This is a genomic window from Ensifer sp. ENS02 (genome assembly GCF_014851885.1).
Lineage (GTDB): Bacteria > Pseudomonadota > Alphaproteobacteria > Rhizobiales > Rhizobiaceae > Ensifer > Ensifer adhaerens.
On the sequence record NZ_JACVAO010000029.1, the window covers coordinates 1 to 56,706 of the forward strand.

At 60.3% G+C, this 56,706-nt stretch carries 48 protein-coding genes and 16 pseudogenes (1 of these 64 only partly in view); 28 read left to right on the top strand and 36 right to left on the bottom strand.

Annotated elements, in window-relative coordinates; translation table 11 throughout:
- From IB262_RS33620 to IB262_RS33630, 3 genes are all read left to right on the top strand, one after another.
- The coding region (locus tag IB262_RS33620; protein ID WP_192494471.1) for a DUF3300 domain-containing protein at nt 1-899 on the top strand (899 nt) is incomplete at its 5' end.
- 21 nt (nt 900-920) lie between these two features.
- Entirely contained in the window at nt 921-1,961 is a 1,041-nt protein-coding gene (locus IB262_RS33625) for a DUF2950 domain-containing protein (protein ID WP_246802819.1), read from the top strand.
- A gap of 148 nt (nt 1,962-2,109) precedes the next feature.
- Nucleotides 2,110-3,762 carry a bifunctional aspartate transaminase/aspartate 4-decarboxylase gene (locus tag IB262_RS33630; RefSeq protein WP_051659121.1) on the top strand — a complete coding sequence of 551 codons (1,653 nt, stop codon included), beginning with the start codon at nt 2,110-2,112 and terminating at the stop codon, nt 3,760-3,762.
- A 177-nt stretch (nt 3,763-3,939) separates the two neighbouring features.
- Here the strand turns inward: IB262_RS33630 and IB262_RS33635 are convergent, their stop codons facing one another.
- Both IB262_RS33635 and IB262_RS33640 read right to left on the bottom strand, forming a co-directional pair.
- Complete coding sequence (locus tag IB262_RS33635; RefSeq protein ID WP_192494472.1) at nt 3,940-4,890, bottom strand: hypothetical protein; 951 nt, start codon at nt 4,888-4,890, stop codon at nt 3,940-3,942.
- Complete coding sequence (locus tag IB262_RS33640; protein ID WP_192494473.1) at nt 4,887-5,138, bottom strand: hypothetical protein; 252 nt, start codon at nt 5,136-5,138, stop codon at nt 4,887-4,889. Before IB262_RS33640 ends, IB262_RS33635 begins: the two co-directional genes overlap by 4 nt.
- A gap of 458 nt (nt 5,139-5,596) precedes the next feature.
- On the opposite strand from IB262_RS33640, the pseudogene IB262_RS36245 reads away from it, so the two are divergent.
- Nucleotides 5,597-5,820 (top strand): annotated as a pseudogene (locus tag IB262_RS36245) (type IV secretory system conjugative DNA transfer family protein); the annotation flags it as partial.
- A 179-nt stretch (nt 5,821-5,999) separates the two neighbouring features.
- On the opposite strand, the gene IB262_RS33645 reads toward IB262_RS36245, so the two are convergent.
- Nucleotides 6,000-6,158 carry a hypothetical protein gene (locus IB262_RS33645; RefSeq protein WP_192494474.1) on the bottom strand — a complete coding sequence of 53 codons (159 nt, stop codon included), beginning with the start codon at nt 6,156-6,158 and terminating at the stop codon, nt 6,000-6,002.
- Nucleotides 6,159-6,515: 357 nt separating this feature from the next.
- Here IB262_RS33645 and IB262_RS33650 point away from each other — a divergent pair, with 357 nt between their 5' ends.
- From IB262_RS33650 to ppk2, 3 genes are all read left to right on the top strand, one after another.
- Nucleotides 6,516-8,072, top strand: coding sequence for a hypothetical protein (locus tag IB262_RS33650; RefSeq protein WP_192494475.1), 1,557 nt, complete (start codon nt 6,516-6,518; stop codon nt 8,070-8,072).
- Between the two features lie 413 nt (nt 8,073-8,485).
- Nucleotides 8,486-8,977, top strand: a complete 492-nt coding sequence (locus tag IB262_RS33655) for a hypothetical protein (RefSeq protein WP_192494476.1) — start codon at nt 8,486-8,488, stop codon at nt 8,975-8,977.
- A gap of 21 nt (nt 8,978-8,998) precedes the next feature.
- A complete protein-coding gene (gene ppk2 / locus IB262_RS33660) occupies nt 8,999-9,853 on the top strand; it encodes a polyphosphate kinase 2 (protein WP_192494477.1) in 855 nt (284 codons plus the stop codon).
- Nucleotides 9,854-9,945: 92 nt separating this feature from the next.
- Here the strand turns inward: ppk2 and IB262_RS33665 are convergent, their stop codons facing one another.
- Entirely contained in the window at nt 9,946-10,407 is a 462-nt protein-coding gene (locus tag IB262_RS33665; RefSeq protein ID WP_034802042.1) for a hypothetical protein, read from the bottom strand.
- Nucleotides 10,408-10,961: 554 nt separating this feature from the next.
- Here IB262_RS33665 and IB262_RS33670 point away from each other — a divergent pair.
- On the top strand, nt 10,962-12,632 hold the full coding sequence (locus IB262_RS33670) for a transposase (RefSeq protein ID WP_192494478.1): 1,671 nt from the start codon (nt 10,962-10,964) through the stop codon (nt 12,630-12,632).
- Nucleotides 12,633-12,704: 72 nt separating this feature from the next.
- Here IB262_RS33670 and IB262_RS33675 read toward each other — a convergent pair whose 3' ends face one another.
- The gene (locus IB262_RS33675) at nt 12,705-13,100 is read right to left on the bottom strand and encodes a hypothetical protein (protein WP_192494479.1); all 396 of its coding nucleotides are present in this window, start codon (nt 13,098-13,100) and stop codon (nt 12,705-12,707) included.
- Nucleotides 13,101-13,881: 781 nt separating this feature from the next.
- On the opposite strand from IB262_RS33675, the gene IB262_RS33680 reads away from it, so the two are divergent.
- Nucleotides 13,882-14,796, top strand: coding sequence for a recombinase family protein (locus IB262_RS33680; RefSeq protein ID WP_112975477.1), 915 nt, complete (start codon nt 13,882-13,884; stop codon nt 14,794-14,796).
- A 1,039-nt stretch (nt 14,797-15,835) separates the two neighbouring features.
- Entirely contained in the window at nt 15,836-15,955 is a 120-nt protein-coding gene (locus IB262_RS36250) for a PAS domain S-box protein (RefSeq protein WP_112975522.1), read from the top strand.
- Between the two features lie 758 nt (nt 15,956-16,713).
- On the opposite strand, the pseudogene IB262_RS36255 reads toward IB262_RS36250, so the two are convergent.
- The 4 genes and pseudogenes from IB262_RS36255 to repA (IB262_RS33700) form a co-directional block, all read right to left on the bottom strand.
- A pseudogene (locus tag IB262_RS36255) lies at nt 16,714-16,803 on the bottom strand (Ku protein); the annotation flags it as partial.
- Between the two features lie 1,051 nt (nt 16,804-17,854).
- Nucleotides 17,855-19,069 carry a plasmid replication protein RepC gene (gene repC / locus IB262_RS33690; protein WP_192494480.1) on the bottom strand — a complete coding sequence of 405 codons (1,215 nt, stop codon included), beginning with the start codon at nt 19,067-19,069 and terminating at the stop codon, nt 17,855-17,857.
- A gap of 212 nt (nt 19,070-19,281) precedes the next feature.
- Nucleotides 19,282-20,298: a plasmid partitioning protein RepB gene (gene repB / locus IB262_RS33695; protein ID WP_192358390.1), complete on the bottom strand. Its 1,017-nt coding sequence runs from the start codon at nt 20,296-20,298 to the stop codon at nt 19,282-19,284.
- The gene (repA, locus tag IB262_RS33700; protein WP_089045425.1) at nt 20,295-21,557 is read right to left on the bottom strand and encodes a plasmid partitioning protein RepA; all 1,263 of its coding nucleotides are present in this window, start codon (nt 21,555-21,557) and stop codon (nt 20,295-20,297) included. Before repA (IB262_RS33700) ends, repB (IB262_RS33695) begins: the two co-directional genes overlap by 4 nt.
- Nucleotides 21,558-22,486: 929 nt before the next feature.
- On the opposite strand from repA (IB262_RS33700), the gene IB262_RS33705 reads away from it, so the two are divergent.
- The 4 genes and pseudogenes from IB262_RS33705 to IB262_RS36795 form a co-directional block, all read left to right on the top strand.
- Nucleotides 22,487-23,338, top strand: coding sequence for a DUF932 domain-containing protein (locus tag IB262_RS33705; protein ID WP_112975480.1), 852 nt, complete (start codon nt 22,487-22,489; stop codon nt 23,336-23,338).
- 862 nt (nt 23,339-24,200) lie between these two features.
- Nucleotides 24,201-24,513 (top strand): annotated as a pseudogene (locus IB262_RS33710) (DUF736 domain-containing protein).
- Nucleotides 24,514-24,804: 291 nt separating this feature from the next.
- Nucleotides 24,805-24,981: a hypothetical protein gene (locus IB262_RS33715; RefSeq protein ID WP_029742947.1), complete on the top strand. Its 177-nt coding sequence runs from the start codon at nt 24,805-24,807 to the stop codon at nt 24,979-24,981.
- Nucleotides 24,982-24,988: 7 nt separating this feature from the next.
- Nucleotides 24,989-25,374, top strand: a pseudogene (locus IB262_RS36795) (plasmid partitioning protein); the annotation flags it as partial.
- A gap of 11 nt (nt 25,375-25,385) precedes the next feature.
- On the opposite strand, the gene IB262_RS36800 reads toward IB262_RS36795, so the two are convergent.
- Entirely contained in the window at nt 25,386-25,562 is a 177-nt protein-coding gene (locus IB262_RS36800; RefSeq protein ID WP_192494481.1) for a hypothetical protein, read from the bottom strand.
- Between the two features lie 378 nt (nt 25,563-25,940).
- On the opposite strand from IB262_RS36800, the pseudogene IB262_RS33730 reads away from it, so the two are divergent.
- Nucleotides 25,941-26,343: pseudogene (locus tag IB262_RS33730) on the top strand (hypothetical protein); the annotation flags it as partial.
- Nucleotides 26,341-26,445: pseudogene (locus IB262_RS36805) on the top strand (antirestriction protein ArdC); the annotation flags it as partial. The pseudogenes IB262_RS33730 and IB262_RS36805, both read left to right, overlap by 3 nt.
- Before the next feature lie 3 nt (nt 26,446-26,448).
- Here IB262_RS36805 and IB262_RS33735 read toward each other — a convergent pair.
- Entirely contained in the window at nt 26,449-26,631 is a 183-nt protein-coding gene (locus tag IB262_RS33735; protein ID WP_246802820.1) for a hypothetical protein, read from the bottom strand.
- Between the two features lie 529 nt (nt 26,632-27,160).
- On the opposite strand from IB262_RS33735, the gene IB262_RS33740 reads away from it, so the two are divergent.
- Both IB262_RS33740 and IB262_RS33745 read left to right on the top strand, forming a co-directional pair.
- Nucleotides 27,161-27,469 carry a DUF736 domain-containing protein gene (locus IB262_RS33740; protein WP_029742943.1) on the top strand — a complete coding sequence of 103 codons (309 nt, stop codon included), beginning with the start codon at nt 27,161-27,163 and terminating at the stop codon, nt 27,467-27,469.
- An 840-nt stretch (nt 27,470-28,309) separates the two neighbouring features.
- Nucleotides 28,310-28,480 (top strand): hypothetical protein, encoded by a 171-nt coding sequence (locus IB262_RS33745; RefSeq protein ID WP_192494482.1) that lies wholly within the window; start codon nt 28,310-28,312, stop codon nt 28,478-28,480.
- Nucleotides 28,481-28,637: 157 nt separating this feature from the next.
- Here IB262_RS33745 and IB262_RS33750 read toward each other — a convergent pair.
- The 6 genes and pseudogenes from IB262_RS33750 to IB262_RS33775 form a co-directional block, all read right to left on the bottom strand.
- A pseudogene (locus tag IB262_RS33750) lies at nt 28,638-28,912 on the bottom strand (HU family DNA-binding protein).
- A gap of 338 nt (nt 28,913-29,250) precedes the next feature.
- Complete coding sequence (locus tag IB262_RS33755) at nt 29,251-29,643, bottom strand: thermonuclease family protein (RefSeq protein ID WP_192494483.1); 393 nt, start codon at nt 29,641-29,643, stop codon at nt 29,251-29,253.
- A 58-nt stretch (nt 29,644-29,701) separates the two neighbouring features.
- On the bottom strand, nt 29,702-31,618 hold the full coding sequence (gene traG, locus IB262_RS33760; protein ID WP_192494484.1) for a Ti-type conjugative transfer system protein TraG: 1,917 nt from the start codon (nt 31,616-31,618) through the stop codon (nt 29,702-29,704).
- Nucleotides 31,605-31,820, bottom strand: a complete 216-nt coding sequence (locus IB262_RS33765) for a type IV conjugative transfer system coupling protein TraD (protein WP_112975487.1) — start codon at nt 31,818-31,820, stop codon at nt 31,605-31,607. Before IB262_RS33765 ends, traG begins: the two co-directional genes overlap by 14 nt.
- Before the next feature lie 4 nt (nt 31,821-31,824).
- Nucleotides 31,825-32,121 (bottom strand): conjugal transfer protein TraC, encoded by a 297-nt coding sequence (gene traC / locus IB262_RS33770; protein WP_112975488.1) that lies wholly within the window; start codon nt 32,119-32,121, stop codon nt 31,825-31,827.
- A 149-nt stretch (nt 32,122-32,270) separates the two neighbouring features.
- Nucleotides 32,271-33,158: pseudogene (locus IB262_RS33775) on the bottom strand (aminotransferase class I/II-fold pyridoxal phosphate-dependent enzyme); the annotation flags it as partial.
- Nucleotides 33,159-33,675: 517 nt separating this feature from the next.
- Here IB262_RS33775 and repA (IB262_RS33780) point away from each other — a divergent pair.
- Together repA (IB262_RS33780) and repB (IB262_RS33785) are read left to right on the top strand one after the other, a co-directional pair.
- Nucleotides 33,676-34,899, top strand: coding sequence for a plasmid partitioning protein RepA (gene repA, locus IB262_RS33780; protein WP_112984554.1), 1,224 nt, complete (start codon nt 33,676-33,678; stop codon nt 34,897-34,899).
- Nucleotides 34,900-34,947: 48 nt separating this feature from the next.
- Nucleotides 34,948-35,928, top strand: a complete 981-nt coding sequence (gene repB / locus IB262_RS33785) for a plasmid partitioning protein RepB (protein ID WP_090299603.1) — start codon at nt 34,948-34,950, stop codon at nt 35,926-35,928.
- A 757-nt stretch (nt 35,929-36,685) separates the two neighbouring features.
- Here repB (IB262_RS33785) and IB262_RS33790 read toward each other — a convergent pair.
- A pseudogene (locus IB262_RS33790) lies at nt 36,686-37,578 on the bottom strand (recombinase family protein).
- A gap of 417 nt (nt 37,579-37,995) precedes the next feature.
- Between IB262_RS33790 and IB262_RS33795 the strand changes: the two are divergent.
- Together IB262_RS33795 and IB262_RS33800 are read left to right on the top strand one after the other, a co-directional pair.
- Nucleotides 37,996-38,241, top strand: coding sequence for a type II toxin-antitoxin system ParD family antitoxin (locus IB262_RS33795; RefSeq protein ID WP_060608251.1), 246 nt, complete (start codon nt 37,996-37,998; stop codon nt 38,239-38,241).
- Between the two features lie 2 nt (nt 38,242-38,243).
- Entirely contained in the window at nt 38,244-38,561 is a 318-nt protein-coding gene (locus IB262_RS33800) for a type II toxin-antitoxin system RelE/ParE family toxin (protein ID WP_112975511.1), read from the top strand.
- Between the two features lie 64 nt (nt 38,562-38,625).
- On the opposite strand, the gene IB262_RS33805 is transcribed toward IB262_RS33800, so the two are convergent.
- The 9 genes from IB262_RS33805 to IB262_RS33845 all read right to left on the bottom strand — a co-directional run bounded on the left by IB262_RS33805 (nt 38,626) and on the right by IB262_RS33845 (nt 46,091).
- Nucleotides 38,626-39,786, bottom strand: coding sequence for a site-specific integrase (locus tag IB262_RS33805; protein WP_112975512.1), 1,161 nt, complete (start codon nt 39,784-39,786; stop codon nt 38,626-38,628).
- A complete protein-coding gene (locus IB262_RS33810; RefSeq protein ID WP_112975513.1) occupies nt 39,776-40,195 on the bottom strand; it encodes a type II toxin-antitoxin system VapC family toxin in 420 nt (139 codons plus the stop codon). Before IB262_RS33810 ends, IB262_RS33805 begins: the two co-directional genes overlap by 11 nt.
- Nucleotides 40,192-40,434, bottom strand: coding sequence for a type II toxin-antitoxin system prevent-host-death family antitoxin (locus tag IB262_RS33815; RefSeq protein WP_112975514.1), 243 nt, complete (start codon nt 40,432-40,434; stop codon nt 40,192-40,194). Before IB262_RS33815 ends, IB262_RS33810 begins: the two co-directional genes overlap by 4 nt.
- Before the next feature lie 441 nt (nt 40,435-40,875).
- The gene (locus IB262_RS36265) at nt 40,876-41,016 is read right to left on the bottom strand and encodes a hypothetical protein (protein WP_246802821.1); all 141 of its coding nucleotides are present in this window, start codon (nt 41,014-41,016) and stop codon (nt 40,876-40,878) included.
- Nucleotides 41,017-41,246: 230 nt separating this feature from the next.
- Complete coding sequence (locus IB262_RS33825; RefSeq protein ID WP_060581931.1) at nt 41,247-42,194, bottom strand: FAD:protein FMN transferase; 948 nt, start codon at nt 42,192-42,194, stop codon at nt 41,247-41,249.
- Nucleotides 42,175-44,382 carry a PepSY domain-containing protein gene (locus tag IB262_RS33830; RefSeq protein WP_060581930.1) on the bottom strand — a complete coding sequence of 736 codons (2,208 nt, stop codon included), beginning with the start codon at nt 44,380-44,382 and terminating at the stop codon, nt 42,175-42,177. The genes IB262_RS33825 and IB262_RS33830 overlap by 20 nt, the downstream gene beginning before the upstream one ends.
- Nucleotides 44,383-44,394: 12 nt before the next feature.
- Nucleotides 44,395-44,862 carry a DUF2271 domain-containing protein gene (locus IB262_RS33835; RefSeq protein ID WP_060581929.1) on the bottom strand — a complete coding sequence of 156 codons (468 nt, stop codon included), beginning with the start codon at nt 44,860-44,862 and terminating at the stop codon, nt 44,395-44,397.
- Nucleotides 44,863-45,125: 263 nt separating this feature from the next.
- Nucleotides 45,126-45,641, bottom strand: a complete 516-nt coding sequence (locus IB262_RS33840) for a cytochrome b (RefSeq protein WP_060581928.1) — start codon at nt 45,639-45,641, stop codon at nt 45,126-45,128.
- 54 nt (nt 45,642-45,695) lie between these two features.
- Complete coding sequence (locus IB262_RS33845) at nt 45,696-46,091, bottom strand: PepSY domain-containing protein (protein ID WP_112597211.1); 396 nt, start codon at nt 46,089-46,091, stop codon at nt 45,696-45,698.
- 146 nt (nt 46,092-46,237) lie between these two features.
- On the opposite strand from IB262_RS33845, the gene IB262_RS33850 reads away from it, so the two are divergent.
- The 5 genes and pseudogenes from IB262_RS33850 (at nt 46,238) to IB262_RS36550 (ending at nt 50,493) form a co-directional block, all read left to right on the top strand.
- Nucleotides 46,238-46,897 (top strand): response regulator transcription factor, encoded by a 660-nt coding sequence (locus tag IB262_RS33850; protein WP_060581926.1) that lies wholly within the window; start codon nt 46,238-46,240, stop codon nt 46,895-46,897.
- Entirely contained in the window at nt 46,894-48,222 is a 1,329-nt protein-coding gene (locus IB262_RS33855; protein ID WP_060581925.1) for an ATP-binding protein, read from the top strand. The genes IB262_RS33850 and IB262_RS33855 overlap by 4 nt, the downstream gene beginning before the upstream one ends.
- 44 nt (nt 48,223-48,266) lie before the next feature.
- Entirely contained in the window at nt 48,267-49,532 is a 1,266-nt protein-coding gene (locus tag IB262_RS33860; RefSeq protein ID WP_060581924.1) for an MgtC/SapB family protein, read from the top strand.
- Nucleotides 49,533-49,853: 321 nt separating this feature from the next.
- Nucleotides 49,854-50,278: pseudogene (locus IB262_RS36545) on the top strand (PduL/EutD family phosphate acyltransferase); the annotation flags it as partial.
- 38 nt (nt 50,279-50,316) lie between these two features.
- Entirely contained in the window at nt 50,317-50,493 is a 177-nt protein-coding gene (locus tag IB262_RS36550) for a PduL/EutD family phosphate acyltransferase (RefSeq protein ID WP_246812644.1), read from the top strand.
- A 109-nt stretch (nt 50,494-50,602) separates the two neighbouring features.
- On the opposite strand, the gene IB262_RS33870 is transcribed toward IB262_RS36550, so the two are convergent.
- From IB262_RS33870 to IB262_RS36275, 9 genes and pseudogenes are all read right to left on the bottom strand, one after another.
- Nucleotides 50,603-50,842 (bottom strand): DUF465 domain-containing protein, encoded by a 240-nt coding sequence (locus tag IB262_RS33870; RefSeq protein WP_023513018.1) that lies wholly within the window; start codon nt 50,840-50,842, stop codon nt 50,603-50,605.
- A gap of 35 nt (nt 50,843-50,877) precedes the next feature.
- Nucleotides 50,878-51,264, bottom strand: coding sequence for a hypothetical protein (locus IB262_RS33875; protein WP_192494485.1), 387 nt, complete (start codon nt 51,262-51,264; stop codon nt 50,878-50,880).
- 101 nt (nt 51,265-51,365) lie between these two features.
- Nucleotides 51,366-51,569: pseudogene (locus tag IB262_RS33880) on the bottom strand (MBL fold metallo-hydrolase); the annotation flags it as partial.
- 67 nt (nt 51,570-51,636) lie between these two features.
- Nucleotides 51,637-53,553, bottom strand: a pseudogene (locus tag IB262_RS33885) (cation-translocating P-type ATPase).
- A gap of 62 nt (nt 53,554-53,615) precedes the next feature.
- Nucleotides 53,616-54,230, bottom strand: coding sequence for a VIT family protein (locus IB262_RS33890; protein ID WP_246802822.1), 615 nt, complete (start codon nt 54,228-54,230; stop codon nt 53,616-53,618).
- Nucleotides 54,231-54,592: 362 nt separating this feature from the next.
- Complete coding sequence (locus tag IB262_RS33895) at nt 54,593-54,910, bottom strand: PepSY domain-containing protein (protein WP_060581920.1); 318 nt, start codon at nt 54,908-54,910, stop codon at nt 54,593-54,595.
- Nucleotides 54,911-55,051: 141 nt separating this feature from the next.
- Nucleotides 55,052-55,399: pseudogene (locus IB262_RS36810) on the bottom strand (ABC transporter ATP-binding protein); the annotation flags it as partial.
- Nucleotides 55,398-55,679: pseudogene (locus tag IB262_RS33905) on the bottom strand (phosphoketolase); the annotation flags it as partial. The pseudogenes IB262_RS33905 and IB262_RS36810, both read right to left, overlap by 2 nt.
- 24 nt (nt 55,680-55,703) lie before the next feature.
- Nucleotides 55,704-56,291: pseudogene (locus IB262_RS36275) on the bottom strand (transposase); the annotation flags it as partial.
- A gap of 62 nt (nt 56,292-56,353) precedes the next feature.
- On the opposite strand from IB262_RS36275, the pseudogene IB262_RS33910 reads away from it, so the two are divergent.
- Nucleotides 56,354-56,706: pseudogene (locus IB262_RS33910) on the top strand (IS6 family transposase) (it continues 343 nt past the right edge of the window).

Sequence of the window (56,706 nt, forward strand, 5' to 3'; positions counted from 1 at the left end):
TAAAGGTGGTCCAGGAAGGCGACAACGTCGTCATCCAGGCGGCCAATCCGGAAACCATCTATGTGCCGCAGTATCCGCCGGAGATGCTCTACGAGCCGAACTATGCACCGGCGCCGATCGGCTACTACGACGAGCCCTATCCCGCCTACTGGTATCCGGGTGCGGCCTTCTTCGCCGGTGCGGTCACGGGTGCGGCCTTCGCCGCGATCGTCGACTGGGACGATTGGGGCGTCTGGGGTGGCCGCTGGAACGGCGGCGACATGGACATCGACTGCAACAACTGCTTCAACAACATCAACGGCAAGGTGAAGTGGAACGACGTCGACTGGAAGAATGTCGATCGCAGCAAGATCAACTTCAACCGTGACCAGCTTCAGCATTTCGACCGAAACAGCATCAAGAACAACATCAAGGCGAACGGCAACAACAACCTGCGCAACCGCGCCGCCGAGATCAATCGCGACCGGCCGAACGCACGGCCCGGCGGAGGTGGCGGCGGCCAGATCAGGGATGTGCGCAAGAGCACGCTCGACGGGCTGAAAGCGCAGCAGAGACCGGCAGCTCGGCCCGGCGGCGGCGGTGGCGGTCAGGCGATCGCCAAGGCCCGCGCTGGGGACGGAAAGCCGAGCATCAATCGCCCGGGCAACAAGCCGTCGCAGGTCAACCGCAGTGGTGGCAAGAAGAAGATGGCGGCAAAGGCGCAGAACCGGCCGAAGAAGCCATCGGGCCTTGGCAATGTCAATTCCGGACGGCGTGAGGTCGCTTCGTCACGCCGCGGCGGGCAAAGCCTTGGCGGTGGTCATCGCGGCGGTGGGCGGCCACAGATGAGCCGTGGTGGCGGCCGGCCGCCGATGCACCGTGGCGGTGGCGGACGCGGCGGCGGCGGCCGCAGACGTTGATCGGATCACAGGAGAACGACCATGACAAAGCTCTTCAATTCCCTTCTCCTGGGATCAGCGATGGCGCTGGTTCTGGTAGCGACGCCGATCGGCTCCGCCTATTCGCAGGACAAACCGCCTGCCGATAAACCTGCTGGCGATCAAGCTGCCGGCGATCAGCCTGCAGGAGACCAACCGTCGGCCGATCAGCCGCCGGCGGACCAGATGGTGGGTGGGCTGGATGCCTATGCCGCCGCAGAAGACCCGCCGGTCTTCGACGATCCGGACAAAGCCATCGGTGAATTCAAGGCCAGGCTGGCCGCCGATGATTTCGACGGCCTCGCAAAACTTTTGGGGCTTAATGCGGAGAAGCTGAAAGACAGCGAAGGGGTGAAGGATACGTTCGCTCTTATCCGCGAAGGGGCAGCGCGCAATGTCGTCGTTCGCGATCTGGAGGGTCGAAAGATCCTGCAGATCGGCGACCGGCTCTGGCCCTTGCCCTTCCCGCTCACCAAGGGCGATGACGGCAAATGGGCCTTCGATACCTATGTCGGGCTCGAAGAGATCGTCAATCGTCGCGTCGGTGAGAACGAGTTGCAGGCGATCGACACGGTCGAGGCCTATGTCGATGCCCAGAAGGAATACGCCTCTGAGGATCGCGACTCCGACGGCGTGCTCGAATATGCCCAGAAGCTGATCAGCACGCCCGGCCAGACCGACGGTCTCTATTGGCCGGCCGACCAGGGGGATGGCGAAAGCCCCGTCGGAGACTCGATCAGCGAAGCGGCCCTGGAAAAGGCAAAGGCTGGCGAAGGATACTTCGGCTACCGCTTCCGTATCCTGACCTCGCAGGGCGACAACATTGCCGGCGGTCGCTACGACTATGTGATCAACGGCAACATGATCGGCGGCTTTGCGCTGATCGCCTGGCCGGTCACCTATGCGGAGACGGGCGTGAAGACCTTCGTCGTCAACCAGCAGGGCATCGTCTACGAGCGCGACCTCGGGCCGAGCACGGAAGCAATCGTGCCCTTCATCGACCGCTTTGATCCCGACGACAAGTGGAACGTCGTCGACGATTGACGATAAGGATGCCAGGAGCATGCGGGAACTTCTATGCCGCATTTTGCCCAGGGCATGACCGGCAACATGCTGCTGACTGCTGTCATTACGCCGTTCTGGCCTCAGGGGCACAGGCAACTAAGCTTATCGTTCATAGGGAGTGTGAACCATGTTGGACAGAAATTTCTACGACAGCCTATCCGATCTCAGCCCGTTCGAAATCAAGGACGAACTGATCAAGCTCGCCAAGTCGAGCTCACAGAAATCCGCCAAGGCTTTCCTCAATGCCGGCCGCGGCAACCCGAACTGGACGGCGACACGCGCTCGCGAGGCCTTCTTCCTGCTCGGCCAGTTTGCGCTGACGGAAGCCAAGCGCGCCTATTACGACCCGAAGGCCGGCGTGGCCGGCATGCCGCCGAAGGACGGCGCCCACGCACGGTTCGAAAAGTGGACGAAGAAGCTGCTGCAAAACACGGCCGACTGGGACGAAGAGGATGAAGGCATCCCGCCGGCAAAGACGCTTTCCGACGCCGTCAACTACGCCATCACCACCTTCCGCTTCGATGCGGACGCCTTCGTGCACGAGCTCACGGACTCGATCATCGGCGACAACTATCCGGTTCCCGATCGGGCGCTGCACCACAACGAGATCATCACCCACGAATACCTGATGTGGGCGATGTGCGCCGGCCACCGACCGAAGGCAAAGTTCGACCTTTACCCGGTCGAAGGCGGCACCGCCGCCATGTGCTACATCTTCAAGGCACTGAAGAACGCCCGCCTGCTTAACGCCGGCGACACGATCGCGCTCGGAACGCCGATCTTCACGCCCTATCTCGAAATGCCGGAGCTGGAGGACTACGATCTCAAGACCATCAACGTCAGCGCCGAGCAGGAGGACCGGTTCCAGTTCACCGACGAAGACATCAAGGCGCTGGAGAACCCCAAGGTGAAGGCGTTGTTCCTGGTCAACCCCGGCAACCCGTCCGCCGTGGCGATGGATCCGGATTCGATCAAGCGCCTTGTCGATCTCGTCAACAAGAAGCGCCCCGACCTGATCGTGCTGACGGACGACGTCTACGGCACCTTCGTTCCGGGCTTCCAGTCGCTGCTTGGGCATCTGCCGCGCAACACGATCGGCGTCTACTCCTATTCGAAGTACTTCGGCTGCACCGGCTGGCGCCTCGGCGTCATTGCCGTCGCCGAGGACAACATCTTCGACGAGAAGATCAAGGCCCATGGCGAACCGATCCAGAAGCTCCTCGAAAAACGCTACAAGGCGATGACGCCGAAGCCGCGCGAGGTGAAGTTCATCGACCGCATCGTCGCCGACAGCCGCGACGTGGCGCTGAACCACACCGCCGGCCTGTCGCTGCCCCAGCAGGTGATGATGACGCTCTTCGGCCTGGTCGAGCTGATGGACGTCGAGAAGGCTTACCAGAAGGCCTGCATCGCCATCTGCACCAAGCGCTTCTGGAACCTGATCGAGGGCATGGGGGTCGAGTCCAATCCGGGCATCTATTTCGACCACTATTACGGCATCATCGACTTCGAGTTCTGGCTGCGCAAATATGTCGGCGAGGATGTCGTCACCTGGGTGAAGGACAACATCCACCCGCTCGACATTCCCTTCCGGCTTGCCGAGGACCACGGCATCGTGCTGCTCAACGGCTCGGGTTTCGATGCGCCCAGTTGGTCGGCACGCGTCTCCTTCGCCAACCTCAATGACGAAGCCTATTCGCAGATCGGCCGCGCCGTGCGCTCGGTGGCGCGCGGTTACGTCCAGACCTACCAGGCCGCCAAAGGCCTGAAGATCAGCTAGCCGATCGGGCGGCCGGCAGCCATGCCGGCCGCCTGCTTACCAGAGACGAACATATGAAAGCCGTGGCGGCAAGCTTCTCGCGCTAGGTCGATCTTGCGAGCTTGCAAGCTTCATAGCGCGCGTAGTTGAAAAGGATCTACTTTGGCCAGCTGCCTCAGCTTAAAGGCAATGGGTTGGTCACTGGCATTCGTCACCACTGCCTTGCGCGACCATTTCTCCTTTGCGGAGCCTCAAACAATCGATGGTAGCGTCTGCGTTGAGAATGCGGATCCGATATGGATCGGACGCAACGCTGACTGTCGTCCCACCGCTCGGCCGCTTGCATAGGTGCGCCGAACCGGTCCAGCTGCAATTCATCTTTTCGGCGCTCTCGAAGATATTGTAGCCATTTGCCCGAAGCGCACGCTGCACGTTTTCCCGCACGTTCAGTGAAACGGAGTTCTCATTCCCGTCGCTCTGCCCACTGTTTTCGCTTGAAAACGACTTCGCTGCTGCCCTTCTGCGGTGCTCCTCTTTGAGAATGACGATCTCGGCCTTTGCTCGTTCTGCCGCCGCTTCTGCAGCGATTGCCCGTCGTTCCGCCTGGTCCGCCCGTTCGGATTCGCTTACGGCACGCGCAACCGCGTCCCGCTGTGCGTTCGCCGCAGCTTCAAGCTCGCTTGCGCGACTTGCCTCCGCTCCATTGAATATGGCTTCAGTCGCCTCCGCGTGTTGCAAGCACTCCGCCACAAGGGCCGCGACTCGCGACCGAGCTTGCATCGGGTTGTTCAAAAGATCTGCGGCGAACTGCTGCTTCGCAGCCTGGGCGCTTCCGCCATTTTCGGACGAACCAACTCGGCGGCGCATGAACTCGAGCGCGCCACTCACAACGCCCTGAGCGTGTTCAAACCCTTCGACATAGCTCCCGTAATCACTGCCTGCTTCTAATCGGGAAGCGCACAATTGAAGGCTGCTGACCAGTTCCTCCTCTGAGGTTGAGGCTACTACGATTGTTGGAGCGAGAGTTGCGCTCATCAGGAACATAACGACAGCGCGAGTGGACATGCCCGCAGTTGCCTTGCCGGCCTTCGCACTACAGCAGCTAGCGCCATGACGACGGGAAGCGATTTTCCGCTTCTTCCAGATCACGTCTTACCCATATTCGATGTGAGCATCGTTAGCACTTCCGCCCGCAAATCCAGGCAGATTTGATGATACTCATCTATTAAATCCTCACGCCTCGATATCTCTCGCTCGAGATTGTCGAGTGTCGTCGACGCTAAGGCGTAGGCCTCGAAAAGTTCACGGCTGTAATCATCCATTGCACTCCGCAATTGCTCGCGATGATGTGGCAACACCATAGCCAGCCGAGCCCGCCCCAGTTCCAACAAGCTCATGCGCCCTCCAATGACCACGCGGGCCCACGCAGGATTACTCATTGCATTGCGGACGCGGAAGTGTTCACACTCGCATGAGGCAGATGGCGCCAGACACACCGCTTCGAACCTCAAATCTTCCGCGACGTCAGCAAACATCATCGCGAATTACGACAAATAGGGAAGTACGTAACAGTTAAACCGGGACTCCGGCCGTTCCGCGTCGTCGGATACCTTCAGCGCACAACGCGCAATGGCAGAAACTCTCAAGCCGACACAAGCATCAGGAGTACCGAAGGGCACGCAAGTCGATCACCCAGCGCCTCGCTGACCCGGAAGAGCGCAATAGGACGGAATGCGCGGCGCAAGATCCTTCTTGGCGCATGTGCTGCACCCCTTCGGCTACGGGAGTGGTTGCGCCGGGAGTTGCCAGGTTTCCTCATGCGCGATGGCGACAAGGCGCTGTTTGACCATGCCTGCTCGATCCGGAAAGCCTCGATATTTCCGAGGACGTAAGCACGCTTGCCGACGCACTCGTCTATGACGAACCGGGCATGGGCGGCGAAGCGCACTGGAACGAAGAGCGAAGCCCCTAATCGTCGGGCTCATCTTGAAGATCGTAGTGGCTGAGTCTCCTGGTCGTCGACACCTCGGCACACTGCCTGAGTATCTGACTTTGGCGCCAGAGCGCTTCCTGGCGCTTGGTCTCTAGGGTTCTCTTCCGGTGCTGGCCGGAGAGAGACGTCCTCACTGTCGCCGAGTAGAGCCCGGGAGGAATACGCAGCCCGTCAATGCGGACGTCACTCTGCGCTATGAGACCTAAGATCTTTCCTCGCCTCGGCATTTCTACCCCTCGCGAATTCCTTCGGAGCGACGCTGCTTTTATTCCACGGCGCACCAGTCGCGGATATGCGCGATTGCGAACCGCACCTGAAGTCCGCGGTATTCTACGACCAATTTGTCCGCCTCGCGACGCATGAACTTGGCAACATAGTTGCGAACCGCACCCGCTTCGTCGACCACTTCGAATACATACGTCATCGAACAGACCCCTGAAGATTGAGGCTGTTATATTGCATTCTGCTTGAGTGAGACTTGTGGGCGACAATGCGGGGACGACTGGTTAGGCAATGGCTCCGTGACCGTTGTTGCACAGCATCGCAGCTAGCCTTGGAGACGCCGGCTTCCAGCGTTACCGGTCGCCCGACCGAACGCTCGTTGCACCCGGCTCCTGGCGATTGCGCTCCGCACCTGATGCGAGACCAGCGCTTTCATCCGAACGGATGAATTGTGGTCCAGGGCTCGGCGCGTAGGATGCGGGAAGTAACGGTCGTGACAGAAGCACTCGCGTTGCGACAAGGCCGGGCGTCACCCGAGCCGGAAACCAGGGAGAATGAGATGAAACAGTGGCTTTTTGCGTCATTTCTCCTGCTGAGCTTCGGGACATCGGCTCTGGCGGCGGAGAGCTTGGTTGGCGAATGGAGAGGTGTGTTCACCTGCGGCCAGGCCAGAAACAGCCGGATGATCCTGGACATCAAAGAAACGGCTAGCGGCCAGATCGAGGGCGTTTTCGAGGTGCGCGCCGGGTGGAACAAGGCAAGCTATCACGTTGTGGGCACCTCTAAGCCCGATGGCACGTTCGAACTGACGCCGGGCGCCTGGATCCATCAGCCACCAGGTTTCAGAGCGGTCGAGCTGCAAGGGCAAGTGATCAGCGTGGGGAGCGGTCCGCCTCAGATTCAAGGACGGCCTGTGGGATGTAAACCGGGCGGCTTCAGGGCGACCTTCCAGAAGCCCTTCAAGAAACCGCCGCCGCCGCTGGCGCAGAAGGTGCAGGACAGAAAAGGACCAAAGTGGATAAACGCGGTTCGCGCGAGAACGCAGGATTACGTTCAGAAGCACGTCAATGATCCGAGCTGGTGGAAAATGCTCGAAACCGAAGTCGTAACGAGCTATGTCGATCGCGCCACCAAACTCGCGCTGCTGGAGGAGATTACGGCGGCGCGCGGGAGTATTCGCTCGGCAGCCTTGCTGGAGGAACTGGAGGCTGGTCCGAGGGACTTTCCTCGAGGCATTGGAGTTGCGTTGCGAATCTATGGTCAGGCGGAAAAGTCAGACTGGCCGGACGACATCAAGCAGCGCGTCTATAGCGCCTGCAAGAAGCGAGTGGCGGACGTGCTGAGGCCAAAACTGACAGAAATCGCTGCGATGGCACCCAAGATGCCATCCTCTCTCGAGGGCCTCGCCGAAGCCCGCGCAGCGATTGCCCCGATCGAGGATTACCGCCAATCGCTGGAACATGCATTCGGGGTGCTCGATCAGGAAGACCTGCTTGCGCCCCTGTTCCAGCGGATTGCAGACCTCGAAGCTATGCCTGGCATAGCCATCGAGTTTCGCTCGGCGCTTGCCACCGCCCGCGGCCAGGCAAAGCCGCGGGACGCCACTGAGAACGTGATTTTCAACGTACTCGGCCTGCGAAACACTTCCCCTGCCCTTGCTGCCGTTGCCGCGGAGGGCCGCAGACTGGCCGCGCTTGCTGAGGTCAAAGTCGAGAGTATTGCCGGCGAGGCCGATCGCAACGAGCCGAGCGCCGACGATATGGCCAAATACATGTATGCCGTCGTCGAAGGGTTTAATGACACGTTCGCAGCAATGCGGTGCTCTCCGGGACGCTACCCGCCTGACGAGTATATACGTTGTAAGTTCGGAGAACTGGAAGTGAGGCTGAAACGGGTCGTGAAGACCGGCTGCGAGGTGGAAGTGCCGGGGCGGCAGTATGTCTGCAACTTCGATCACTATTCGCAGCTCGTCTCTTTCAGAACCGGCGAACCTGTCGACAGCCCGAACCTGTCAATGCGCTTTCCGGATGGACGTCTTGAGGGGCCGAAAAAAGTGCGGTTTATCAAACCCGCCAATGGCGAAGGTTGGGATGGAATGCGGCTGCCTCCCGGTTGAACCGCCCCGAGGGGGCGCGTCGCAAGGGCGAGGAGCAGGTGGCTCCGGCAGGCTACGATGAAACGGCCCTTCTCGACCTCTCTGGTTGCATCCGGACTTGCCCCAAGCGCCTCTCCCACGAAGCCGCGAACCTCCTTGAGATTGAGCTCACTCAGACGGAGCTCATAGGTCGTTGCTGTTTTTTTTCCGACAGCTTGCTCGCCATCTCAACGATCAGACGAGTAACCGAGCCTACCCGAGACGCTCCTCAAACTTGGGGACGGAGAAGATCAAGCGAGGCTTCCAATGTAACTGTTACGTATCTTCCATAGTGCAACGCTTAGGCCATAATTCCTGCCGAAGTGAATGTTGCAGACGTACTCACCTGCTCCTTCTACCACCTTATGACGGCAGATTGAGGAGATCGGAATTTCATGTTTCTGAACCGCATCAATCTCGACGACGCCGTCTCAAGGTGGCGCGACATCATCTTGACGTCCCTGCCGTGGGACCGGCTTGGCGGCTATGTTGCCTTGCGCAAACATGATTTGCAAATCGAGCTTCACGACCTTGGCGAAGACGATGATCTTCTCGTCTTCGCCACCGACGGCGAAGTTTTTATCCACCGGTTCTGCTCGGGCTATCCGTTCATTGTCACGTATGGTGGAAATCCCGGCTACCCACTGGAATACCTAGTTTGGCTTTCATTTCACATGCAGGCAAACTTCGAACGCTTGGGCGTCCTAGAATTTTGCGCGACTTACGAAGACGAAGACGGCGACATCGAAAGCATGTCTGCGGTGGCTATGGGCTTTTCGCGTCAAGTCGACCTTGAAGATTTCATCGCGCGTTTCGATGGCAAGGAGTTGAGCCACGATCCCCTGTTTGGCTACGAGGCGTACGTCTCCGAGGTCAGAGGGGAATAGATTTATTCACCGGAGGAAATGATGGCAAAGCATGACGGCAAGAAGAAGAAGGGCAAAGACAAGAGCGTAGACGAGATCGCCGCCGACGCAACGACGTCCGAGGAGCGCTCGTCCGATGACTACGCGAAGGAACTCGCCCGGCTGCAGCAGGAAACGGCGCATCTGCAGGCCTGGGTGAAGAAAACCGGCGCGCGCATCGTCATTGTCTTCGAAGGCCGCGATGCGGCCGGCAAGGGCGGCGTGATCAAGCGGCTGACCGAGCGTGTCAGCCCACGCGTCTTCCGCGTGACCGCGCTGCCGGCGCCGACCGACCGCGAGAAGTCACAGATCTACATGCAGCGCTATATCCAGCACCTGCCCGCCGCCGGCGAGATCGTGATCTTCGATCGCTCCTGGTACAACCGCCCCGGCGTCGAGCGCGTTATGGGTTTCTGCTCGGATGACAGTGCCCGACGCTTCCTCGAGCTCGCGCCGCGTTTCGAAGCGGCCATGGTCGAAAGCGGCATCATCCTGCTCAAATACTTCCTCGACGTCAGCGAGAAGGAGCAGGAAAAGCGCTTCCGGCAGCGCATTGCCGATCCGCTGCGCCAGTGGAAGCTCAGCCCGATGGACGTCGAATCCTATCGCCGCTGGTGGGATTATACCCGCGCCTACAACGAGATGATCCGTATGACGGACACCGATTTCGCGCCCTGGTGGATCGTACCGTCGGATGACAAGAAGCGTGCCCGCATCAACTGCATCTCGCACATTCTCTCGTCGATCCCATACGAGCGCGTGAAATTCTCGGAGCCCGATCTCGGCAAGCGCCAGAAACGGCCGGATGACTTTGCGGCGGACGACCACGTGCGTAGAAACGTGCCCGACGTTTTATAAGACTGAAAAGCCCGCACCAAAGGTGCGGGCTTTGAACGCTTTCGATCGGGACGGGCCGCAGACAACGCGATGCGACGCCGGGACGGTCGTACTCAGGCTTTTTCGGGAGCCCAGTTCAAGAAGAACCCGACGTCACCGGGCACGCCACCCGGGAAGTTGATGATCATCGCCTTCAACTTGTAGCCACTTGGCTTGCCGAAGGCCTGATAGCGGTCAAAGAACTCTTTTGCTTTTCCCTGCAGCGTGTTCGGCCAATCCCGGTCGCCGCTGTTGATCGCGCGGCCGCTGTCGGTGCAAAGCTCGGACGGGAAGCTGTAGACCATCGCTTCGAACTTGCCGGCCTTCACGGCGTTCGCGACCAGCCGGCGAACGATGGCGATTTCCTCTTCCGTTACATGCTTCTTGAGAAAATCCGCGGCAAAGTCGGCGAGCTTTTGCTCTTCGATGGATTTTAGTCGCCGCTCCTTGTCCATCTCGTCCATTTCACGCTGGAGCATCTGCATTCTGAGGTCCTGTGCACTCGGAGGTGCGCCGGCATTCTTGTTGTCAGACATCACGTCGATCCAATTCAAGAAAAGGGAAAACTGTCGGGGGGTACACGTTCACTATGCGCTTAATACCAGAAAGGTCTGCAGTGTGGATCCACGAAGAGCCATCGGTTCTCCTTTCTGAAGAAGTTGCATTTCCAAACCCGAGGCGCGGCTTCTGGGACAATATTGTAGTCGTCTTTCTATATAGAATGACACGCTCGGACTGATGTAAGCTATTTCAACATATTTCAGCTGGAAATACGAAACACAACGTCACAACAGACTTTAGACTGGCCTTACATTAGTCGTTGCCCCACAAACAACGGCTTCGGTCATTCGGTCAGCGCTCGCCATGACTTATCCAGTGGGGCGCTTCAGCACTTTCGTTTGTGCTGAGGTGGCGTAGGTACCCAAACGGCAGGCGGCTAGGATTCGCCTACCTCATCAGCGTAACCGGGGCACATTCGGTGGCGTCCTTTCGCGGCCGCTATGTAAGATCTGTGCATAAGCGGGCGATATGAGCCGTCGGCGATGGGTCAAGGATTCCGCCTTGGGCGCAAATCAGATTCGCTTCGGTCATGCCGAAGAAGCGCCTCCCCTCACCCGAGCACGCCGACACGCTATCGCTGAACGCGTTGCGTTCGCTTGTGACGGGCCTGGTCAGTGAGGTCAGGGAGCTCTCCGCAGAAGTCACGAAGCTTCGCGCCGAGAACGCGGAGCTTCGCGAAGAGAATGCAGCGATGCGCCAGGAAAACACGCGCCTGAAGGTGGAGAACCAACTCTTACGCGACGAGATCGCCAGACTGAAGAACCTGCCGCCGCGGCCGCCGTTTCGCCCGTCAGGCATGGAGAAGGCGACGGATTTCAAACAGGATGATCCGCCCGCAGCCAAGAAGAAGCCGCGCGGCCCGAAGCTCGACATCAAACGGGTGAACCGCGAGGAAGTCCTACGGCTTTGTGCTCCTCCTCCAGGTTCCCGTTTCAAGGGCTACAAGAGCTGCCATGTGCGTGACCTGGTGATCTCGGCTGAAATCATTCATTACCGGCGCGAGTGCTGGCTGACACCGGACGGCAAGATACTGCTGGCGCCATTGCCTGAAGGCGTTATCGGCAGCTACGGCGCGAACCTCAGGCGGCTTTGCCTGATGTTGCACGCGCAGGGCCAGGTGACGACGGAACGGCTGACGACGTTGCTCAACGATGTCGGCGTCGCCGTCTCCAAACGCCAGGTCGTGCGGTTTGTCACTAAGGGGCTGGAGGGCTTTGTGGCCGAGGATGGGGCAGTGCTGCATGCCGGATTGGTCACTGCGCCCTATATCACCGTCGACGATACCGGTGCCCGTCATGCGCGCGCCAATTTCCACACGACCCAGATCGGCGGCGCCCAGTTCACGAGCTTCCGCACGACAGCCGCAAAATCGCGGCTAAACTTCCTGTCGCTTCTGAGAGGCAATTATCAGGATTACGTCCTCAACACCGCGGCGTTCGACTACCTCGATAACCGCCGCATCAATCCGGCGCTGGTCGCCAAAATCCGCAGCCATGAACCCAGATGCTTTTGCAACCAGGTGCCATGTCTCGAATATCTGGCGAGCCAAGGCGTCGACATCTTCGACCGCCAAGCGGTGCGCGTGCTGGCGGAAGCCGGCATCTGGGGATCAATCCGCCATCATGGTCTCATCGGGGATACCGTCATCGTCTCCGACGACGCCGGTCAGTTTCGGGTCGGCAGCCATGCGCTCTGTTGGGTCCACTCGGAGCGGCTGCTGCAAAAGCTAATGCCGACAACGCCGCGGCAGGTGCGTCTGGTCGAGACGGTGCGCGATCTCATGTGGCAGTTCTACCGGGCGCTGAAGAGCGTCAAACGGAAGCCACCGCCTGGGCTGACTGCCGCGTTTCACAAACGCTTCGACCGCATCTTCTCGCTCAGCACTGGCTATGAGGATCTCGACAAGCTCTTGGCGCGTCTGTTGCGCCGCAAGGACGAATTGCTCAAGGCGCTGGAACGACCGGGAACGCCGCTCCACACCAATGCGTCGGAGAACGATCTGCGCAGCTTCGTCACCAAACGAAAGGTCTCCGGTGGCACGATGAGCCGAGATGGCCGCGTGGCGCGCGACACCATGCTGGGGCTGATGAAAACCTGCCGCAAGCTCGGGCTGTCGTTCTGGCACTATCTCGGCGATCGCCTCGGGATCAAGGGCGAGCCCATCCCACCGCTGGCCACTCTGGTCGCGGCTAAGGCTTGAACACAAATTTCCACTTTGCAAACGGCAGCCTTAGTTCAGCGTCGACGCGCGGAACGACGAGAGAATTACCAATCAAACGCTGTCCGGGGGCGCGAAGAAGCAGTTCACGCGATATTTTCCGTTCTGCCCCATTCCCGCAGCTTCAGAAGGATCATCAGTTGGTTGAAGGCAGATGTGATAGTCGCAGTCGTGAGATGGGATCTCCGTTCCGTAAGGGATCAGCAATAGCTGATTTCGGGTCACGAGATGATGGTTCCCCGGATGCAGTTGAATTGCGAATCCGAATGGCCCTTCCGTGACGTCCGAACTCGGTATCGCCTGGCAGTCACCATCGACATCGTTGCCATTGCAACAGGCGGGTGGGTAGGTCCAACCGCCAGCCGCCATGTGGGCGTCGCTCGATGCGAAGAGACCCATCAATAGAACCGAAAAGGTCACCCAAAGTGCTGTTGCTGGTGAGGACTCCATGGACCGCCCCGGCGTCGTCCTTGGCTTCGCGAGCCAGTTAGATTGTGCGCCCCACGGTGCATGCGAAGCAATAGTTTGGGTGAACCTTCGTCGCTTCGTTGGACCGGGAGTTGGTGGCAATCGCTCGATAGCGATGTCGCAAGACTGCTCCCATCTCGATGACCGAAAACCGCCGTGCTTCCGCGATTCAACCCGTCTGTGCTAGGCTGCGCATATAGAGCTTTTGCCGATCTCATCGGCACCGCCCCCAAATCTGCCCCGGTTACCCCCCAAACACCCGTCTGGTCGTGTTAAGCGATTATTAACGATGTGAATTAACGTATTAAATTTCATAAACGGAAGTCAATTGCTATCATGCTTCCGTCGTTCGGACGTCGATTTTCACGCTCCTTCACTATCGATAAGTATCAGGTATGGATAGTGATAGCTCCGAAAACGCAAAGCCTCGGTCCCCGGATCAGCACGGGGAGAATCACCTGCAAGGTAGAATGGACTGACCGAAGGGGCTGGTCCAGAGTGAGCGCTATCCGTCTCCCTTTAATATCCAGATTTTCCTTCCAATGAGTTACGACGCCTTGCGACTTCGTTTGGAGCTTCCAGTCAGCGCGATTTCGCCCACAGAAACCCGTAGGAGCGTTTTCTCCTTCATCTATGATCTACCGACCATATTCCCTTCCAGTTTGCGTCTGATGGCCTCCCATTTTCGCTATAAAACACGCTTGCAACTCACCTGTTTCTCACGCACTTTCTTTCCTCAATCAAGCGGTGGGTCGAAAGCGCGATGGCGAAGCAACAAACAGCTGATGTCGAACCTCTGCAGCGGCTAGTCGGTTACGCCCGCGTGTCGGCGGATGACCAGGCCAACGATACCCAACTGGACGAGCTGCGGCGGGCCGGCTGCGATCGGATCTATCAGGAGCATGGCACCGGCGTTTCGCGCGCTCGGCCTGTCTTGACCAAATTGCTGGGCGAGCTCACATCGGGAGACGTCCTCGTCGTCTTGCGTCTCGATCGGCTGGCCAGCTCCGTGAGCCATTTGCTGCAAGTAATCCGGGATCTTGAACATCGTGGGGTGCATTTTCGGTCAATCCACGATCCGATCGATACCTCAACTCCGCAAGGCATGTTTTCCGTTGCGGTCCTCGATGCCGTCGAAAGGCTCGAGCGTTCGCTGAACGCCGAGCGAACCAAAGCGGGCATCAAGGCCGCGAAGGCTCGGGGCAGGCTGCCTGGAAACCCGGGTCTTCGAGAACGGCGGCCGGAGGCGATTGCAGCAGTTTCAAAGGCGCGCGAGAAGCTCTATCTCGATGAACTGATCGCGTCTTCACAGGCGTGGCTTCCGATGGTGCGGCAACTCCGGCCTCAGCATAGTTGGGAAAATGTCGTTCGAGTTCTCAACCGACGTGGCCAGGACTGGACCGTCGAACGCCTTCGTCGCGCCGTGCATCGCATGGTCCGCGCAAAGCTCGCGGAAAATGATCTCCTCGCCCGATCCCCGCGTCGCGCCCCCGAAAACCATTTAATGCAATTGGTGGCGGCGATCGCGATCGCCGATCCTAATCTGTCGCTTCGCGAGATTGCCGCCGAACTGGACAAACTGGGAGAACGGCCGAAGGGAAGCGCAAGAAAATGGATCACCTCTTCCGTCCGAGACTTGCTGGACGAGGCGCATCGGTTCGGCCTCATCCGCCGCTGAGGCGCATTCTATCAGGCGCCATGGCCGACATTCTGCCGAAGGAATGTCAGCAACGCCGAGCTCCTTGGCTGACGTGACACACACCCTGCGCCGAACTCACCTTGCCTCCGTGGCCGCCAGTGATCGAGGTGACGGCCTGCGCGATGCCGAACTCGCCGACAAACCCGAGCCCCTTTCAAGGGTCCGTGCCGCGGCAGTTCCCTCCCCTCCGTTGCTCTCTCGATCCGCTCCGCCACACAAGGACAACATCAGGTTTGCCCAGGGCGGCGGCCGCCAGGCAGGGCGCCGCCACGACAATGCATCAGAGCGCCGACAGCCACGGCAGCGCAGGTGCTCGTTCGTTATCTGGGTACACGAGCATTCACGAACAGGCCCCCTTTCCAGCACGCAAGCACGGGCTACGCACCATGCCGTTCCAAGCGCGAATCTGATCCGACACGTATTCATGGCCAGCAGGTTCCCTCGCTTTGTTTGTTGACCCCAGCGGTTGAAGCGCACGCACATATCGGTGAGCAGTTTGGCCCTGAAGAGCAGCAACGATTTTTACAGCAGTTGGGGCGATTGAGCGCCTAATCGAAACCACTGGCAGGCCAGACCTCTCGGCCCCAGCGAGCGTTGCCAAACTGTCTAAGCGCTGCAATGGATATTCTGCTGCCGGCGCAGGCCCGGATCGTGCTGTTTGGGGCGAAGAATTCGTCGCCTTTACAATGAAGCCTATGCACCTACCATCAGTGATAAGCACCCTCACGCATTTGGACGTCCTGCCCGAGAAAAACTGGGGCGAACTCTGGAACGATCGGGAGACCCTGGTTCGAAGGGTCCTCAACGGCGGATCGACGGTCTTGGCGAAGGACCGCCCCGTCTACATCGAAGGCCACGGCTACCCGGAAACAGTCCAGTTCGACATCTCCTATTCGCCCGTCCGCGACGCGGGTTCTTTGCATCGTCAACGACACAACGGACCGGGTGAAATTCGAGAGTGCATTGCAGGCGAGCGAAGAGCGACTGAGGGCGATTTTTTCGCAGTCCGCCGCGGGGGATCGTCCAGACAGACCTCACGGGCTGCTTTCTCCCGGTCAACAACCGCTTCTGCGAGATCCTCGGCTATAGGGAAAGCGAGCTGTTATCGATGGGAATGCTGGATATCTGTGTTGCCTGAGACATCGCCGAGGCGGACCGGCTCTTTAAAAAACGATGGCTGAACGCGGCCAGAGTTTTGAGATGGGAGCCGCCTTCTGCGAAAAGATCTAACGTTGCTCTGGGTGGCGAGCTCGGTTTCGAGCGCGTCGCGACAACGATGGCGGTTTCCAGTCAGCGACCGCCATCATCTTCGACATTACCGAACGCAAGCGCGCGCAGGACGTCGAGCGTCACCTGGCCGCGATCATCGCTTCGTCCAACGATGCCATCCTTGGCATCGACCTTGGCATGAAAATCACGCGTTGAAACACTGCGCTGAACGGCTCTACGGATATACGGGTGACGAGGTCATAGGCCGATCGCTCCTGGTATTGGTTCCGGAAGACCGCCAGGGCGAGAGCTTGCATTCTTGCGCCAACTCAGCGCCGGCGTGAATGTCGAGCTCTACGAAACGGCAAGGCTCCACAGGCACGGTCGAAGCGTCGATGTCCTCCTCAGCGCCTCACTTATCTATGACCCCTATGGCGTGATCGTCGGAGCCCCCCGGTGCCCCCACCGACCCGCAGAGGTTTTGGATCCCGGCTCATTGAGAGCCTGTTGGCGGCCGAGCTCAATGGCACGGTCAAAATCACCTATGACCCAAAGGGCGTCGCATGCGAGGTCGATGCCAATCTTCTTAGCGAGTGGGGTCAGCAGTCAAAAGCTCATTGAGCTGGAAGCGTGGGGTGCACTTCCTGCCATGAGCGTTGATTGGGTGCGCGATCACATAATGCCCGAGCGGACCTTTTCGTTTTCCGGTGTCATCACCACGATGCAAGTAGGCAGCGATAGTTGCAGGTAGCCTTTCGAGAAGCTGCGCGGCGCCATGATACGCGTCCTCATCACCTGCGTGTTCCAATGCCTTGGAATCTGTGCACTCACGCAGCTGTTTCCCGGTCCTCATCCCGAAAGAAATCCAATAAGCGGTCACGATCTCAGCGGTGGGCTGCTGTTCGGACTAAGGGAGGCCGACTACCGTTCGCATTTCCGCCGACGCTCAATGTTTTTCGGCAAGAGGCTGCACATCGCGCAGGGACTTTCACTAGTGACGGCGTCACAACTAGGCTCTAGCGACCAGTTCAAACCATGGAACCGTGAAACCCAAAACCCTGACAGCTGTCAGGGTTTGATGGAAATCTCGCGGCAAACCGGGCAGGGAAGCGCATTAAGTTGGTCGACCCCGTGCTTGCTATCTGAGTCACGAGGTCCGCGGCTCCTTCGTTATGGTTGGTGAGGCTCGCCATTCAAAAACCCTGACAGCTGTCAGGGTTTCTCGTCGGGCAGTTTGATCAACCCGCTCAACCGGAGCCCGCTTCATTCACAACATCAATCACAGACGGCACCGTCATGGAGTGCTTCACGTCGGCCAAAGAACGATCTGCGAGGAGAACAGGCCCAGAAAACCCCGTCACGGTTGCCCGTATCTAAGCCGGCTCACGCCTCCACCCATCTCTCAACGTGGCGACACCTCATTGTCCCGGTCGCTGGCCACAGGAGCACCGTCAATTGAAGAAGCGTGACCGGGTTTCAGTTCAGCGGATACTTTCGGTCTGGGAACCAGATTTTCTAGACGCATGAGATCGAGAGCCAGCTCAGTGAACGAGAAGGCGGGGCGAATGACCAATGAAGCCAAGCTTTCCACCTTAGGCCGAACAGCCGTCCATTGAGCGTGAACCTCACCATCTCCAATGGCCGAACGAGCTATCTAAGTCACAGACACTGATCTCACCAGATTGGAATTGCCACCGTTTTTGAGATCGGCCCACCAACCGAGGGAGAAGCCGTTTCTCGTCATCAGGTGCGTTTCCATTTCGGGAGAGATCAGCCTCGTTTCGCGGACCGGTTTCGATCTACAGCGAGACAGATGGTAGCCTGGGGTTTATCCTACGCGCCGCTCCGAGCCTCCATTTGCTCTCAACAAAGCCATCAGCATCGGTCCGAGAGAGAATTCGCCGCGCCGTGCCTTTGTCGTCAGGTCGCGCAGGTACCCTCCCGCCGAATTGATGTGCCCTGCCCGCTCAAGGATGCAAGCGACCGCAACCGCAGCATTTTCAGGCCCCATTGCCTCGCAAGCGTCCTGGTAGGCGTTCGGGCTTATTCCCAACATCGAACGCACCACAATGGCGGCGGACATCAGGTCACGCCAGCTCGATACGGCTCCATCCTGGGCGTACAGAGCGATCTCGGGGCAGGCTCGCATCACCATGCTGAGCGGGAAAGCCTTGATCGGCTCGTTCACCAACCGCTTTGCTGGTTCGGATTTTGCCTCCAGCTGCTGTCCAGAGCCAGGTTCAAGTTCATATAAGGATTCGGTATGTGAATTCTGTATGTGGCGCTCATTTTGAGCATCATTGCTGCTCAAACTTTCCGAATTATCCAAAATATCCAACTGATTGACGATCTCCGAGCAAAGCAGTTCCATCTCGTCGAGGATCGGTCTCAGGTCGTGGATGGTTGGGGATCGCGGTATCCGGGCAACGAGAGCCTCATAAATACCTTCGATCTTTCTCCAATCGCCGCTCGCACCTTCTTCAATTGCTGCAGAGATGAGCTTGCGGGCGTCGCGTCTACGGATCGTGAGCGCTTCTTTGGTTTTCCGAAGCAAGGCGTGCTCGGCCGCCACCTGCTGCGCCAGCTGTGCAAGTTCCTCCGATCGGGCGAGAAGTGGGGAAAGATCGAAACCGAAAGCATCCTGAACATCGCCAGCCCTGTCCTTGCGGGCGTAGCGCTTCCCGTTTGCACTGTCTTTGCGATTGATCAGTCCGGCATCAACAAGCGCTGCCAAGTGCCGCCGCAGCGTCGCGCCGGCAATACCGTGCGCACGCACCGACAGTTGGGCATTCGAAGGAAAAACGATGAGAGAATCTCCCTGCCGGAGATAAGTCTCAGGATAGAAGCTCAAAAGCGCGTCAAGGACGGCAAGAGCACGGTCCTGTAGTCCAAGATGCGCCCTGCCTTCACAGGCATCCCGGAACACTTTCCATTTGTCGGCCGATTTGTTCGGCCGGATCTCGATGGACGCTTTTTGTCGCTTTAACAGCGCAAGCGTCATCGGCCGCCGCCCAAAAGGCGTCGTCACACTTCCACTTTGCATCTTCCTTCACCCTTCAGAAGGCAAAAGATGTCCGCTCACCCAATTCGGTGCCAAAAACTCTTGACTGGGATTCGTGGAAATGCGATTCTCAGATTGTCCAGATATGAGAGAGGCTTCCACGACGGCAACGTTAAGGGGGCCTTTTTCTTTTGCGGTATTCCTTCCCGTATTTTCCTTGTCGAATAGACCAGCTGACAGCTTGTCTATAACGTCTAGCTTTGACGCTCACGCGAGAAGCGTTCGATGAGAGCCGGCAATTCGTCGCCGACGAACTTCACGAAGTCCTGACCGAGCGGGCCATCTGCAGAAATCCGAAGCTCCCTGGCCGAAATTTTCCAAGAGCCGAGCTTCGATCCTGCATGGTCCAAAAGTTCACTTCTGTCCTCCCGCGCAGGGCTCGAGGGCTTTATTGCCTCGAAAGCACGCTGGAAGCGTTGATCCGATAGGGAGCCGCCTTCACGTGCATGCGAGAGCACCTTCCGCACCACCTCAAGCGATCCAGGATCGCTTGCTATCGTTCTTGCAAACTCTATCCAGCGCGGCCGACCCACTTTGGGGGCACGTCCAATCGCTTCGATCACGTCTGCCGGGATCGTTCGATAAACGCCGCGCATTCGAGCAAGTTCTGCGTCCGCAATCGACAGTGCCGCATAGATGTTGCGGGCTTTGATGCCGGCGTCATCCATCCGCGATGCAAACAATGTGCGCTCAATCCAGGTCAGATCTTGCCGGCTCGCGTTCTCGATGCCTTGTGCGACGACGAGATCGAGATCGGAGATGTCGACCTCAAGCGCGCGAACGTTCCGAAGAAGTTCCTTGGCAGCACGCCAACGCCGGTGACCGTAGACAATCTGGTAGCGCCCTGCAGACGAGGGATGCTGCCGAACCTGGATGGGGACCTTTTGGCCCTCGGCCTCGATCGAGCGTTTGAACGTCTCGAAATCGCTGCCGTCATCATCCGACAATCGGTCCGGGTAGGGGGAAGGATCAATCAGCGCGGGATCGAGCTCAAGGACCGTTCCGCCGCCGGCTTCGACGATTGCCTTCAAACGGTCCCGCTCAGCCCTGATGTCATCGATCGCGCGGTGCGCTGCGCCGACAACGCCAGCCCCGACGCGCGGCGACGGGGCTGGTGGCGCAGGTTGCGGATCGTCCGCGAGCTTGTTCTCCAGTTCTTGCGACAGCAGACCGAAGCTCGCGACAATTGACTTGCGAGATGACTTACTCATGTCCGCCCCCAGCTATCGTTGATAAGGCGGATAATCGCCTCGTTGACCGAGTCGACGGCTTCACGGGCGCGCTTATGGGTGTCACGACCAATCTGGCCCATTTCGAGCTCGTAAATCGAGCGCTTGGCGAGGCCCGCGGCTTCGACGGCCGTGCTTTCGATGGCGGTCGGCAAGAGGACGTCTGTCCCGAACATATGTCGCAACATCGCAACGACCTGCGATTGCGGCGCATCGTTCGGGTCATGCCTCGTCACGAGATATCGGATGAAATCCTGATCGAGCTGGGCGCCGCTTTCGTTCAAGACGCTGATCAGATCGCCCATCATCAGCAAGAACTGGCTCATGGATGCCACGTCCAGCATCGCAGGATGGACCGTGATGACCATACTGGTTGCCGCATAGATCGCGCTTAAGGTCAGGAAGCCAAGGGAGGGCGGGGTGTCCAGGATGACGACGTCGTAGTCCTGCTCGACGTCTGCCAAGGCAAGCTTCAGGCGCTCGAAAAAGATCGCGCCAGAGCTCGACTTGTTTGCCAGAACACGAGGCGTTTCGTGCTCGTATTCCATGACTTCAAGGTTGCCCGGAACAAGATCGACGCCATCGAAATAGGTTTTGCGAATGATGTCCTTGATCGGTCGCCGCTCGGCGTCATCGTAGCGAAGCGCTGCGTAGATCGTTTCGTTCGCACCGACATCGATTTCCGGCTGCGCACCGAACATTGCAGACAGCGATGCCTGGGGGTCAAGATCGAGTGTGAGGACGCGATAACCATGGAGGGCAAGGTAATGCGCCAGATGAACACACGTGGTGGTCTTGGCACTGCCGCCCTTGAAGTTCGCGATCGCCAGCACCTGGAGGTGCTCACCCGGTCGGCGGCGAGGCAGGAAGCGGAGTGCTTCCGCAGGCTTCTGCTTGGCAAACAGCTCTCGCAGTTCGTTGATTTGTGCGAGCGTGTAGACGCGATGGTTGTTCTCAAGGCGGCCCGGCGTCGGCCCGCGCCCTTCCGATGACATCAGCTTCAGCGTCGAATCCGGTATGGACGTCAGCTTCGAGACTTCGTTCGTGAGAAACGACCTCAAGGCCTTTTCCGACCTCGGCGGGTACATCCGTGTCCGCAGTTGCTGCAGCTGGTTCGACAAAAGACCGGCGTGCCGCAAGATCTTTGCGGCTGCGTCTTCCTTGAGTTGAACGTCATTTTCTGCGCGTTGAGCTATCGCCATTTTTCCCTCTTGGCGGTCAAAGACCGGTTTGACGGCCATTATCCGCCAAGAGATAGAACACGATTCTCCGGAACCGTCCAGAATTATAGGGTTAACAAAGCTTTAACGTCGATTGTGACGACTCGGTGACCAAACCCGCGCTACTCGTTGGAATCGCGTGTGTTTTTCCCAAACGCAACGCTCCCGGCGGCTGAAATTGCGCACACATTTGTTAAGCTCGACGCCGTCAGTTGCAGGGCAATCACCGTTGCGTTGTCCCCCTGTCACCCGAATCAGTGTCGGCAATGCGACAGGAATTATCAACGCAAGCTTCCTACAGCCTGTGCCTGTGTCTGTGTCTGTGCATGTGATTGCCGGATCGGGAGAGACGATCTTCCCCGCCGAACCTCACCCCCTGGACTAAATGCAACGAAGTCTCGGGAGCGTTTTCACTCTCGAACGGTTTCCAGTCCTAGCCTTCTCCGACGTTCGTCCGTGCTTGGTCGGACGCAGCTATTGTCCCCGAGTTTCAGCAACGCGCGTCAAAGGAAGCATTTTGCCCGCACGCGTGAATGCTCGAGAGTGCGCTGCCAACGCGAGGGTTTCACGTGCCTGATTGGTGGAACGCGACGGTCGGGGGAAGTCGGTCCCGCTTTCCCTTCGGGCCACTATGTTAAAGCTCCTGCGGCGGCCCTTTTCCCGCCCTTCGCGTGACGCGAATTCCCGCTTTTCCGCTGAAGCGGCGCTATGCTGAAAGCTCCGATACGCTTCATTGTTGGTTGAAAGATCGACCCCGATCGGTCGAGGGGGCCGAGGGTCTTTGCCCCTTCTCTCCCCTAAACAGTCTTTCGCCCACCTTCCTTCGCTTGCGCTTTCGTGCAGGCGGTTCCCCGCAAAGACTGTTTTCCCCTCCGTCCCCACCGCTCGCGCGGCCCCGGGAAGCAGGACGCGGCCCTGCTTCGCGGTCCAAGGGAAAAGGAGAAATGACAATGAGCATTTACGCCAAAACTGCCCGATTTGACACCGGTCGAGCTCTCACCGAGGACGAGATGCGTGGCTTTGCACCTTCGATATTTGCCACCTCAGCGCACGAGAGCCGCTCCGAGCGCTTCAAGCCGATCCCGACAATCGAGATTTTGCGCGCTCTTGCAAAGGAGGGGTTCATGCCGGTCGGAGCGCGCCAATCGGTTAGCCGCACCGAAGGAAAGGCGAATTTTACAAAGCACCTCATCCGGCTTCGCCGTCTCGATGATGGCAATATCTATCACGTCGGCGATACCGTCTGCGAAATCCTTCTCAAGAATGCAAATGACGGAACGAGTGCATACGAATTGCTCGCAGGGCTTTTCCGCGTGTGCTGCCTCAACTCGCTCGTTGCGCAAACGGGAACGATCGACGCGATCAAAGTCCGACACTCCGGCGATGTTCAAGGCAAGGTGATCGAGGGCACCTATCGCGTCCTTGGGGAGGCGGAGCGCACTCTGGCGGCGCCGCAGGACTGGTCGGGCTTAAGAGTGGGGCGTGAGGCAAGGGAAGTCCTGGCCGAGGCTGCACATCTCGTTCGTTTTGGCGACGCGGAAGGGTCGGTGACGAACCCGATCAAACCGGAGCAATTGCTGGTACCACGCCGCATCGAGGACCGGGCAGAAGATCTTTGGACCGTGTGGAATGTCGTTCAGGAGAACAGCGTTAAAGGTGGATTGCGTGCTGTAAGGCGTGATGAATTCGGCAGAGCGCGCCGGTCGACGTCACGACCGATCAACGGCATCGATCAGGACATCAAGCTCAACAAGGCTCTTTGGCTCATTGGTGAGAGAATGGCCGCGTTGCTGCGCCGCTGACCTTCTCGCGGCCGATCGATTTCCTCGCGTCCGGTATCCATCTGGACGCGAGGCGATCGCGTGCCTTGAGGGGCGCCCCAAAGCCCCGCCCCTCAAACTCCCCTGCCCACCGCGAAGGACGCTCGCGTCGACCTGGACAGTTTGCCTGGTCGGTCGAGCGCTGGATGTGCAGAAACGTTGGTTTGGGACAAGCGCCCATGGGCATCCATCAGGCAACGAAGGGCGCTCGCTCTGACGTTGAGCGACGACATCGGTCGCCGCGGACGGGCCCTGTTCTGCCGAATTGGCTGCAATGGGCTCGTCGGTCACGCGCAGGTCCATTTTTTCCCAGATCGACGCCTTTTGCGCCTTGTTCCGCGGTTTTCTGGACGGCTTGATTTCAACGATGAACGGTCTTGTCTGCTGGCGCATGTCTCCTCCACTGGGCGGGTCGTGATCAAACGAATTCGCGCGACGGGATTGGCAGCTGTGCCTTGATCGAGGATGGAGACAGTAACGGCGAAAGTCGGTTCCGGCGCCATTCGCCGGCAGTGGACGACCGCCGAACGTTTTGATCAGTGTTGGCCTGCTTCATTGCCATGAAGATGTTTCTTCCGTGCCTCGGGCCGCTCCCTACGCGGGCTCGATGGGGCGTGTCTGACCGGAAAACGGCTGACGCCTCGATCGTCCGCCCGCAACGGCAGGCGCACTTTTCTTGCCCCTGGCGGCTCAGGCCGCCATTCCCCGCCAACCAACAAAGGTGTCCCTTGCCGTCCTCCATTTCATTGCGGCCCAATGGGTGCGGTCCGATCGTCCCCGGTCCTATCGACAGCCATCGAGGCCGCGAAGGGCGCGGCCCGAAACAACAGAAAGGAACTTCGACATGGCAACCATCGGCACTTTCACCTCCACTGAAAATGGCTTCAACGGCTCGATCCGCACCCTGGCCCTCAACGTCAAGGCTCGCATCGCCCGGATCGAATCTCCCTCCGACAAGGGCCCCCACTTCCGCATCTATGCCGGCAACGTCGAGTTCGGGGCGGCCTGGCAGAAGAGCTCCGAGCAGACGGGTAAAGATTACCTCTCGGTGAAACTCGATGATCCCAGCTTTCCTGCTCCGATCTACGCGACACTTGCGGGGGGGCGAAGGTGAAGATGGCTACCAGCTGATCTGGTCGCGCCCGAACCGGGACTAACAAGCAGCAGGCCCCGCCGCCAGGCGGGGCCCTCTTCCAACGCCGGGAGCCAACAATGACCATCGAACAGTACATTAAGCCACGCGGGCCGAAATCAGGAATGCGCGCTGCTTCCTGGCGTCGTTTGCTCCATTGGTGAATCCTGCAATTTCGCGGTCGAAAGACGACCGCTATGATCCAGATTTCCGATCTGAAGCGCAGCATGAAATGACCGGCAGACGAAGAGATCCGGCCCTGAGCCAGGACGCCGTCGATCGGGAATTGGCCCGCTCCTGAGATGGAGCCTTCTATATGTCGCACGACCTTTCTCTTGCACAGGCCCACGCGTTCCAGCTTTCCCGCGACCTGATGGTCCCGGTCACCGTCTTCGAAGTCGACGGCGAATACGGCGTCCTTCCCTCTGACGAGATCGACGCTGGCGATGACCTTGAGGTCATCCACGAGCTCTATCCCTTTGCGGCTCATTGAGCCTCCCGACGAATTTCTGCCGAACATGGGTTCGGAGGAGTTCTTGTTATGCCTGTCGCGCCAGGCGCTGGAAGGCTCTTGCGCGGAGGCGTCCGTCCAGCCCCGGCCGAAGGTACGTGAAACCCGTGCGGCGCTCGTCGAGCATTTCGCAAACGAGCACTTCGTCCATGCGTTGGGCCGCTTCGCGCCGCCAGCCGACGAGCTGCTGGGCTGGGTCCGCGCCGGCGCTGCGACCGATATCATCGGCGCGGGACCTCAGAATGTGGCGTCGGCGATGGGCACGATCCCGCCGAAGAGGATCACGACGACGCGGTCGATGGCGATCCACTGGATGCAGTTCTACCAGCCGACGAGAAGAATGATCATGCCATCGATAAGAGGGCTGCAGCATGACCCTCCGCCATTCAATCGAACATCGCTTCACCCACGGGGGTGGAGTTTTCCAGCAGCGCGGATGTTTTGGCCGTTGCCCGCATTGGTGATCTGGTGCTGGAAATAGTCACGGCATCCAGCGCCTTTACCTGTCTCGTGAGTGCTGTCGCTGTCCGTCGGACGCTTGCGACGATGACGCGCAGCGGCATCTCGATTGCCCTGACCCGGCAGATTGCGGCGCCTGCCGAAAGACAGGCGACGACTGTGAAGGTCCGGAGCCGGAAAGGCGCCGATCCAATCCCCGTCTCTCGCCATCTGCCTGACCTTCGAATGATGGCGGGAACTCGACGCCGTTGCAAACAGGCAAGCAGGTTATCGGCGAGCTTGAGTATCGCGATCATGCGGCTGTGAGGTACAGGCGGGAATAGGCGGACCTGAGACGACGGCGCCAGTGCTACACTTGCCCGGTTTCGGTCGGCATGCCGCGCTTGGCCATGTCGCCTTCTCTCGGTCTGGAACTGATATCGGGCCCGAACCGGATTGCCAACACCAGGTCATCGCAACCTCGCCGCGGCACCACCCTCGAAATGGTCCGCCTTTCCTGCCCCCACGCCACCCAGGCATTGAAGATCGCCGAAAGCTTCGGCACAGCAGTCGTCGACAGCGATGGCATCTGCAGCCTTCATGAACGGTTGATCATCCACACTTCCGAGTGCCTCTCCGAAGGCCTGGGCTAAAAGGCCATGCAGATCCATCTGCAGCGCATCGTCGGGACCTTTGTCGGATCGGCGCACGGCGCCGGACAGTTCTACTCCCGCGCCGTGACCGAGCCGCGCGACGCCACCGCCAAGGCGTCCAACGATGCCCGCGGACGAGGACCTCGATGGCCCGGTTGGCTATGACAGCGCCGCCCAACGCAAGCGGGAGTTCGCGGCCGACATGGAGGTCCAGTCCCACGCGCTCAGAATGGCAGCGGAGGGCGCAGTGGCCAACGACAAACGGGCGATTTTCCAGGCGGCGGCTCACGCGCAGCGCGCCGTCAGCTTCCTGCATTCGTTGCAGCCAGAGGCGGAAGTGAAGGCAGCGGCATGATGTTCATGCTTGAGCCCGGCCGTCACCACCGGTGGCGGTCGCCTGATCCGTATCCAACGGCTCCTTGAGACCTTGTGCGATGATGTCAGCGTCCAGCCTTCCCCAGATCGATTGGTCTCTCGGCATCGGGTTTGGGTTTGCGGGACGGTTTGCGTTCGACATGAACGGCTTGATCTGCTGACGCATTGATCCTCCAGGCTGCGACAAGCGAGAGCAACGATATCCCACCGGGTATGTCGGGCAAACGGGCACATTGAGGCGGAAGCGGATGCCCCGATTGATGCGGGTTGACAAAGGCCATGGTGGGTCAAGGCGACGGGTGCCGTTTGTGCACCGGCGAGCGCTGCGACACGCCTTTGCCATATCCCTTCACGTCAGAGTTTCCGGCAACCCATCTGCGGGCTCGATGAGGCATGTCTGACCGGAGACCGGCTTCGCCTCTATCGTCTTGCCGCAACGGCAGCCTCAGATTTCTTACCCCGGAGCCAACCTACCCCACTCGACAAGTCGAGCGAGGACCCCAGCTCGGTCTCCTCCTCTCCCACTAACAAATCTGCGACTTGCCGCCCTCCATTTTATTGCGGCCTAATCGCCACCCCAACGCGCGAGCGCGATGGGGACCCCGGCTGGGTGCGGTCCGATCGTCACCGGTCTTTGCGACAGCCATCGAGGCCGCGATGGGCGCGGCCCGATACACAAGAAAAGGAATACGACAATGGCAACCATCGGCACCTTCACCTCCACCGAGAACGGCTTCACCGGCTCCATTCGCACCCTCGCGCTCAACGTCAAGGCGCGCATCGCCCGGGTCGAGAACCCTTCCGACAAGGGCCCGCAGTTCCGCGTCTACGCCGGCAGCGTTGAACTCGGCGCCGCCTGGCAGAAGACCTCCGAGCAGGGCCGCGACTACCTGTCGGTCAAGCTTGACGATCCGAGCTTCCCTGCCCCGATCTACGCAACGCTCGCTGAAGTGGAAGGCGAAGACGGACTCCAGCTCATCTGGTCCCGCCCGAGCAGGGACTGAGGTTTCCAGGGGCCTCGCCGCCGGCGGGGCCCCCAGCAATGCAGGAAAACATGCTCCGTCTTGGCGGTCTTGGTACCGGAAGCGGGATTTCATCAGTTGCAAATTTCTCGGGCCGGTTTTGTGCAGTCCGAATATCTGCAAAGGCGCGCCAACCGCCGTACCTACCCGATGTTGGGATTTGCTCTTGCGCAGTTTGTCAGATGTCTCAAACACGTCTTAATGCGTCTCGATGACCTACAATCGACATCGATTTGTTGTATCCCGGATCGAACGAATAGCCATGGCCACCCAGCTATCTCTTCCACCCAACCGAATTTCCGTGCTTCCAGGAATTTGGCGAAGCGCGTAAAGGATGTCGTCCGCGTATCAGGAAAAATCCCCTCAGCTTCAATGACGACATAGCCCGTATCGCCATGAATTTGAAGGAATTCGCCGACGATGTTCACTCCGCGCGACATCAATTGGCGAACCTAGCCGGAACTTTGGCTTGAGCTCAGTTTGCCGCGGTCGGTGTAGGAGCAACAGGCGCGGGTGGCTTCGCGCGCCGGTGAGGCCTCTTCTTGTGTCGAGAAGACGAAGACGAAGCCGGACCCGGCATCGAGCCCGGTCCGGCTTTCTTGGTGCCATACGGCTTGCGGAAAAGCTGCTCAGAATATCCGATTGTACCAAGCGGGCATGCAGGCCTCAAGGACGAGCGGTGCCCCCAATTTCCTCCCGCAGCCTGATTGCTGCCCCGGAAATCGGCTCCCCCACTCGCCGGCTCTGCCGGTCGCTGTTGCGATCCCTGACTCAGCCATCCCCTTCTCGGGACTGTCGGTCATAAACGTCAGGGAAACGAAGATGACCCATTCTCTCGAAATCCAGATCGAAGAACTGCGGGCTAAACTGACCGGGACCATCAGCGACAGTGAACGGCGCGAGATCAAAATTGAGCTGGAACTGGCGCAAGCCGAATTGGCAATCATCACGGCGGAGCAGGAAGACAGAGCTGTACCTGAGCCGCCTTTCTAAGCCGGCATTTCCCATTCAGTGTCTTGCCAGCGGCTATGGATCGAAGATGGAATCGAGTCCGCCGGACTCGGTCTCTTTGCATGCGAAGGCCGCCATGGCAGCCTGCGCATGCAAAGAGAGTTTTCGCGACGCGCCCGATCGCGCACGCGAACAAAGCTCATTGGTTCAAGGCATCTTTCAACGCCTTGGCGGGCGCGAAAGTGAGCTTTTTGGCTGCCGCGACCTTGATCGTCGCTCCCGTGGCCGGATTGCGTGCCTCGCGTTCAGGCGTATCCTTCACCTTGAACTTGCCGAAGCCCGGAATGGAAGTCTCGGCGATTCCGCGGCAGTCGTGATCGCAGAGAAAACTGCTTCGACGATCGCCTTGCTTTGCACTTTGGTGAGGCCATGGTTGGTTGCGATCTTGTCGGCGATTTCATTCGTTGTCGTCACCCGCTCTTGTCCGCGCGGGCCCATACGCCCCATGGCTCGAGCATCGTCGATCGGGCAGTTGCACCTCCAACGACTTATATGAATCGATCGCTGCCAATCGATTCACGAGGGTGATGTTTCGTAAAGGTGGCTTCAAATGGAGCCGCTTGCCGGGGATAGTCGGTCCCGGGTTCCGCCTGGCGGCGGCGCTATGCTAACCCTCCTGCGGCGACCCTCTTAACCGGTCAAGCGGCGCGCGAATTGGCGCCGGACGCAGGATGCGTCCTCTGCCTGATACGCTCATTGCCTCAAGAGTGGCGGGGCGAAAGCCGCGACAGGTCTCATCGCCTTCGGCTGCGTCAGTCGCACCAGCTCCGACGCTGTCCCTCCCAGCTGCGCGCCAGGCCCTCGGATATCATGATTTCGCCGAGCGATGATCCGTTGCGCAGCACTGTCCGCAGCTTCCGGCCGTTGCGATCTGCATCGCGCAAGCCGCTGGTGAGCGAAAATTCCCCGGCATTTAGGAGCACGAGCAGACGGTACTTTGCGGCTTCACCGAGCTCTGCTTCGCGCACGCAACGCGGCGGACTGAGCTCCGGTGTGTCGATGTCGGCGATGCGGATTTTTTGACCGCGAAACCAGAAGGTGTCCCCATCTACGACGCAATTGACGCGCGGGGCGCTGGAGCAGATCGAAAACTGTGCCGAAAGGCTGTCACGCGCCGCGGCATGCGAGACTGCCGGCCCAGCCATACAAGAGCAGCGTGCCCGCGATGGCCAACGAGCCTTTGAGAAAATTCATGCTTGCTTCCTATTTCATTTTTTCGAATCTGTTTTCCTCTACGCAACTTTTCATGTCTGCACGGCGAAACCAAATCGCTCGGCCGCAGCGAAGCGGCGGATTGCCAGCAGTAAATACGATCTGCTCGTCGGCCCGCATTTGCAGCACTTCGTGCGGCTGGATCAATGGTCTTGCCGCGAGTTGCTTCGAACGTGTCCGCGAGGATCCCCGTGACTGGAAACTGCGGCTCACCTGATCGATCTCGACAGTCGTCATTCCGCATCGCCGGGAAATGTAGTCGGCGGTTTCAGGATCGTTGATGGCAGCGAAACTGATCCAGCTTACACTTTCGAACCACTTGCTTGCCGCGTCGCGCCCGCCATAAGCTTCTCGCATCTGACCAATCGACTGATAGATCATCGTGAGCGTGATACCGTACTTGCGACCGGCGTCCCTTGCCGTTTCAAGAACGCGCATGTAACCGAGCCGGGACACCTCGTCGAGAAGGAACAAGGTGCGACCGTTCATCTCCCCATTGCGATTGTAGATCGCGTTGAGCAACGCGCCGATGATGACACGGGCAAGACCGGAGTGGCCTTCCAATGTTTTCAGATCCACGTTGATGAAAACGTCCGCGTGTCCGGTGGCAATCTCTCCGGTTGAGAACGTCGAGCCGGATACAAGTGCGGCGTAGTTTGAGTAGGACAGCCAATGCGTTTCCCTAACCGCGTTTGCATAGACGCCCGAAAAAGTCTCCGGCGTCATGTTCACGAAGGCCGCAACGTTCTCCTTCACGAAGTCGGAAACCGAATTGTCATAGATTCTTTGCAACCGCTCGCGAAGCTTCGGCTCCGGTTCGGAGAGGTTCTTGCGTACCTGACGCAAAGTTTGGTCCGCTTTGTCAGTGCGTCCCGACAGGCACACATCGGCGATCAGAGCCGTCAACAACTGTAGCGCTGACGCGCGAAAGAAGTCATCGCGCACGCCACGTACACCACCGCTTTCGCTCATGATCCACGAAGCGACCGACGCAATATCCTCTTCCTTCGTTCCACCAAACCGACCGACCCAATCCAACGCGTTGAATCCCGTCTCCGGGGCCATTGGATCGAGGACGAAGACGTCCCGGTCGGCGTCTCGCCTATGCTTCGAGACCATTGGCGCTACTTCTTTCGACGGATCAAGGATGACTACCGAGCCACCCCATTTGAGTGCCGTCGGGATCGTCACTGACGTCGTCTTGAAGCCGCCGGATCCGGCGAATACGATCCCGTGTGAGGAGCCGAATGACCCGTCGAAGCAAAGGAGCGGCGATTTGCCACCGCCACCCCAGGTGTCGGGACTATCCGCGCGAAACGGCTGTGCTGCAGTGCTATCCTTATCGACCCGGTAAAGCTCTCCGACAACGATTCCTCCGGATTCGGGAAAAAGCCCTGCGGCCGATGCGAGCTTCATCCAGTCCGCTTCTCCATGAAGTGCCCGTCTTCCGTTGACACGCTTCGGTTCTGGACGCGCAAAAGCGGCGTTGCCGATCAACACGACCCTCAAAGCGAAAGACGCCGCCATCAGCGCGATCGCAGCGCCGAGCACTGTTGCGGGGTCAAGAGAGGCCGCCAGGTTCTTGCCTGCCGGCATCTTCCCCGCAAACGCGGCAAGACGTACCGCTTCACGCAACGCAGCGATCAGGATTGTTGCACCGCTCCCGGCAACGACACCCCAGCCGGAAAAGCGGACACTTGCCGACCCAGCAGACGCGAATAGGAAGACGACACCCACCGCCGACGCTGCAATATACGGCGCAGAAATTCCAACGCGACCAAGAGCGACCTTTGCCGCTTCCGTGTTTCCGAAGCCTTGAAGCCAAGTCTCCATTCCGGTCGTGACAAAGATGGCGGTCACCATGAGTGCGACCGGTGCGACGACCAACAGGGTCCTAGTCGCCGTCATTGCTGAAGGCCTCCGCACCGATAGCGATCAGCCTGGTTCGCTCGCCTTCATCGTATTTGAGGCGGCGAGCGAGTTCGATGAGCGCGCCCAGGATAAGCGCGCGCTTCTCGTATCGCAGACCTGCTTTGACGATCAGGTCGCCAAGTTCGATCTTGTCGCGCGTGTCCTTTTTGCGCGCCTTTGAAGTCGTAGTGTGGCGCATGCGCTCAAGCCTCGTGACCGCTCCCCGAAGGCGCGCCAGCCGAGACCGTCGCACTTTCCGTCGTGGCCGCGACGCCGACCCCTGCCCGCCCCTTTCCGTTCGATCCGACTTTGCCTCCGCGAAAGTGTTTGGCCATATCCTCGAAGGCCTTCTGAAGATCCGCCTCCTCGATCTCGATTTCACCGAGTCCGGCCTTGAGTGCGATGCGACCGATCCGTTCGGCTTCACGCGTCTCGGCGTGCTTCAGCTGTTCCTGAAGCTTGGCGATTTCTTCGCGGATCCTGGAGGAGGGCTTCTTCATTTACGGTTGTCCCTGTCTGATGTTGTTTGGATTGAACAGCATCAGGTTCCTTCAGATCGGCGTGCCGATCCACTAACAGAAGTGCGAGTTGGCGCAGCCAACGCCTTTGATCATGATCCCGGCCGTTCCGAAGGAGCGGATCCGAAGGGCGCATGAGCGATCGCGTATCTGCGAAAAAGCTCCTCTTGCCGCTCCGTTCCGAGCATCAGCAAACCGCCGGATGCGCCGAACCCCTTTCCGAGCGAAGCCGCGATAATTGTGCTGTCCCCAAGCGGGCCCTCAAGCTGGGAGCGGGCAAAGCCTTGTCCTTTATCGCCAAAGATCGAAATGCCATGCGCGTCATCGATGTAGAGGAACATGCCATATCTGCTCTGCAGCTCTTGGAGGTTTCGGATTGGCGCTGCGCCGCCCATGGAATAGACGCCATCGCAGACATAGGCGACCTTTTTGCCCGTTCGACACACGCGCTCGAGTGCTTCGATGTCGTTGTGCGCTATCGTCAGGACTTCTGTCTCAAGAGCGACCGTCGCCTTATGAAACGCCAGAGTCGCGTGCGCGAATTTGTCGAACACGACAACGGGTTTCTCTCCGTTGGTCAGATGGCCGGAGGCAAGAAGCGGCAAGGCGCCCATGTTTGCAGCGAGGACAGTCGTATAAACGATAACCCGAGCGGAAAATAGCTTTGACAGAGCGTCTTCAAGATCGAATGCGATCTTGAAATTGAGGCGTGTTCTCGCGCATGACCAGTGCAGGTTTCCATATTGTTCGAGCGCTTCGATTGCTCCGGCGACTATCCGCGGGTGGTTGTCCAGCCCGAGATACGAGCATCGAACAAAATCCACGATGTTACGGCCTGCATCGTTTGCTGATTGGAGTTCAATGCCCCGCCCCCGATTTGGGTATGCGGAGACCCCGATCAGGCCGGCCGCCTGTGCCGCCCGGAAACACTCATCGGACGACTGAATAAGCGCGGCAGTGTTCCTTCGGACAGTCTGATCGGTTCCGGCCACGAAATCCGTGAGCATCCTTGCCTCCATCAAGAGCGGTTGTTGCGCCTAAAGGTGGCATAGATCACTTTTCACTCAACGAACGGCGGCAAAAGAACGGAACAAGTTTCTGCAAATTTTCGTATGCCATGGGTGGCATTGTGCAATGATTTTACGAACAAGTTTGACGGCCCTTCTCAGTGGTAGTGCTGGACGGTTAACGGTCAGCGCAGAATCGACCATAGCGGCGTCTAAGGCGGCGATTCGGTCGGGCGGTGTGAGTCGGAGACGAAATAGTGCCTGTGCACACGTCGAGCCCCGAAAGCCGGAAGGGCATAAGAGACTCTCCGGTGCAAAACTTGCGGCGGCCCTAATGCGGAGAGTATGCGGGTAAGCTATTGAAAAACAGTGGGAAAATGCGCTCTATTGACTTCATGTGCTGCTGTAGATCCGCTCTGAGTTAACCCTTTGTTAACTCTATATTCCTTGTCAGACGAAAGGAACCGCACATAATAACGGTTAGGATGAGTTCCTGCCTGAAAAACCGTTATTTGAGAGCTTCCTTGCAATGAACGCTAATTCGCTGTCCATGGCTCCCGCACAGCCGATGCACTTTGAGGATTTGATCCTCGAACAGGGCGATTTGATTTCAAAGAAGCTGCACCTGTTGAGCATGCAGCAGTTCCCGCCGAATGCCAAGAAACTGCTGCGCCAATTCTCGCTCTCGGAGGTCGCTGATTTCCTCGGGGTGTCCCAAAGCACGTTGAAGAAGCTCCACCTTGAGAGCAAAGGCCCCCTCCCCCAGACGTCTCCGTCGGGCCGCCGTTCCTACAGCGCCGAGCAGATGGAGGAACTGCGCCAGTACCTCGACCAGCATGGTCGCTCCGAAGCGCGCAAGTACGTGCCACGCCGGCGCGCTGGCGAGAAGCTCCAGATCATTGCGGTCGTCAACTTCAAGGGTGGATCGGGCAAGACTACCACTGCCGCTCACCTGGCGCAGTACATGGCACTGACAGGTCACAGAGTGCTCGCCGTCGACCTCGACCCGCAGGCCTCGCTGTCTTCGCTTCACGGCTTCCAGCCCGAGCTCGACATGACGCCTTCCCTTTACGAAGCGATCCGCTACGACGAGCAACGGCGATCGATCACCGATATCATCCTGCCGACCACCTTCCCCGGCCTCGACATCGTACCCGCCAACCTTGAGCTGCAGGAATTCGAGTACGATACGCCCCTCGCGATGACGAACAAGAGCTCGAACGATGGCAAGACCTTCTTCACGCGCATTTCGCGCGCGCTTGTCGAGGTCGAAGATCGCTACGACGTGGTTGTCATCGACTGCCCACCTCAACTCGGCTACCTGACGATCACCGCCCTGACCGCGGCGACAAGCGTTCTTGTCACTATCCACCCCCAGATGCTTGATGTCATGTCGATGGGACAGTTCTTGCTAATGCTGGGCGGCATCTTGAAGCCGATCCGCGAAGCTGGTGCCGCCGTCAATCTCGAATGGTACCGCTACGTCATCACGCGCTACGAGCCAACGGACGGGCCACAGGCGCAGATGGTAGGGTTCATGCAGACGCTGTTTCACCAGTTCGTTTTGAAGAACCAGATGCTGAAGTCGACAGCGATCTCTGACGCTGGAATTACAAAGCAGACACTTTATGAGGTCGACAAGGCCCAGATGACGCGCTCGACCTATGAACGAGCGATTGGATCCTTGAATGCGGTCAATGCCGAAATCGCTGAACTCGTGCATGCGTCCTGGGGACGTAAGGCTGCACGCTGATCACATCAACCTTCACACTCAGTCGGTTAGGTAGAACGGAGCAGGCACATGGCGAGAAAAAATCTGCTGGCGGGACTGGTAGACGCAGCGGAGATCCCGCAGGCGGATACCGCGCCAGCCTATCCCATGCGTGGTGCGTCAAAGAGCATGGTGCGTTCTCTCGACGAACTCTCTAAGCAGGCCGACAAGTTCCTCGAAGGTGAAGCCGTCGTCGAGCTCGATCCGGATACGGTGGATGGGTCCTTTGTGCTTGATCGTTTGACGGACGATAGCGAGCAGTTTGAAGAATTGAAGGCGGCAATTGCCGAACGCGGCCAGGACACGCCGATCCTCGTGCGCCCTCACCCGTCTGCATCCGGGCGCTATCAGATCGTCTTTGGACATCGCCGTGTGCGTGTAGCGCGCGAACTCGGCCGTAAGGTCAAGGCAGTTGTCAAAGCAATCGATGACCGGACACACGTTATCGCTCAGGGCCAGGAAAACTCAGCCCGCGCCAACCTCTCGTTCATCGAACGTGCCAGCTTTGCTTCGCGCTTGGAGGCGCTTGGTTACGACCGTGGAGTGATCGCATCAGCTCTTGCTGCGGACAAGACGGCGGTTTCGAAGATGATGAGCGTGACTGAACGGGTGCCGTTGGTAGTCATCGAGCAAATCGGTGCGGCGCCCTCGACTGGGCGCGACCGCTGGCTCGAGCTTTCGCTTCTGGTAGGCAAGGCCGCCAATGCGGAAAAGGTGAACGACATCGCCGGCGATCCGAGCTTCCAATCGCTTTCAAGCGACGAGCGGTTCAACACGCTATTCAAGGCACTGGATACGTCGGGGCAACCCGTCAAAAAGATGTCACTGAAATCCAAGGAAAGCTGGCAGACAAGCGACAAGGCAGTCTCGGCTCAGTATTCGAACTCCGGCAAGGCCTTCGAACTTTCAATGAAATCGAAGAACGCCGGTCGCTTCGGGCAGTATCTCGCTGAAAACCTGGATCGGCTCTATTCCGAATTCCTCGCGGCGAATGACGGGAAGGAAGACTGAACGCTCAAAAGAAAAAGGCCCCCAGACGGTAACCATCGTGAAGCTCGCTTTAGCGCCTGATGAGCAAGATGGCCCCGCTGTCGTCATGCCGACGTTATCTAAGTAATTGAAAAAAAATAATAAAACTGGAAAATTGTCGGCCGGCAACTTTCTCGACGCCCGGCAACGCTGATTTGCGCCCAGCGCATAGAGTGACCGTCAGCGCTAACCCGGTGTTAGGGTCAGCACCTCGCTGTTGGTTTTGCGCGAATCGCCGCTACGCCGATGCCGACAACCTGGAACGCCTCATTCAGTTTCGCCACGGTTCTGCTCACCTTGATCCCGGCGCCGCCGCCGGTGACCTCCTACGAGCCGGGACAACGATTGTCCAGCACATGCTCGGCAATCAGGGCAGCATCGTCCAAATGCCCATCGTCGTCTGAAACGCCGGTGAAGCTTTCGAGTATTTCGACCGCTGGGGGTTGGTCATTGTTTCTATGGTCCAAGCGGCGTTTCCGGCGCCGAAGGTGATACGGCGGCCAATCAAAAATTCTGGCACCAAAGTGCCAACCTTCTTAAACACCGTGGCCGGATCGGCATGGAGGGGAGGGGGGAGCCGGCGCCAAAAGAACCCACCGCGGCGGATGAGGATGCAGGCGCGTGGCTGAAACTGCGAGACGGCGGCAATTTCCGTCGGCCGGCGGCGCAGATCGTCAATAGCTTGGAAGACCCTGTCGGCAGAGGAAGCACGCGATCGGTCGCCTGATGAGCCGCGCCTTCAATGGCGGATGAGGCCATATCGGTGGGCTTCGTCCAGCAGGTCGCGGACGGAGGAAGGCTGCCATTTCTTGCCGCCGCGCACAGGCCGTTCTCCCATCTGATCCAAATTGGGCGGCAATATCGCGGAGCGACAGCTTGGGATCGGCAATGGCGATCGCCGCTACCAGCTTCATCAGATGGTCTTCGGGCGCACGGCGAGGGGACCGGGCCAGGAGGTCTTTTTCCGCGAGCTTGTCGCGCACCAAGCGCGCTCGACGGTCCAGTCGTGACCGCGGCGATTAAGCACCCGCACGACGTTGTCCCAACTGTGGTGAGGCCGCAGCCGCACCATCGGCAGCCAAGTTTGCGCGGATGCAATGAGCTCGTCGAGATAACGCTTTGCGCGTGCTTTTGAGACTGATTTGATGGCCTCCGGTGGCCGTTCTCGCAAGCCCGGGTTTCCCGGGAGCTTGTCACGCGCCATCGCCGCCTTGATGCCGGCTTTGGTGCGTTCGGCAATCAGCGCCCACTCGAGTTGGGCGACCGCGCCGAGAACTTGGAGGGAGAACATGCCCTGAGGCGTCGATGTATCGATCGGATCGCGGATCGAGCGGAAATGCACACCGCGCTCTTCAAGATCCTCGATCACTGCCAATAGATGGCTCACGGCTGGCCAGCCGATCGAGGCGAACGACGACGAGGATATCTCCCGCGGTGAGCTCGCCAAGCAATTTGACCAAAACTGGGCGCGCGCGATGCCCCAGAACCGTGCTCCTGATAGATGCGGCCGCAGCCGGCAGCTCGCAGCTCATCGATCTGGGCATCGTGGATCTGGCCGTCTGTCGAGACGCGGGCGTAGCCGATCAGCCGTCTTTGAGGCTGTTGGACGCTAACTGTTAGTCGCTTTGCCATCGCGCTTTCACCGGCCTCATCTTAAGCTGGTTTGTACAGATAAGAAATGCGTGAGGAATTGCTCAGTTGCAAGCGTGTTTTATGTACTGAATAGCGGCCCGCCAGACTCAAATCGGTGCCCGGGGCGAGCAACGGCGCATCCATATAGGCAAACGCGCGTCAACGGGCTTCTGCGGCTGAAATGCAGTTGTCATTATCGCCCAAACTCTGGAATGGGCGGGCAATTCGGCCCGGCGGCTCTCTGCGGGATTTGAGCGCGAGCCTGGGTCGACGCTGATGGCGCTGATGCGGCACTCGCCAAGTCTCAAGGCCTCTTGAATGCGGAATTGAGCGTTCGCATTTGGGGGGGTGGCGTAGTGTCAATAATTGCGCAATTCACGTTATTGTGCGATGCTTGTGAGCAAACGGAGGTGTGACATGAACGTTTCCATTGGTGACCGTTGGGAAGCCTTTGTATCCAACATCGTGAAGGACGGCCGTTACGGTTCGGCCAGCGAAGTCGTGCGTGAAGGATTGCGGCTGGTCGAGGAGCGCGAGCAGAAGTTGAGGGCTCTGACCAGCCTGCTCAACAAGTCGATCGCCGATGGCGGCGAAGCATCCGACGCAGATATTGACGCGGCGCTGGAAGCCAAGGCCGCTCAACTGACCAAGGAAGGCTTCTAAGGGTGCCGCAGCTTCGTATGCTGCGTTCGGCACTCACAGACCTGGTCAATATTCTCGAATACATCACTCGACAGAGCGGTAGTTTGATGGCGGGACGTCGGTTTGTGGGAGAACTTCGGCAAAAATGCCGGACACTGGCCGATCTTCCCGGCACCCTCGGCCGAGCAAGGCCGGAATTGCGCCTCGATATACGCAGCGCGGCGTTCAAAGGATACGTCATCTTTTTCCGGTACGCCGACGAACGTTTTGAGGTCGTCAATATCATCGAGGGGCATCGCGATATCGATGAGTTGTTTTCCGCGGTCGACGCGAACGAATAGCACCCCACGCCCCCGCTAGCCTGACTGCCGATTGCCGCTACCAAGGATGAGCGAGCGTGGGGCGCTAGGTAACCAACCGCGCCGCTCGTCCCAGCTTACGCTCGGCGTCGTTGTAGTAGCGGGCGGCCTGCGTCACGGATTTGTGCAACGACTGCTGCATCGCTTCCGGAAGGGGAATGCCACGATTGGCGGCTTCAATCAGATAACCTGACCGCAGTCCATGCGCCGAAAACAGTGTCGGGTCGAGCCCGGCCTGCTTGCAGCGGCTTTTCAGGATCAGGTTGACCGACTGTGGGGTGAGCGCGCGCCGATCGATGTTTCCCCACTGGTCGATGCGACGGAATACCGGGCCGTCGTTGATGCCGGCCTCTTCAAGCCACCGTTTCAAGGCGGTCACCGGTCGACCGATGAGGATAACTCGTTCGTCGTCGTCACTCGTCGTCGTCTTCGTTCGACCCAGATGGATGGCGAGGCAGGGAAGGGGAGGGGAGTCCGGCATCGATGGATCCGCCAGCACGGTGCCCTCGTCGGTGATGTCCTCAACCCGCAACGCCGACACTTCCGACCGTCGGCGGCCGCCGGAAGCGAACGCGGTCAGAAGCAGTGCTCGATCGCGAAGATCGACCAGGCGTTCACCGGCGCAGGCGTCCAAAAGCTTCGCCAGGATGGCGCCGGTGACCGCCTTTTTGCTCTTGCATTGCCGCGGCCGCGCGCTGGCGCGCACCGCAAGCCGCAGCGCCGACTTGAGCGACGGCCCATCGAAGGCGCCTCTCAGGCCGCGCCATCGCGAGAGGATCGACCAGCTTGTCAGCCGGCGCCGAACGGTTTCGGGGGCGTGCGGCCCGTTGGCGCGCAGAAGCAGCTGGGCGCGCAGGCCAGCTTCAACCTCCACCGGCATGCCATGGCTTGGATCTTCAGCGCGTCGGGCCGGGTCCCAGAAATGATGGGCGACAAATTTCAGGAGGAGACTTTCTGGCGCCGGCCAGGGGAGGGGGCCACTGGTGGCAAGCTGGCACCAGGCTTCGAGGTAACCGAGATCGGAGGCCAGTGCCCTGAGCGTGTTGTCGCCCATGCCTTCGCTGGCCAGATGCTTGAGTGTGGCGGCGTCATCGTCGGTCAGAAGGGCGGCGAGCTGATCGCGCCGACCGAAGGGTAGGATGGCATCCAGCGCGTCGAGTTCCTCGGCGCGCCGCTCTGTTTTCGACGCTGTAAGCTCAGTGCTCATTCTCGAAGGGCCCAAGCACCTGAATCCGCTCGGCGCGGGCCGCGCCGGCGAGTTTGCGGTCAAGGGTGGCAAGTGGCAGGGATTGACGGACTGCAACGTCGAGATAGGCGGCGTCGTAGGCGCTCAGGCCGTGTGCGCTTGCAAGTTCCAGCACTGAGCCGTCCTGACCGGCGCCGGTGTCCTCAAGCGGCAGCCGGCGGAGACGAGCCATCGCGTTCAGCGCTTGGCCGGGGGCGATCCTCTGCCGCCGCTCTGCGCTGATCAAAATGCTGCGCGTCTCGTGCCAGAACAGGTTGGGTACCGGGCAAGGTCTGGAGATGCCAGCGATGAGACGCTCGGCCGCCTCGCTGTATTCCTCCGGCAACAGCCAGGCAGCCGCGGTCGATGCGTCAAGAACAAAGACGGTCAAAACCTTTGTCCCTCGCGTTCCCAATCGAGGATCTCTTCGTTGGTGACTGGTTTTGCCCGCATCCTGGCCGCGCGCACTTCCGCAATCAGCGTCGTGAGCTCGGTTTCTTTCTGAACGCGTGAGAGTCGTGCGACCGGATCATTGCCGCGAGATATGATGACCTCTTCGCCGGCCTCGACGCGTGCGAGAAGCTCAGACAGATGGGCTTTGGCTTCGGCTACCTTGACGGTGACGCTCATGGCAAACTCCGCTGGAAATAACATTTCGTCGCGCAGGTTGCGGACGATCTCGAATATTTGCTTCTGCCTAAAGATAGTGGGCGTTCAAGGGTTGGTCAACCTGTAGACCACATCACTATCGATACTTGAAACCTATCGATAGTGATTGGGCGCGAAAATTAACGTCTGCGTGACGGAAGCATTCTGTTGATTAATTTCCGTTGGCGGAATTTAAAACGTTAATACAGATGGTCAATGACTGCCTACGATGCCGAGGAGCCGCGCCAAGGAGGGTAACCGGGGCAGATTTGGGGACAGACGGGTTGAGTCGCGGAAGCACGGTGGTTTTCGGTCATCGAGATCGGAGCAGTCTTGCGGCGTTGTGCACACATGTCCGTGGCATCGACGCTGACCCAAGGTAGTTCTCCTTGCCGGGGCTGTTTGCAAAGTGGAGAGCCGTGTTCAAGCCTTAGCCGCGACCAGAGTGGCCAGCGGCGGGATGGGCGGACCGTCGAGTTGCAGGCGGTCGCCGAGATAGTGCCAGAACGACAGCCCGAGCTTGCGGCAGGTTTTCATCAGCCCGAGCATGGTGTCGCGCGCCACACGACCATCGCGCTCATCGTGCCGCCGGAGATCTTGCGCTTGACGAGGCTGCGCAGGTCGTTCTCCGACGCATTGGTGTGGAGCGGCGTTCCCGGACAAGAATGGCTGGCCAAAGTCCACCCGCCACCAGGAGGCACGGCCATTTTCCGGTCCCGTCAGTCCGAATTGTGCGATTGTTTCAATCTTTGCCGATAGACCTCAGGAACCCTCCGACAGGTCTCCCAGCCTGCCTAAAAAAGTGGCCCTGTCGCTATTGGCCGGACTCGACCAGAGGCGTCGCGCAGAAGAAACAGCACGTCGAGGCCAAGGTGCTGGGCAAGCTCGATCCCGGACGTCGGACCTAGAACCATCAACGCGGTCGCCCAGGCGTCGGCTTCAGCGCAGGTTCGTGCGACGACTGTGACCGAAGCGGGCGACGACAGCAGCGGCGCACCGCGGCGCGGATCCATGGTGTGTGAGAGACGGCGACCGTTCACGACAGTCCAATGCCGGTAATCGCCAGAGGTAGCGACCGCAGCATCCTGCAAGGCGAGGATGGAATGCCGCGCTCGACGGGCCGTGTCGGGACTTTCAATGGCGATATTCCAAGGCTCACCGTCGGGACGCAAACCGATTGCCCTCATCTCGCCGTCAATTCCCACGAGGCCGGAAGTTATGCCGAAGCGCGCGAGGATCGCGGCCAGCCGGTCGACGCCATATCCCTTGGCAATGCCGTTGAGGTCGATGGTGATCGGCGCGCGCTTTCGCACCGTCGCGCGAACAGGATCGAGTTCGAGCGCGGCATGGGTGGGTTGGCGCGGTGTCGCGAGTGCCTTCTGGATCAGGGTCCGGTCGGCCGCGTGCGGGCCAAAACCCCAGGCGCCAACCGCATCGCCCACGCCGATATCGAAGGCCCCGCCGGACGCGCGGCCGATTTCGAGCGCAAGATGCAGCACGTCAGCCAGACGAGCCGGGACCTCGATCCAGTCGCCGACTGGGTCAGCGTTCAACCTCATCAGAGCGCTGTCGGGCTTCCAGGTGGACATCTGCTCGTCCACCTCGTCCATTTCCGCTTGAAGAGCGTGCCGAACCGGCTCTGGATCGAACCCTGCCGCGGTGTAGAACAGCGCCGACCAGCGCGTTCCCATGGTCGGTCCGTTAAGCGTGTGCCTCATCGGATCAGTAGACGTCTTCGACATAGCGTCCCTCCGCCTTGAGCAGTGCCGGCGTCAATCCGGCTGGCGCTAGAAGCTCGGCAAGCGCCGCCGAAACGCCGACAGCCATATCGCGCCCACCACAGACCATGACTCTCGCGCCCCCACGGATCAGGGTCGTCATCTGGGCGGCTTCCTCAAGGAGGGCGTGCTGGACATAGCGCGGCATCCGCCCGCGCGAGCACGCCCCGACGAGCCGGTGAAGGCGCCCTTCGCGGCGCCAGCACGTCAGTTCGTCCTTGTAGAGGAAATCGCTGGCAGGATGACGCATTCCGAAGAACAGGTGGATCGGACGGCGGCGCGCATTGGCACGCACGAAGCCCGCCAGCGGCCCTATCCCTGTTCCAGCTCCGATCAGGATCAGCGGTGTCCTGCTCCTGCCGGCATGGAAGCCCGGATTGCTGCGGATGAATGCGCGAACGGCACATCCTGGCTCCAGATTGAAGAGCTGCCCGGAACAAAGCCCCGCCGGATGCTTCTTCACGACGATCTCGATGAAGCCGTCGCACCGTCCCGAAGCCAGCGAGTAGAACCGGGGAACGGACGAGCCCTCGGGCAGCACGCCGAGAAGATCGCCTGCCGAAAACCGACCGAAGCCACGCCCGGCCAACCGATGCCAGAACGGGACTTTGGGTAGCGCGAACCGCAGGATCACGGTCGGAGCTTGCACCTCTGCGCCGTATTCGCGTCGCGAAACGAGGGTCAACGGGGAGGCCGCCGGCAAGGCTGGCCGATGGACAAGCTCCAACCCGATCCCCATCGCTTCACCCAGCGATCGTCCCCAACGGGCAAATTCCTGCGGTGACTGCCGGTCGACGGTGTCATATGGGATCAGCGTGCTCCACCCTCGCGCCTCGGCGGTCCTCGCGACGACCTGGGCAAAAGCGCAGTAGGCCGGGAAGCTGCGGTCACCGAAGCCGAGCACGGCCACTGGAATGGCTGGCTCTGCCGGCAGGGCTTGCAGGCGATCGAGGAACCCCCGCGCCGAAGTGGGCGCATCGCCATCGCCATAGGTTGCCGCAAGGATGAGAATGCGCCGGGCATGCCGGTAACGCTCAGGATCGAAAGACGACATCGGCGCGGTGTGAACCGCCTGCCCGAGCTTCGTCAGTGCGGCGTGCAGCGTCGCAGCGAAGCTCCATGTGTTTCCGCTCTCGCTGCCGACAAGCAGCATCGTTTCTGCACGTCCAGCCGTTACATTGCCGTGAATTCGGGGGCGCCCGCGCCGACCCGCCAGCCACAGGATGAGGCCGGTGCCCGCCATCGCCGGCAAGCCGAGCGCCATCATGCCGAGCACGAGGCCCAAGGCGGCCGCGCCTCGACCGGTATGCAGCATATAGATGGTCTCCGAGAGGCGCTGCCATCCGGTCAGGTCGCTCCAGGCCAGCAGCACGCCGGTGCCCTGATCCAGATAGCCCGTGCCGCGATCGGTCTTCAGCGTGAAGACATCCGTCGCATCGGCCGGGTCGGGAAACGCCAGGCTGCGCAGTTCGGTGACCGGTGTCCGTTTCAGCAGATTCATGTGCGATGCGGCCATGCCGGCCCGGCCGCTCGCCTCGATGTGGGCGACGGGAGATGTGGCCGTGTCGGGCAGGAGATCGAATGTCGACGCCGTCATCCACAATGCGGTGACCGAGGACAAGACGAGGCCCGCGACGGTCAAGCGCGCGATCTCGACATGCAATCGTCCAGCGAGCGGCCCGCGCATCGGCGCGAACCATCGCCGCCAGCCGCCGGCCCTGCGTGCGACGAGCATGGCGCCGGACACAGCCAGGACCAGCATGGCGGCAGCGCCCACTGCCCCTGCGATGCGCCCGCCGTCACCGAGAAAGAGCGACCGGTGCAGGCCGGTAAGCCACTGCAAGACAGCATTCGGATCGCTGGAGGCGACACCCAGCCCTGTTGCGGGATCGATGAGGGCGGCCTGAGGCACCCCATCCTCGAACCAGTAGGCGGTGATCTTGCCGGAGGGCGCGCGACGTATCTGTTCTATCTGAGGGTGGACGGTGAGGATGCGCCCGGCCAGCGTCGCGACGGAAAGCCCTGCCTCGGCTTGCGGGGCGGACAACCGTTCGGCGGCGGGAAACAGCGAGAGTGCTGCACCGCTAAGGCTCAAGACCAGCAGAAAAAGAGCGGCCAGAAGGCCTGGCCAGCGATGGATGACACGAATCATGTCCTTCACCGCCTAGAAGGAGTAGGCAACGGTCGAAACGTAGCGTCGACCGCGAACGGGCGTCTTCGCGCTCGCAACCGTCAGGGGAACGGCGACCTCGTTGGGGCTGTCACGCATGTCCTCCACGGCTGCGTCGACATGCAGCGTGTAACCTGCGTCGAAAAGCGCATCGGCAAGGTCGAGCGAGATCTCCAGGGTGCGCCCCGCACCGACGCTGGCCCCGGTAATGCCGTCGATACCGGCGCGGCCGCCAGTGGCGCGATACCAACCCGAAAGATGCTCGTAATATTTGGACTTTCCGCCAGCGACCCAGAGCGTGCCGGCATATTTGCCCTGGGGATCGGTGACATAGAGCGCGAGATACGCGCCGTCGCCGCCATAGTTGGTCAGCGTTGTGGTCAATGTCACCGGCCGGGCCATGGCGAGGCCGGGCAGCGTGAGGGCGGTTGTCATGGCGAGAACTGAGAGAAGCGATTTCATGTCGGCTTGCCTTTTGCGAGGAAACGGTGTCCGGGTCGTCACAGAGCGCCGACCCGTCCTCGTCACTGTGGCGAAGACGCCTGAGGGCTGCCTGACGGTCATCGGGATTTTCCGTCAGCACTTCGTCAGGAAGCATCGGAAACGGTCAGGTCCGCAGATGCAGGAGCGGCCGGCCTGTCGGCAGGCCAGCCGCGAAAGCTCCGGGGACTGAACAAGACGGCAGCCAGCCACGCTCCGTTCGGGCGCGTGTTTCTGCCACTGCGTCAGCGTGGGGACATCCGCTGCAGCGTCCCGTCGCGCAGGACGTACTGGTGCCAGACCGCCATCGCGGCATGCAGTCCGGCGAGGTAGAGGATGATCGTGCCGGCATTCTCATGAATGTCCGCGATCAGGCCCGGTGCGCCCTGCACCCGCTCGGTGATCGCCGGAAGCTGGAAGCCGAAGAAGGAAACGGGAACACCGAGGCGCGAGGCAGCGCACCAACCGCTCAACGGCAGGGCAATCAGGAAGAGATACAGCAGCGCATGTCCGGCTTTGGCGGCAAGGGCGAGACGGCCATTGGACTGGGGCGCGTCCGGGTTTCCGCCCACAAGGCGCAGGATCAAGCGCGGAAGCACCAGGACGAGCACGGCCAACCCGAACGAGAAATGCAGCAAGGGCGGGTTTTCGGCCATATGACGGCCTCCCGTCGAGGTCAGCCAGGCCCCGAGGATCAGCAGGGCCGTCAGCCAGTGGATGACGATCATGCTTCTGGAATAACGGGCCGGATCATGAGGCATGGCGGAATCTCCTTGCGACGGTCGCAGTGCTTGAGCGACAGCGAGATGGGACTGCTACTTGATGGTGGTTTTGGGCCGCACGGTCGCCCCGAGCAGGGTGTTGGAGGATGTCCCACCTACGGCGTCGTTCTCCGAGGCTGGCGGCCGCTGACGCCTCGATCCGTGACGGTCGTCATCGCGATCCCTGTGCCGGAACTTGACGATTTCGAGGGTTTCCGGATCGACCTTGGCCTTGAAAGCCAGGCCGTTCCGGTCTGTTCCCCGGATTTCGTAACAGCCGTCGTCGATCTTGATCCTGGCAACGGCCCAGCCTTGACCGGCGGCCATTGTCTCGACCGCTTCCCGCGGCTTCCATCGATCCATCGAGACATGGCAATCGTCGTCGTCAGCCTTAGCGATACCGGGACCGGAGAACGCCAGAACGAGAATCGCGGCCAGCAAATGTTTCATCGTTTCATTGTTCCTGATCAACGCGCTTTCGGGGGAACCATGGCACGCTTTCCTGACGAACGCCTGAAGCGGCGTTGGGCCGGTCTTCAACAAACCGACAGCATCGGACGCTAGGTAGGAGGATGGCGAGTCGGGGTGACCTTGGGATGAGAGTTCTACTGATCGAAGATGATGCAATCCTCGGAAAGGCCGTGCGCGAGCAGGTCGCGACCCTCCACTCGGTGGACTGGGTGACACGGCTCGATGCGGCGCGCGAACATCTCCAAAGCGCGGCATACGATCTCATCCTGCTCGACCTGATGCTCCCGGACGGATTGGGCATCGTCTTTCTCAAAAAGCTTCGAGCCGAGGGCAGCGTGACGCCGGTCATCATCCTGACGGCGCTCGACCAGATCTCCGACCGCATCGCGGGCCTCGATGCCGGCGCCGATGACTACATGATCAAGCCGTTCGATCTGTCGGAACTCTCTTCGCGGCTGAATGCCGTGGCGCGGCGATACAGCGGCAACCCGAATCCTCTCATCGAGATCGGCGATCTGCGCGTCGATCTCGCCGCCCGGACCGTGATGCACGGCGCGCGCCCTGTCGAGCTTACCGGTCGCGAATGGGCGCTGTTCGAAGCATTTCTGCAGCGGCCCGGCATCGCGATGACCAAGGCGCAGCTCGAAGACCGGCTCTATGCGTTCGGCGCAGAGGTCGAGAGCAATACGATCGAGGTTCACGTCAGCAGACTGCGAAAGAAGCTCGGCCACGGCGCGATCGATACGGTGCGGGGCATCGGGTATCGTCTTGGAACGGCAAGATGATGCGGCCCAGAAGCCTGCAATGGCGGCTGTCGCTATGGCTGGGGCTGGGGCTGACGGTGTTGTGGGCACTTGCCGCGGTCGTGACCGCGCAGATGCTGCGCCATGAAATGGACAAGGTGTTCGACAGCGCCCTCGAAGAGACGGCGCAACGCATCCTGCCGCTTGCGGCGATCGAGATCATCGGCCGCGATACCGACGACACCGAACAGCGCGTTGCCACGCTCCGACAGCACGACGAGTATTTCACCTACGTCGTGCGCGATGCGGCGGGCAAGGTTCTGCTGCGATCGCACAGCGCCGACCTCGCTGCATTCCCGCCGTTTTCCGGGATGGGCTTTGCCACGACGCCGACGCACCGCCTCTACTCCGACGCGACCCTCCAGCAGAACCTGACCATCACCATCGCTGAGCCCCTGTCGCATCGCCGGACGACCGCCGGACGATTGTTGCTCGGGCTGAGCCTGCCGCTCGCCGTCATTGTCCCGCTCGGCTTGATAGGCATCTGGGTCATTGTCCGGCTGTCCATGACCCCGGTTCGGACCTTCCGCTCGCAGATCGAAGCGCGCGGCAGCGGTGATCTGACACCCATCGACGCGGAGGACCTGCCTTCGGAGATCGGCCCCGTCGCCAAAGCGGTCAACCACCTCCTGGACCGATTGACGCGTACCTTGCAGGCCGAGCGCAGTCTCGCGGCCAAATCGGCCCATGAACTGCGGACACCGGTGGCTGCGGCACTGGCGCAGGCGCAGCGCATGATCGCGCAAGCGCCGGACGACGCCACGCGTGAGCGCGCCGAGGATATGCAGATCGCCTTGCGGCGCCTTTCCCGCCTCACCGAGAAACTCATGCAACTGGCGAGAGCCGAGGGCGGACGCCTTCTCGCCGAGGCGCCGGTCGCGATCGGCGCCATCCTGCGGATGGTTGTGAGCGAATTCGACGGGCAGGCCGAGACGGCAGGGCGCATCGACTTGGCACTGCCAGACGCGCCGGTGTTCGCAAGCATCGACGCCGACGCCTTCGCCATCCTGGCCCGGAACCTGATCGAAAACGCCCTCAAGCATGGCGTGCGGGACGAGCCAGTCGCCGTCACCTTGTCGGCAGACGGCTGTCTGCGCGTCACGAACGCCGGCCCGGTCGTGCCTTCCGCAGTGCTTGCGCGGCTGAGCGAGCCCTTCGAGCGCGGTCAGGCTCTGGTGCGAGGGGCCGGCCTCGGGCTCGCCATCGCCCGGACCATCGCTGCCGGAACAAATGGGCGGATAGAACTCCAATCCCCCGCGAGCGGCAGAATTGACGGGTTTGAGGCAAGGTTCTTCATAGACAAATGATCATCGACATCGACGCCAGATGCTGAAAGGCAACTCGGGAGACTATGGACACTGACGCCCTGCTCAGCCGCCTTGCGATATCGCTTTCGATCGGTCTGCTGATCGGCCTGGAGCATGGATGGCGTACCCGCAACGAGGAAGACCATCAGCGAGCGGCAGGTCTACGAACGTTCGCGCTGACCGGTCTCACCGGCGGCATTACCGGCGCCCTGGCCCGGCAGTTCGACTCAGGCCTCGTGATCGGTCTTGTCTTCCTGGGATTCACCGCGGCATTCACCTCCTATCACTGGCTCGAAGCGCGGGCCGAACGAAATTACAGCGCGACATCCGTCGTCGCCGGCATAGCCACGTTCCTGCTGGGAACGCTTGCCGTCGTCGGCGACCTTGCAGCCGGCATCGCGGGGGCTGTTGCCACGGCTGTGCTGCTTGCCCTGCGCGAGCCGTTGCATCGTTGGGTCGCATCGCTGAGCTGGAATGAGATCCGGTCGGGCCTGACGCTTCTGGCAATGACCTTTCTCATGCTGCCGATCCTGCCGAACAGGCCGGTCGATCCCTGGGGCACCGTGAATCCATATGAGATCTGGTTGCTGACCATCCTGATTGCCGCAGTCTCCTTCGCCGGCTACGTCGCTGTCCGCGTGTTCGGGGACCGGCTTGGGGTCCTGATGACGGCGATTGCGGGCGGGCTCGCCTCTTCGACAGCGACGACCTTGACGCTGGCAAGGCTTGCCCGCCGACACCCCGAGTCCAGCACGCTGCTTTCCTGCGGCGTGCTTCTTTCCGGCTTGACCATGATCATCCGCGTCGCAGTCGTGGCGACGGCCTTGAACCAAAGCTTGCTTCCGCACCTCAAATGGCCGTTCCTCATCGGCGGTGGCGTGCTCGCCATCGGCGCCGGGCTCCTGCTGTTGCAGAGTCGCGGCTCCTCCGAACAGCCGGAACTTACGATCACCAACCCCCTGGAATTGGCGCCCGCCCTGAAAATGGGGACGCTCATCACCATGGTCATGGTGGTGTCGCATCTGCTTCAGCAGTCATTCGGGAATGCGGGCGTCCTGGTGACAGCCGCCGCTTCGGGGATCGCCGATGTGGATGCGATTTCGATCTCCATGGCCCGCCTGGCGTCGCATTCGATCGAGCCCGGTCTTGCGGCGGATGCGATCCTGATCGCCGTGGCCATGAATACACTTGTCAAAGCCGTGATGGCGGCATGGGTCGGAGGCTCAAGGATCGGCGGGCGCGTCGGCGCCCTTAGTGTGCTCGGCCTTGCGACCGGCACGGCAGCGTCTCTGTATATTGGCCGTCTGTGAACTGAGGCCCAGCAACCAACAACTTTGCCAGGGCCTGAACGCACTTCGGCGCATCACCCCGCAGACCACGGAACACTTTTCAACGATCAGGGAAACTGAATGAAAATTCTCGTCTTGAACGCCGGCAGCTCCAGTCTCAAATTCGGTGTATTCGATATCGCCTCGATGCGAAGGCGCATCTGCGACGGCCTTGCGTTCATGGGGGTGCAACTCGACTTCGACCGCAATGACGCGCCGGATCTATCCGACCATGCCGCTCCGCAAACTCAGTCCTACGGCTCGCGTGTTCGTGTCATCGTGACGGAAACGGCAGAGCAATTGATGATCGCTCGCGAGACGGCGCATGCGCTTGCCCGTAAAGCGCCGGCCACTGAAACGATCCCGGTGGCCGTTTCCGGTCGTCACGTCCATTTTCGGCCGCAGCCGTCGAAACTTTGTTCGGCAAGGACTACCTTGAGGCGGACAAAGCCGCTCCGCCAACCGGGGCATTGGGCAGCGCAAGAGCGGGTAACACTGGAAGGTCCGAAAGAAAGACTGGAGCGGGTTGCTATTCTCGGACCGTTGTGGGAGCGTCGGCAAGTGGAGGTCTCACGTACCGACAGCTTCGTGCTCGGCATCGACGTGCCGTTGCGCGAAAGCGGCCAGCTTGACGGAACACCTTCTGTGACATTGATCGGCCCGGCCGGCAAGCTCTTGAGTGACGGGCTGATCGTGGCGGCGCGCCACATCCATGCCACCCCGCAGGACGCGGCCAGGCTTGGCCTCGCGGACCGGGAATTGATCGATGTGCGCGTCGGTGCACGGCGCCCGCGGACTGACCTTTACGCAAGTTCTGGCACTCGTCGGCGAGAAGGCATTCACCGAAATGCACATCGAAACCGACGAGGCAAACGCTGCCGGTATCGCCGCCTTCGGTGAGGGGGAGATTGCGGCCGGGCATGCAGCCACACTCGGGCCTTGATGGTCGGTCTGGTCGGCTGTAGGCGATGGTTTCGGGGAAAGTGGTGTCACTGATCTCCCCGAAACCGGGTAATGCAAGCGGGGCAGCAAAACGCGGCCTCGCTGTCCCGTCACGCGTTGCGGAGCGATGCCACGATCTTGTCTTTTAGCATCAGCCGCTGGCGGCGCAGATCGGCCTCGGCTGCTTCAGAAATGGCGTCGAGACGTGTCTCGGACCGATGAATCTTGTCGTTCACCGCGTCATATTCCGTCAAAACATGCGCAAACTCGGGGCTTTTCGCCTTCAGGGCATGAATGGCGTCCATCTGGTCCGGGAATTCGTCGCCAAGAGTGTGAGGTGTATTCGACAAGGTTCTTTCTCCTTTTCTGCAATTTCGCCCCGGCGTCAGGGCTTTTCGACGCGCGCGACCTGATAGGTGACAAACGCGCCTTCCCGCCCGACCGAGATGTATTCGCCAAGTCGGAAGCATTCCTCGCCCAGGCGGAAACCGATCTCGTCGTCCCGATCACCCGGCTCGTAATCGAAATACCACTGCCCGCCGGGCTTGCGCCGCAACAGCCCGATGCGGGCCGTCTTACCGTCCCGGAAATATCGGACGCGACAGGCGTCGCGAGATTTCTTCCATTCGAGCGGATCAAGGAACCCTTCGTGGTTGAGCGGAACCAGAAGATCATAGCCTACTGCCCGATCTCCCTCCGGATGATCTTTGCCGCGAGTGAGAACCAACCGCACGTGGCGGAAACTTGAGGGTAGTTCTTCTGCCTTGACCACAATCCGATCCTTGATTTTCCCCCTGATACGCCATTGGCAAAGGACCTTTCTTGATCTGGCGCAAGTGAGACGAGGCATGTGTTATCCGATGCCGGCGACTATCCGGAATGGTCGAGATGAGCATGCGTCAGGATGACCGCGTCGATCGCCCCCGGATGAACCGGAAGCTTCTCCCAGTTCAGCTCGCGCAGGTTCTTGGGTCCCTCGAACAGTCCGTCGATAAGGATGCGGTGACCGTCGTGTGTAAGGAGATGTTTCGACCCGGTTACGGTTCCGGCCGCGCCGAGCCATGTCAAAGTCAGCATTTGTGTACCTTTGCGGTTTTTTAGGACAGGGAAGGTCTGGCTGCCGACCTATCAGCACTGGGGCCGATCATGGTGTGGTGGGCGAGGTGGCCCGCGATCCGGACGTGCTGCCTGCTCGATCCTGGAGCTCAGATTGACGAGAACGGTGGAAGTTCCCGTCGCCGGTGCGGATTCCGTCCGACAGGAGGCGTAGACCATTCAGCACGACCAGAACGGTACCGCCTTCGTGTCCGATCACCGCGAGCGGAAGCGGCAGGTCGAAGAACAGGCCGCCGGTCACGAGCAGCAGCATCGCGCCGATCGCGACGACGAGATTCTGTCGGATGATGACGCCGTCCGCCGTGCCAGCCGGTGCGCATCGGCCAGCTTCTTCATGTCTTCCGACAACAGGGCGACGTCGGCGGCCTGCAGTGCGACGTCCGACCCCGCCGCTCCCATCGCGATGCCGACATCGGCACGAGCCAATGCGGCGGCATCGTTGACGCCATCGCCAACGAAAGCGACCTTGCCACCACGCGCGAGGTCGCCGACCTGGAGCACCTTGTCCTGCGGCAGCATCTCGGCATGAACTCGTCGGGCGCAAGGCCAAGTTCCGCACCGATGCGCAAGGCCACCGGCCTGCGGTCGCCGGTCATCATGACGATGCGGTTGATACCACCGGCGCGAAGCGCGGCCAGCGCCGGGGCTGAGCTGGCTCTTGCTTCGTCCGCAACACTGACCGCCCCCAGAACGGTCGCACCGCGCCCGAGATAGACCACGGTTTGAGCGCTGTCGGCGAGTTCCCGGAACGCGACATGATCCACCGAGGCACCCATCTCTCCGACGAGGTGGGCATTGCCGGCCCATATCGGGCCGAAGGTATCGTAGCCGACGATACCGGCGCTCGGATGGGAGGTCACGTCCACGACCGCTGCCGGCTCAACGCCATGAACCAGAGCCTCACGACGGATGGCGGCAGCGATATGATGCTCGGAATGCGCTTCCAGCCCGGCAAAGAGCGAAAGGAAACGGCGATCCTCACCATCCAGGGCGAAAATGCGCGTGACCTCCGCACGTCCATTGGTCAGGGTCCCGGTCTTGTCAAAGGCGAAGGTATCGACAGCGGCGAGCGTTTCAAGCGCACCGCCCCCCTTGAACAGCACGCCGCCTCGCGCCGCGGCGGAGAGCGCCGACAGGATCGCTGCCGGGACCGATATCACGATCGCGCAGGGACTGGCGGCGACCAGCAGGGTCGCGGCCTTGTAGAGGGGCTGCTCCCAGTCGCGGCCAAGCCAATAGAAGACCGCAAGGGCCAGAGCGGAGCCCAGCAGGACACCGACGGTATAACGCTGGCCGAACCACGCGCTGAAGCGCTCGGATGGCGCCTTCGCTTCCTGCGCCTCGGTGACGAGCTGGATCATGCGCGCGATCGTGCTGTCGCCGACCGTCCTGGTGACGGTCACGTCAAGGACCCCGTCAAGATTGACGGTCGCCTCGAAGACCTGGTCGCCGGTTCCTTGGAGACCGGCATCGACTCACCGGTGATATTGGCCTCGTCGATCCCGCCGTGGCCATACAGGATCACACCGTCTGTCGGCACGCGTCCGCCCGGACGCAGCACCACCACATCGCCGACGGCAAGCTCCGCAGCGGGAACCTCCACGACGGTGCCATCCTCCCTTTTGCGGAAAGCCGTCTCCGGCCGGAGCGCCATGAGCGCCTCAACAGCCCGGCGTGCGCGTCCCAAAGCCTGATGTTCGAGCGTGGTCGACACGCTGAAGAGCGTCAGCAGCACCGCGCCTTCGAACGGCGCCCCGACGATCGCCGCCGCCACGGCCGCGACGACCATCAGCAGATCGATGTCGAGGATATGATCGCGCCACAACGCCGTCAGGGCGCTCCAGGTGGCGGGAAGCCCGCCGGCTAAATAGACCATCACCAGACCGGGCGACCTTAGAATGGAAAGCCCTTCCGCCGCCGGCCAGGTCCCGATGACGGCCAGCATCATCCCGAGGACCGCAATTGCCGACATGACGGTCTGGAAATCGAACGACACGCGTTTCATCGTCACACCGCCCGGCCGATCAGGGAGCCGATCAATGCGGTCGAGGCCATCGCGACGGCGCCCCAGAACACCACCCGGATGGTCGGTTTCGAGATGCTGGCGCCGCCCGCCCGTGCCCCGATTGCGCCGAGGATGGCAAGACCGATGAGGCAAGCAAGGGATACGGTCCATGCAGCCGTTCCGGCCGGCGCAAGCAGGGCGACGATCAACGGCAAAGCGGCGCCCGCCGCAAACGTGACCGCCGAGGTCAGCGCGGCTTGAACCGGTCTTGCCATCACATGGCTCGCCAATCCGAGTTCGTCCCGCCCATGGGCTTCGAAGGCATCCTTCGCCATCATCTGTTCGGCGACCTGCCGGGCCAGATCCGGGGCCACGCCGCGCTGCTCGTAGATCGCGGCTAGCTCGGCCAGTTCGGCCTCCGGCTGCGTCCCCAGTTCGTGACGCTCCCGCGCCATGTCGGCCTCCTCGGTATCGGCCTGCGAGCTGACGGACACATATTCGCCCGCGGCCATCGACATCGCCCCGGCCACCAGACCGGCCACGCCGGCAACAAGGATCTCATGTGAGGCGTTGGTCGCCGTCGCGACACCGACGATCAGGCTCGACGTCGAGATCAACCCGTCATTGGCGCCCAGTCCAGCCGCCCGAAGCCAGCCTATGCTTGTGAAGGGCGCGCATCATTGGTGCTCCGGGCAGTGATGTCTGTGCAGCGGGATGATGCTGCATCGACGCAACCTCATTCCGTGATGGAAAACGCAGCGAGATATTCAGTTTAGAATTATTCTAATTAAAGGATCGTTTCAAGATACATCCGGCCTTTGGAACCTCACTCGCCAACTACGCGGTCTACGGCCATTGAGCGATCACCAGATCCCGGCAGGTCTGCGATCAAGACCAAGATCGCTCGCCCGCCGGGCGGCCCGGTGTCACCCACAGATAGACAGCTTCGAGGCCAAGCCCACTCGCAACGCAACCATCGCTAGTCCAATTCCGTCTCCGGCGACGTACCGATGGTGCTGCCATCGCCGAAGCGCTTGACGCTGCCATCGACGACCTCGAGCGTTGCGGGATCGATCTTCACCTTGAGGACGTTTCCGCTGGTGTCAGTGACACGAAGTTCGTAGCAGCCATCGTCGATCTTCATCTTGTCGATGGTCCATCCGAAGTCGCCCGCAAGCTTCCCGAGCGCTTCGAAGGATTGCCTCTTCTGAGGCGGAACGTCGCACACTTCTCCAGCAAACGCGGACGTTGCCGGAAGCGCCGCGAGCAGTGCAAGCACTGCCAATGTCTTTCTCATGATTTATTCTCCTGGGCTGTGTGTTGTTGATGGAGGAAATCATGCACAGAGGGACTGACGGGCTACTGACGATCGGCAGGAATTGTCGTCAGCTTCCGGTCAGCAAACACCGCCACAGTTGCAGCGGCAAGATAATCGTTCTCACGGGCCTGTGTCGAAGCCGCGCCCTTCGCCTGCTTCTTCGTGGGTGAACCGTCGCGGATGTGGTAGATGCGCCTGAGGGTGGGGATGATCTTTTCGTCGTGCGTGACGACGATGATCGCCGTTCCGAATTTGATAGCCATGTCGTTGTGGATCCGGATCACGGCCGGCAAGCATGGGAAGCAGGGCGACATTGTCGGTCACGTCCAAAAAGGGAATGAGGTAAGGCGCCTGGAAGACAAAGCCGATTTTGTCGCGCCTCAACGCGCGCAGATCGCGGATCTTCCATCAATCGTCATAGATCAGCTCGTCGCCGAGAGTCATGCGTCCACCGCTCGGGTCGACAACCGGGGAAGGAGAACTGCCGGAACAGCGCCTTCAGCCCCGCCTCGTCCTCGCCGATCTCGGGATAGACCTGCGAATAGGTACCTTCCAGATAGGTATTGGCCACAATGCCCGGCCCGCCGTGGCCGGGGCCGCCGATATAGAGGACATCGGCATCGCGCATCCGGATGATGCGGTTGAGATGGGCATAGATGAAGTTGAGGCTCGGCGTCGTACCCCAGTGGCCGATAAGGCGCGGCTTCACATGCTCCGCCTTCAAAGGCTCGCGGAGCAACGGATGTCGTTTGGCATTTAACTGGGGTCTGCCTCACTTTGTGTGGAGATCGGCCGATTTGATTGGCATCATTCGCGCTCTTAGAAGTTCTGAACCCGCTCGGCCATACATTGCGCACTTGATCGTCTTCAGTCGGTTAATCTGACCCCCGCCTGACCATTGCTCCAGGAGATGGCGTTACAGACGGCGTCTATATCGCCGCGAGGAACCCGGGCAAAACGGGCCGGGAGAATGAGGCCAGAATGAATGGCATCATCGATCCATTCTTCGAGTTTCGCCGAAGTCCGGCCATGAAATATTCCGCGAAATCGCATGGAGAAGCTGCGCAAAACAGCAAACGTCTGTGATCCGTGTTTGAGGGCATCCACTTTCCGTGCTTGATTGGATGGTAAGCGCGCCGCGCGGCTTGATGCAAAGAGTAGCGGTGACAACCGGTGCGATCAAATGACCGCTTTGCGGATCACGCACAGGCGCATTGTCAAGTGTTCTGGCGGCGAGCCCAATCCGAGCCGGCGCCGCATCACCATTATCCACTTCCGGCCTCTCGACGCTGCGCCAGGTCGCCAGGAGGCGTTCAAGATTGGAAAAGCTGCCGGTGTATCCGCGGCTCTTGATGTCATGAAGCGGTGATGTCACGTTATTTGCGGCTTAACGGTTGATGGCTATCGGTCGGTGATGAATTCATCGATCGTCAGCTACAAGAACCACCGTTTCCCGCCGCAGATCATCGCCCGCGCGGTGTGGCTGTATTTCCGGTTCCCGTTGAGCCTGCGGCTGGTCGAGGAAATGCTGCTGGAGCGTGGCATTATCGTGTCCTATGAAACGATCCGGCGATGGGGCCGCAAGTTCGGGCCGGCCTATGCCAAACAACTGCGCAGAAAGAAGCCGTCACGAAAAGATGTCTGACATCTGGACGAAGTGGTCATCTCCATCGCGGGTCGAAAGCATTGGCTATGGCGAGCGGTCGACCAAGACGGGTACGTTCTCGACGAAATCGTTCAGGCTCGTCGTGATACGAAGGCGGCCAAGCGATTGC

Bases quoted from the DNA above. Each gene is read 5' to 3' on its own strand.
- IB262_RS33845 (WP_112597211.1), bottom strand. From the start codon at position 46,091: ATGAAACATTTGCTGGCCGCGATTCTCGTTCTGGCGTTCTCCGGTCCC.
- IB262_RS33640 (WP_192494473.1), bottom strand. From the start codon at position 5,138: ATGAGCTTGTTGGAACTGGGGCGGGCTCGGCTGGCTATGGTGTTGCCA.
- IB262_RS33735 (WP_246802820.1), bottom strand. From the start codon at position 26,631: ATGCGTCAGCAGATCAAGCCGTTCATGTCGAACGCAAACCGTCCCGCA.
- IB262_RS33665 (WP_034802042.1), bottom strand. From the start codon at position 10,407: ATGTCTGACAACAAGAATGCCGGCGCACCTCCGAGTGCACAGGACCTC.
- repA (WP_112984554.1), top strand. From the start codon at position 33,676: ATGAACGCTAATTCGCTGTCCATGGCTCCCGCACAGCCGATGCACTTT.
- IB262_RS33815 (WP_112975514.1), bottom strand. From the start codon at position 40,434: ATGAGCGTCACCGTCAAGGTAGCCGAAGCCAAAGCCCATCTGTCTGAG.
- repB (WP_090299603.1), top strand. From the start codon at position 34,948: ATGGCGAGAAAAAATCTGCTGGCGGGACTGGTAGACGCAGCGGAGATC.
- IB262_RS33680 (WP_112975477.1), top strand. From the start codon at position 13,882: ATGGCGAAGCAACAAACAGCTGATGTCGAACCTCTGCAGCGGCTAGTC.
- IB262_RS33805 (WP_112975512.1), bottom strand. From the start codon at position 39,786: ATGAGCACTGAGCTTACAGCGTCGAAAACAGAGCGGCGCGCCGAGGAA.
- IB262_RS33745 (WP_192494482.1), top strand. From the start codon at position 28,310: ATGACCCATTCTCTCGAAATCCAGATCGAAGAACTGCGGGCTAAACTG.
- IB262_RS33705 (WP_112975480.1), top strand. From the start codon at position 22,487: ATGAGCATTTACGCCAAAACTGCCCGATTTGACACCGGTCGAGCTCTC.
- IB262_RS33625 (WP_246802819.1), top strand. From the start codon at position 921: ATGACAAAGCTCTTCAATTCCCTTCTCCTGGGATCAGCGATGGCGCTG.
- repB (WP_192358390.1), bottom strand. From the start codon at position 20,298: ATGAGTAAGTCATCTCGCAAGTCAATTGTCGCGAGCTTCGGTCTGCTG.
- IB262_RS33850 (WP_060581926.1), top strand. From the start codon at position 46,238: ATGAGAGTTCTACTGATCGAAGATGATGCAATCCTCGGAAAGGCCGTG.
- IB262_RS33835 (WP_060581929.1), bottom strand. From the start codon at position 44,862: ATGAAATCGCTTCTCTCAGTTCTCGCCATGACAACCGCCCTCACGCTG.
- IB262_RS33655 (WP_192494476.1), top strand. From the start codon at position 8,486: ATGTTTCTGAACCGCATCAATCTCGACGACGCCGTCTCAAGGTGGCGC.
- IB262_RS33765 (WP_112975487.1), bottom strand. From the start codon at position 31,820: ATGCGCCACACTACGACTTCAAAGGCGCGCAAAAAGGACACGCGCGAC.
- IB262_RS33855 (WP_060581925.1), top strand. From the start codon at position 46,894: ATGATGCGGCCCAGAAGCCTGCAATGGCGGCTGTCGCTATGGCTGGGG.
- IB262_RS33740 (WP_029742943.1), top strand. From the start codon at position 27,161: ATGGCAACCATCGGCACCTTCACCTCCACCGAGAACGGCTTCACCGGC.
- IB262_RS33670 (WP_192494478.1), top strand. From the start codon at position 10,962: ATGCCGAAGAAGCGCCTCCCCTCACCCGAGCACGCCGACACGCTATCG.
- IB262_RS33630 (WP_051659121.1), top strand. From the start codon at position 2,110: ATGTTGGACAGAAATTTCTACGACAGCCTATCCGATCTCAGCCCGTTC.
- IB262_RS33795 (WP_060608251.1), top strand. From the start codon at position 37,996: ATGAACGTTTCCATTGGTGACCGTTGGGAAGCCTTTGTATCCAACATC.
- IB262_RS33825 (WP_060581931.1), bottom strand. From the start codon at position 42,194: ATGTCGAAGACGTCTACTGATCCGATGAGGCACACGCTTAACGGACCG.
- IB262_RS36550 (WP_246812644.1), top strand. From the start codon at position 50,317: ATGTGCGCGTCGGTGCACGGCGCCCGCGGACTGACCTTTACGCAAGTT.
- ppk2 (WP_192494477.1), top strand. From the start codon at position 8,999: ATGGCAAAGCATGACGGCAAGAAGAAGAAGGGCAAAGACAAGAGCGTA.
- traC (WP_112975488.1), bottom strand. From the start codon at position 32,121: ATGAAGAAGCCCTCCTCCAGGATCCGCGAAGAAATCGCCAAGCTTCAG.
- repA (WP_089045425.1), bottom strand. From the start codon at position 21,557: ATGGCCGTCAAACCGGTCTTTGACCGCCAAGAGGGAAAAATGGCGATA.
- IB262_RS33895 (WP_060581920.1), bottom strand. From the start codon at position 54,910: ATGAGAAAGACATTGGCAGTGCTTGCACTGCTCGCGGCGCTTCCGGCA.
- IB262_RS33840 (WP_060581928.1), bottom strand. From the start codon at position 45,641: ATGCCTCATGATCCGGCCCGTTATTCCAGAAGCATGATCGTCATCCAC.
- IB262_RS33715 (WP_029742947.1), top strand. From the start codon at position 24,805: ATGTCGCACGACCTTTCTCTTGCACAGGCCCACGCGTTCCAGCTTTCC.
- IB262_RS33755 (WP_192494483.1), bottom strand. From the start codon at position 29,643: ATGGCTGGGCCGGCAGTCTCGCATGCCGCGGCGCGTGACAGCCTTTCG.
- IB262_RS33650 (WP_192494475.1), top strand. From the start codon at position 6,516: ATGAAACAGTGGCTTTTTGCGTCATTTCTCCTGCTGAGCTTCGGGACA.
- IB262_RS33860 (WP_060581924.1), top strand. From the start codon at position 48,267: ATGGACACTGACGCCCTGCTCAGCCGCCTTGCGATATCGCTTTCGATC.
- repC (WP_192494480.1), bottom strand. From the start codon at position 19,069: ATGCAAAGTGGAAGTGTGACGACGCCTTTTGGGCGGCGGCCGATGACG.
- IB262_RS36800 (WP_192494481.1), bottom strand. From the start codon at position 25,562: ATGCCGCTGCGCGTCATCGTCGCAAGCGTCCGACGGACAGCGACAGCA.
- IB262_RS33675 (WP_192494479.1), bottom strand. From the start codon at position 13,100: ATGGAGTCCTCACCAGCAACAGCACTTTGGGTGACCTTTTCGGTTCTA.
- IB262_RS33645 (WP_192494474.1), bottom strand. From the start codon at position 6,158: ATGACGTATGTATTCGAAGTGGTCGACGAAGCGGGTGCGGTTCGCAAC.
- traG (WP_192494484.1), bottom strand. From the start codon at position 31,618: ATGACGGCGACTAGGACCCTGTTGGTCGTCGCACCGGTCGCACTCATG.
- IB262_RS33830 (WP_060581930.1), bottom strand. From the start codon at position 44,382: ATGATTCGTGTCATCCATCGCTGGCCAGGCCTTCTGGCCGCTCTTTTT.